54 protein-coding genes and 4 pseudogenes (2 of these 58 running past the window's edge) are annotated in these 55,320 nt (G+C 72.0%); 34 read left to right on the top strand and 24 right to left on the bottom strand.

Translation table 11 applies throughout. The annotated features are described in order from the left end of the window. A protein-coding gene (locus QP939_RS00580) for a cytochrome P450 (protein ID WP_285454468.1) crosses the window boundary here: on the bottom strand, positions 1-996 show its 5' portion. Its footprint begins 255 nt before the window's first position; only the first 996 of its 1,251 coding nucleotides appear in the window; the start codon lies at positions 994-996; the stop codon falls past the left edge of the window. 46 nt (positions 997-1,042) lie between these two features. Between QP939_RS00580 and QP939_RS00575 the strand changes: the two genes are divergently transcribed. After that, positions 1,043-1,771, top strand: a complete 729-nt coding sequence (locus QP939_RS00575) for an alpha/beta fold hydrolase (RefSeq protein WP_285454466.1) — start codon at positions 1,043-1,045, stop codon at positions 1,769-1,771. Positions 1,772-2,005: 234 nt separating this feature from the next. Next, entirely contained in the window at positions 2,006-5,245 is a 3,240-nt protein-coding gene (locus tag QP939_RS00570) for a tetratricopeptide repeat protein (RefSeq protein WP_285454465.1), read from the top strand. Here QP939_RS00570 and QP939_RS00565 read toward each other — a convergent pair. Both QP939_RS00565 and QP939_RS00560 read right to left on the bottom strand, forming a co-directional pair. After that, positions 5,170-5,406, bottom strand: a complete 237-nt coding sequence (locus QP939_RS00565) for a hypothetical protein (protein WP_285454464.1) — start codon at positions 5,404-5,406, stop codon at positions 5,170-5,172. The genes QP939_RS00570 and QP939_RS00565 overlap by 76 nt on opposite strands. Continuing rightward, positions 5,403-6,200 (bottom strand): L-histidine N(alpha)-methyltransferase, encoded by a 798-nt coding sequence (locus QP939_RS00560; protein WP_285454463.1) that lies wholly within the window; start codon positions 6,198-6,200, stop codon positions 5,403-5,405. The genes QP939_RS00565 and QP939_RS00560 overlap by 4 nt, the downstream gene beginning before the upstream one ends. Positions 6,201-6,228: 28 nt before the next feature. Here QP939_RS00560 and pdxR point away from each other — a divergent pair, with 28 nt between their 5' ends. From pdxR to QP939_RS00540, 4 genes are all read left to right on the top strand, one after another. Next, positions 6,229-7,674, top strand: a complete 1,446-nt coding sequence (gene pdxR, locus QP939_RS00555; RefSeq protein ID WP_285454462.1) for a MocR-like pyridoxine biosynthesis transcription factor PdxR — start codon at positions 6,229-6,231, stop codon at positions 7,672-7,674. A 532-nt stretch (positions 7,675-8,206) separates the two neighbouring features. After that, entirely contained in the window at positions 8,207-9,976 is a 1,770-nt protein-coding gene (locus tag QP939_RS00550) for an MFS transporter (protein WP_285454461.1), read from the top strand. An 87-nt stretch (positions 9,977-10,063) separates the two neighbouring features. Beyond that, positions 10,064-10,261: a DUF6959 family protein gene (locus QP939_RS00545; RefSeq protein WP_285454460.1), complete on the top strand. Its 198-nt coding sequence runs from the start codon at positions 10,064-10,066 to the stop codon at positions 10,259-10,261. 46 nt (positions 10,262-10,307) lie between these two features. Next, the gene (locus QP939_RS00540) at positions 10,308-10,643 is read left to right on the top strand and encodes an SUKH-3 domain-containing protein (protein ID WP_285454459.1); all 336 of its coding nucleotides are present in this window, start codon (positions 10,308-10,310) and stop codon (positions 10,641-10,643) included. 9 nt (positions 10,644-10,652) lie between these two features. Here the strand turns inward: QP939_RS00540 and QP939_RS00535 are convergent, their stop codons facing one another. After that, positions 10,653-11,315 (bottom strand): peptidylprolyl isomerase, encoded by a 663-nt coding sequence (locus tag QP939_RS00535; protein WP_285454458.1) that lies wholly within the window; start codon positions 11,313-11,315, stop codon positions 10,653-10,655. A 25-nt stretch (positions 11,316-11,340) separates the two neighbouring features. Then, positions 11,341-11,598 (bottom strand): DUF2631 domain-containing protein, encoded by a 258-nt coding sequence (locus QP939_RS00530; RefSeq protein ID WP_285454457.1) that lies wholly within the window; start codon positions 11,596-11,598, stop codon positions 11,341-11,343. Between the two features lie 160 nt (positions 11,599-11,758). On the opposite strand from QP939_RS00530, the gene dxr reads away from it, so the two are divergent. The 3 genes from dxr (at position 11,759) to ispG (ending at position 15,450) form a co-directional block, all read left to right on the top strand. Beyond that, entirely contained in the window at positions 11,759-12,961 is a 1,203-nt protein-coding gene (dxr, locus tag QP939_RS00525; RefSeq protein WP_285454456.1) for a 1-deoxy-D-xylulose-5-phosphate reductoisomerase, read from the top strand. Positions 12,962-12,965: 4 nt separating this feature from the next. Next, positions 12,966-14,180, top strand: a complete 1,215-nt coding sequence (locus QP939_RS00520) for a M50 family metallopeptidase (RefSeq protein ID WP_285454455.1) — start codon at positions 12,966-12,968, stop codon at positions 14,178-14,180. A 136-nt stretch (positions 14,181-14,316) separates the two neighbouring features. Continuing rightward, complete coding sequence (gene ispG / locus QP939_RS00515; RefSeq protein WP_285459597.1) at positions 14,317-15,450, top strand: flavodoxin-dependent (E)-4-hydroxy-3-methylbut-2-enyl-diphosphate synthase; 1,134 nt, start codon at positions 14,317-14,319, stop codon at positions 15,448-15,450. 91 nt (positions 15,451-15,541) lie between these two features. Here ispG and QP939_RS00510 read toward each other — a convergent pair whose 3' ends face one another. After that, positions 15,542-15,796, bottom strand: coding sequence for a hypothetical protein (locus QP939_RS00510; RefSeq protein ID WP_003057586.1), 255 nt, complete (start codon positions 15,794-15,796; stop codon positions 15,542-15,544). A 53-nt stretch (positions 15,797-15,849) separates the two neighbouring features. Between QP939_RS00510 and QP939_RS00505 the strand changes: the two are divergent. Together QP939_RS00505 and QP939_RS00500 are read left to right on the top strand one after the other, a co-directional pair. Continuing rightward, positions 15,850-16,687, top strand: a pseudogene (locus tag QP939_RS00505) (helix-turn-helix domain-containing protein). Then, complete coding sequence (locus QP939_RS00500; protein ID WP_285454453.1) at positions 16,684-17,076, top strand: VOC family protein; 393 nt, start codon at positions 16,684-16,686, stop codon at positions 17,074-17,076. The pseudogene QP939_RS00505 and the gene QP939_RS00500 overlap by 4 nt, the downstream one beginning before the upstream one ends. 135 nt (positions 17,077-17,211) lie before the next feature. Here QP939_RS00500 and QP939_RS00495 read toward each other — a convergent pair whose 3' ends face one another. After that, the gene (locus QP939_RS00495; RefSeq protein ID WP_285454452.1) at positions 17,212-17,418 is read right to left on the bottom strand and encodes a DUF4177 domain-containing protein; all 207 of its coding nucleotides are present in this window, start codon (positions 17,416-17,418) and stop codon (positions 17,212-17,214) included. Positions 17,419-17,500: 82 nt separating this feature from the next. On the opposite strand from QP939_RS00495, the gene QP939_RS00490 reads away from it, so the two are divergent. From QP939_RS00490 to map, 3 genes are all read left to right on the top strand, one after another. After that, positions 17,501-18,355, top strand: coding sequence for a GNAT family N-acetyltransferase (locus QP939_RS00490; RefSeq protein WP_285454451.1), 855 nt, complete (start codon positions 17,501-17,503; stop codon positions 18,353-18,355). Between the two features lie 61 nt (positions 18,356-18,416). Next, positions 18,417-20,210 carry a penicillin-binding transpeptidase domain-containing protein gene (locus QP939_RS00485; RefSeq protein ID WP_285454449.1) on the top strand — a complete coding sequence of 598 codons (1,794 nt, stop codon included), beginning with the start codon at positions 18,417-18,419 and terminating at the stop codon, positions 20,208-20,210. 23 nt (positions 20,211-20,233) lie between these two features. After that, the gene (gene map / locus QP939_RS00480; RefSeq protein WP_285454447.1) at positions 20,234-21,091 is read left to right on the top strand and encodes a type I methionyl aminopeptidase; all 858 of its coding nucleotides are present in this window, start codon (positions 20,234-20,236) and stop codon (positions 21,089-21,091) included. 56 nt (positions 21,092-21,147) lie between these two features. Here the strand turns inward: map and QP939_RS00475 are convergent, their stop codons facing one another. The 5 genes and pseudogenes from QP939_RS00475 to QP939_RS00455 all read right to left on the bottom strand — a co-directional run bounded on the left by QP939_RS00475 (position 21,148) and on the right by QP939_RS00455 (position 25,258). After that, positions 21,148-21,951, bottom strand: a complete 804-nt coding sequence (locus QP939_RS00475; RefSeq protein WP_285454446.1) for an ABC transporter permease — start codon at positions 21,949-21,951, stop codon at positions 21,148-21,150. Next, complete coding sequence (locus tag QP939_RS00470; protein ID WP_285454445.1) at positions 21,951-22,907, bottom strand: ATP-binding cassette domain-containing protein; 957 nt, start codon at positions 22,905-22,907, stop codon at positions 21,951-21,953. The genes QP939_RS00475 and QP939_RS00470 overlap by 1 nt, the downstream gene beginning before the upstream one ends. Positions 22,908-22,934: 27 nt before the next feature. After that, positions 22,935-23,778, bottom strand: a pseudogene (locus tag QP939_RS00465) (DUF4097 family beta strand repeat-containing protein). Between the two features lie 69 nt (positions 23,779-23,847). Next, positions 23,848-24,336 carry a hypothetical protein gene (locus tag QP939_RS00460; RefSeq protein WP_285454444.1) on the bottom strand — a complete coding sequence of 163 codons (489 nt, stop codon included), beginning with the start codon at positions 24,334-24,336 and terminating at the stop codon, positions 23,848-23,850. A 238-nt stretch (positions 24,337-24,574) separates the two neighbouring features. After that, positions 24,575-25,258: a FadR/GntR family transcriptional regulator gene (locus QP939_RS00455; RefSeq protein ID WP_285459595.1), complete on the bottom strand. Its 684-nt coding sequence runs from the start codon at positions 25,256-25,258 to the stop codon at positions 24,575-24,577. Between the two features lie 49 nt (positions 25,259-25,307). Between QP939_RS00455 and QP939_RS00450 the strand changes: the two genes are divergently transcribed. The 3 genes from QP939_RS00450 to QP939_RS00440 all read left to right on the top strand — a co-directional run bounded on the left by QP939_RS00450 (position 25,308) and on the right by QP939_RS00440 (position 29,076). Then, on the top strand, positions 25,308-26,516 hold the full coding sequence (locus tag QP939_RS00450; protein ID WP_285454443.1) for an MFS transporter: 1,209 nt from the start codon (positions 25,308-25,310) through the stop codon (positions 26,514-26,516). 51 nt (positions 26,517-26,567) lie between these two features. Next, positions 26,568-27,473 carry an XRE family transcriptional regulator gene (locus QP939_RS00445; protein WP_285454442.1) on the top strand — a complete coding sequence of 302 codons (906 nt, stop codon included), beginning with the start codon at positions 26,568-26,570 and terminating at the stop codon, positions 27,471-27,473. Positions 27,474-27,552: 79 nt separating this feature from the next. Continuing rightward, a complete protein-coding gene (locus QP939_RS00440; RefSeq protein ID WP_285454441.1) occupies positions 27,553-29,076 on the top strand; it encodes a proprotein convertase P-domain-containing protein in 1,524 nt (507 codons plus the stop codon). A 6-nt stretch (positions 29,077-29,082) separates the two neighbouring features. Here the strand turns inward: QP939_RS00440 and QP939_RS00435 are convergent, their stop codons facing one another. Beyond that, positions 29,083-30,477 (bottom strand): mycothione reductase, encoded by a 1,395-nt coding sequence (locus QP939_RS00435; RefSeq protein WP_285454440.1) that lies wholly within the window; start codon positions 30,475-30,477, stop codon positions 29,083-29,085. A gap of 204 nt (positions 30,478-30,681) precedes the next feature. Further along, a complete protein-coding gene (locus QP939_RS00430) occupies positions 30,682-31,533 on the bottom strand; it encodes a M15 family metallopeptidase (protein WP_285454439.1) in 852 nt (283 codons plus the stop codon). Between the two features lie 166 nt (positions 31,534-31,699). Here QP939_RS00430 and QP939_RS00425 point away from each other — a divergent pair, with 166 nt between their 5' ends. Next, the gene (locus tag QP939_RS00425; RefSeq protein WP_285454438.1) at positions 31,700-32,518 is read left to right on the top strand and encodes a S1 family peptidase; all 819 of its coding nucleotides are present in this window, start codon (positions 31,700-31,702) and stop codon (positions 32,516-32,518) included. Positions 32,519-32,535: 17 nt separating this feature from the next. After that, positions 32,536-32,970, top strand: coding sequence for a GNAT family N-acetyltransferase (locus QP939_RS00420; protein ID WP_285454437.1), 435 nt, complete (start codon positions 32,536-32,538; stop codon positions 32,968-32,970). Here the strand turns inward: QP939_RS00420 and QP939_RS00415 are convergent. The 3 genes and pseudogenes from QP939_RS00415 to QP939_RS00405 all read right to left on the bottom strand — a co-directional run bounded on the left by QP939_RS00415 (position 32,967) and on the right by QP939_RS00405 (position 37,115). Continuing rightward, positions 32,967-34,143 (bottom strand): annotated as a pseudogene (locus tag QP939_RS00415) (8-amino-7-oxononanoate synthase). The gene QP939_RS00420 and the pseudogene QP939_RS00415 overlap by 4 nt on opposite strands. 99 nt (positions 34,144-34,242) lie before the next feature. Next, positions 34,243-35,826 (bottom strand): DEAD/DEAH box helicase, encoded by a 1,584-nt coding sequence (locus QP939_RS00410; protein ID WP_285454436.1) that lies wholly within the window; start codon positions 35,824-35,826, stop codon positions 34,243-34,245. Between the two features lie 329 nt (positions 35,827-36,155). After that, on the bottom strand, positions 36,156-37,115 hold the full coding sequence (locus tag QP939_RS00405) for a serine protein kinase RIO (protein WP_285454435.1): 960 nt from the start codon (positions 37,113-37,115) through the stop codon (positions 36,156-36,158). Positions 37,116-37,386: 271 nt separating this feature from the next. Here QP939_RS00405 and QP939_RS00400 point away from each other — a divergent pair, with 271 nt between their 5' ends. The 6 genes from QP939_RS00400 (at position 37,387) to QP939_RS00375 (ending at position 41,064) form a co-directional block, all read left to right on the top strand. Further along, positions 37,387-38,919 carry a phytoene desaturase family protein gene (locus QP939_RS00400; RefSeq protein ID WP_285454434.1) on the top strand — a complete coding sequence of 511 codons (1,533 nt, stop codon included), beginning with the start codon at positions 37,387-37,389 and terminating at the stop codon, positions 38,917-38,919. Between the two features lie 139 nt (positions 38,920-39,058). Then, positions 39,059-39,298: a hypothetical protein gene (locus tag QP939_RS00395; protein WP_285454433.1), complete on the top strand. Its 240-nt coding sequence runs from the start codon at positions 39,059-39,061 to the stop codon at positions 39,296-39,298. Beyond that, a complete protein-coding gene (locus tag QP939_RS00390) occupies positions 39,279-39,416 on the top strand; it encodes a hypothetical protein (protein WP_285454432.1) in 138 nt (45 codons plus the stop codon). Before QP939_RS00395 ends, QP939_RS00390 begins: the two co-directional genes overlap by 20 nt. After that, positions 39,413-39,679, top strand: coding sequence for a hypothetical protein (locus QP939_RS00385; RefSeq protein WP_285454431.1), 267 nt, complete (start codon positions 39,413-39,415; stop codon positions 39,677-39,679). The genes QP939_RS00390 and QP939_RS00385 overlap by 4 nt, the downstream gene beginning before the upstream one ends. A 27-nt stretch (positions 39,680-39,706) precedes the next feature. Continuing rightward, the gene (locus QP939_RS00380; protein ID WP_285454430.1) at positions 39,707-40,165 is read left to right on the top strand and encodes a hypothetical protein; all 459 of its coding nucleotides are present in this window, start codon (positions 39,707-39,709) and stop codon (positions 40,163-40,165) included. After that, positions 40,162-41,064 carry an ATP-grasp domain-containing protein gene (locus QP939_RS00375; RefSeq protein ID WP_285454429.1) on the top strand — a complete coding sequence of 301 codons (903 nt, stop codon included), beginning with the start codon at positions 40,162-40,164 and terminating at the stop codon, positions 41,062-41,064. Before QP939_RS00380 ends, QP939_RS00375 begins: the two co-directional genes overlap by 4 nt. 7 nt (positions 41,065-41,071) lie before the next feature. Here QP939_RS00375 and QP939_RS00370 read toward each other — a convergent pair whose 3' ends face one another. Next, complete coding sequence (locus tag QP939_RS00370) at positions 41,072-41,956, bottom strand: MBL fold metallo-hydrolase (RefSeq protein ID WP_285454428.1); 885 nt, start codon at positions 41,954-41,956, stop codon at positions 41,072-41,074. A gap of 82 nt (positions 41,957-42,038) precedes the next feature. Between QP939_RS00370 and QP939_RS00365 the strand changes: the two genes are divergently transcribed. Further along, complete coding sequence (locus QP939_RS00365; RefSeq protein ID WP_285454427.1) at positions 42,039-42,896, top strand: LysR family transcriptional regulator; 858 nt, start codon at positions 42,039-42,041, stop codon at positions 42,894-42,896. Here the strand turns inward: QP939_RS00365 and QP939_RS00360 are convergent. Further along, positions 42,866-43,420, bottom strand: a complete 555-nt coding sequence (locus QP939_RS00360; RefSeq protein ID WP_285454426.1) for a suppressor of fused domain protein — start codon at positions 43,418-43,420, stop codon at positions 42,866-42,868. The genes QP939_RS00365 and QP939_RS00360 overlap by 31 nt on opposite strands. Positions 43,421-43,504: 84 nt before the next feature. On the opposite strand from QP939_RS00360, the gene QP939_RS00355 reads away from it, so the two are divergent. Beyond that, positions 43,505-44,575, top strand: a complete 1,071-nt coding sequence (locus tag QP939_RS00355) for an NAD(P)/FAD-dependent oxidoreductase (RefSeq protein WP_285454425.1) — start codon at positions 43,505-43,507, stop codon at positions 44,573-44,575. Between the two features lie 10 nt (positions 44,576-44,585). On the opposite strand, the gene yaaA is transcribed toward QP939_RS00355, so the two are convergent. Next, a complete protein-coding gene (yaaA, locus tag QP939_RS00350; protein ID WP_285454424.1) occupies positions 44,586-45,332 on the bottom strand; it encodes a peroxide stress protein YaaA in 747 nt (248 codons plus the stop codon). A gap of 55 nt (positions 45,333-45,387) precedes the next feature. Between yaaA and QP939_RS00345 the strand changes: the two genes are divergently transcribed. The 3 genes from QP939_RS00345 to QP939_RS00335 are packed head-to-tail and all read left to right on the top strand — an operon-like array spanning position 45,388 to position 47,417. Continuing rightward, on the top strand, positions 45,388-46,341 hold the full coding sequence (locus tag QP939_RS00345; RefSeq protein WP_285454423.1) for a GNAT family N-acetyltransferase: 954 nt from the start codon (positions 45,388-45,390) through the stop codon (positions 46,339-46,341). A gap of 55 nt (positions 46,342-46,396) precedes the next feature. Beyond that, a complete protein-coding gene (locus QP939_RS00340; protein ID WP_285454422.1) occupies positions 46,397-47,230 on the top strand; it encodes a helix-turn-helix domain-containing protein in 834 nt (277 codons plus the stop codon). Between the two features lie 16 nt (positions 47,231-47,246). Beyond that, positions 47,247-47,417, top strand: coding sequence for a DUF397 domain-containing protein (locus QP939_RS00335; RefSeq protein ID WP_285454421.1), 171 nt, complete (start codon positions 47,247-47,249; stop codon positions 47,415-47,417). On the opposite strand, the gene QP939_RS00330 is transcribed toward QP939_RS00335, so the two are convergent. Beyond that, on the bottom strand, positions 47,398-48,300 hold the full coding sequence (locus QP939_RS00330) for a 2-hydroxyacid dehydrogenase (RefSeq protein WP_285454420.1): 903 nt from the start codon (positions 48,298-48,300) through the stop codon (positions 47,398-47,400). The two genes, QP939_RS00335 and QP939_RS00330, sit on opposite strands and share 20 nt — an antisense overlap. Positions 48,301-48,335: 35 nt before the next feature. Further along, positions 48,336-48,692 carry a VOC family protein gene (locus tag QP939_RS00325; protein WP_285454419.1) on the bottom strand — a complete coding sequence of 119 codons (357 nt, stop codon included), beginning with the start codon at positions 48,690-48,692 and terminating at the stop codon, positions 48,336-48,338. A gap of 124 nt (positions 48,693-48,816) precedes the next feature. Between QP939_RS00325 and QP939_RS00320 the strand changes: the two are divergent. Together QP939_RS00320 and QP939_RS00315 are read left to right on the top strand one after the other, a co-directional pair. Then, positions 48,817-50,564 (top strand): annotated as a pseudogene (locus QP939_RS00320) (proline--tRNA ligase). Then, positions 50,564-51,436: a DUF8017 domain-containing protein gene (locus QP939_RS00315; RefSeq protein ID WP_285454418.1), complete on the top strand. Its 873-nt coding sequence runs from the start codon at positions 50,564-50,566 to the stop codon at positions 51,434-51,436. Before QP939_RS00320 ends, QP939_RS00315 begins: the two are co-directional and overlap by 1 nt. Here QP939_RS00315 and QP939_RS00310 read toward each other — a convergent pair. Continuing rightward, the gene (locus QP939_RS00310; protein ID WP_434219666.1) at positions 51,433-53,034 is read right to left on the bottom strand and encodes a P-loop ATPase, Sll1717 family; all 1,602 of its coding nucleotides are present in this window, start codon (positions 53,032-53,034) and stop codon (positions 51,433-51,435) included. The two genes, QP939_RS00315 and QP939_RS00310, sit on opposite strands and share 4 nt — an antisense overlap. 22 nt (positions 53,035-53,056) lie before the next feature. Here QP939_RS00310 and QP939_RS00305 point away from each other — a divergent pair, with 22 nt between their 5' ends. Next, complete coding sequence (locus QP939_RS00305; protein ID WP_285454416.1) at positions 53,057-53,365, top strand: hypothetical protein; 309 nt, start codon at positions 53,057-53,059, stop codon at positions 53,363-53,365. A gap of 26 nt (positions 53,366-53,391) precedes the next feature. Beyond that, complete coding sequence (locus QP939_RS00300) at positions 53,392-54,093, top strand: hypothetical protein (RefSeq protein WP_285454415.1); 702 nt, start codon at positions 53,392-53,394, stop codon at positions 54,091-54,093. Here the strand turns inward: QP939_RS00300 and QP939_RS00295 are convergent. Beyond that, a protein-coding gene (locus tag QP939_RS00295) for a bifunctional lysylphosphatidylglycerol flippase/synthetase MprF (protein WP_434219665.1) crosses the window boundary here: on the bottom strand, positions 54,071-55,320 show its 3' portion. The gene runs 820 nt beyond the window's last position; 1,250 of the gene's 2,070 nt are visible here — the last part of the coding sequence; the start codon falls outside the window, past its right edge — the gene reads right to left on this strand; the stop codon is at positions 54,071-54,073. The two genes, QP939_RS00300 and QP939_RS00295, sit on opposite strands and share 23 nt — an antisense overlap.

Here is a 55,320-nt window from a genome sequence, read left to right as displayed (position 1 = left end):
GGAGAACCAGACCACCACCTTGTCCCCGGCGCGGATGTCCACATCGGACAGCCGGACGTCGGAAACCGCGGTACGCCTGAAGTGCATGACCGGAGTCCACCACCGGAGCATTTCTTCGACCGCCGACGGCAGCAGCGACCGGTCGGCCAGCAGCCGCCGGTACTGCGCGGGGTGCGAGAGCAGCGCGAGCATCCCGCCGGGCAGGCCGTTGCGCAGGGTTTCGTTGCCCGCCACGGAAAACAGCCAGAAGAGGTTCTCGAACTCGGCCAGCGAGACGCGGTCGCCGTGGCGCATCAGGTTGCTCATCACGTCGTCGCCCGGGTGCTCGCGCTTGTACTCGCCGAGGGCGTTCGCGTACGCGTAGAGATCCGGCATCCCGGCGCGGGTGCGCGGATCCGGCATCGAGCCGTCCGGGCGCGGGGCGGGGCGGACGGCGAGCGCGGCCCGCGCCAGCTCCGTCACCGACGCCGGGTCGACGGTCGAGCTGACCGCGTACTCGGCGTCCTGGTAGCCGATCACGCGGTTGCTCCAGTCGTACATCAGCCGCCGGTCCTCCTCCGGCACGCCGAACACCCCGGCCAGCGTCAGCAGCGGCAGGTCGGCCGCGACCTTCGCGAAGTCGCACTCGCCGTCGTCCGCCACCGCGGCGACGAGTTCCCGGGCCCAGCTCTCGATCCGCGAACTCAGCTTCGCCACCGCGCGCGGGGTGAACGCCTTCGTGAGCAACCCGCGCAGCCTGCCGTGCTCGGGCGGGTCCATGTTGAGCATCATCCGGCGCACGTAGGCGAGGTCGGCCGGGGTCGCCGGGTCGCGGATCTGCGTCCCGCCGAGCTGCGAGGAGAACCCCGCCGGGTCGCGCAGCACCCGCCGCACGTCGGCGTGGCGCAGCACGGCCCAGAAGTCGTCGACGCGCACCACCGGCGACGCGGCCCGCAGCCGCGCCAGCTCGTCGTACGGGACACCGCGCACGTAGGTGTCCGGATCGGTGATCGCCACGAGCCGACCCTAGCCGCGCCCACCGACAATTTGGGAGGCTGCCGGGATGGACACCCTGAACCTGCGCACGGGCGGCGACGGCGAACCGGCCGTCCTCCTCCTGCACGGCCTGGGCGCGACCGGCGCCGTGTGGGCCCACTTCGCGCCCCTGCTCCCGCGGCGCGTGCTGGTGCCCGACCTGCCCGGCCACGGCCTGTCCGCGCCGCTGCCGCACTACAGCTTCGAGACGCTCACCGCGGCGGTCGCCCGTGCGCTTCCGGGCGGCGGGCCGGTGGTCGTCGCCGGGCATTCGCTGGGCGGGGTGCTGGCGCTGGAACTGGCGTCCGGGAAGTACGACGTCGAGGTCGCGGGCGTGCTGGCGGTCGGGGTGAAGGTCGAGTGGAGCCAGGACGACCTCGGCCGCGCGGCGACGTTCGCGGCCCGCCCGGCGCGCGTCTTCGAGACGCGGGTGGACGCCGAACAGGCGTACCTGAAGGTGTCCGGGCTGCTCGGGATCGCGCCCGCCGACCCGGCCGGGCTCCGCGAGACCGAGGGAGGTTGGCGTCTCGCGATGGACCCGGCCGCGTTCGGCGTCGGCGCGCCGGACATGCCCGCGCTGCTCGCCACGGCGCGCTGCCCGGTCGTGCTGGCCGCGGGCGAGGACGACCCGATGAGCCGTCCGGACCAACTGCGCGCCCTCGACCCGGACGCGGTCACCCTCGACGGCCTCGGGCACAACGCCCACGTCGAGAACCCCGCCGTCGTCCGCGCGCTGCTGGAGCGCTTCGGCGTCTGAAGGTCCGGGCGCAGCCGTCGTACCCCATGCGACGGCTGCTCCTCGAACCCCTCGTCACCACCGGACCCGCAACAGCCTAAGAAGCCGGGGTGGACGAGCGCCTGTACTCGCGGACTCCGCCGTCGTCACCCTCGGTACCTGCGAAAACGGTCATCTTCGCCGATCGGTGGTACAGCTGGAGCGGCACGATCGTGATGCTGGAGGGGTACGTTCGGCACGCGGGAGAGGACGCCTGTGGACGAAGGCCGGTCGTTCGCCGGATGGCTGCGGGAACGGCGTGTGCTCGCCGGCCTCACGCAGGCCCAGCTCGCCGAGCGCGCCGGGCTGAGCCTGCGCGCGGTGCGCAACGCCGAGCTCGGCAGCGTCCGGCGGCCGCGGCCGGAGACCGAACGCCGCCTGCGGGAAGCGCTTGCCGAAGCCCCGCCGGAGCCGGTCCGGATCGGCGTGCTGGGGCCGCTGACGGTGCGGCGCGGCGACGTGGCGGTCGAGATCGGCGCGGAGAAGCAGCGGCTGCTGCTGGCGATGCTGGCCCTGCAGCCGAACCGGACCGTGCGCCGCGAGGACCTCGTCGACGTCATCTGGGACGAGCCGCCGCCGTCGTGCCTGGAGCTGCTGCACACCTACGTCGCGCGGCTGCGGCGGGCCCTGCGGCCGGCCGACCTGATCGCCACGGACAAGGGCGGCTACCGGCTGACCGCGGGCGAGGACGAGCTGGACCTGCTGCGCTTCGAGGCGCTCCTCGCGCGGGACGCCCACCGGGAGGCCCTGGAGCTGTGGCGCGGCCCGGCGCTCGCCGACGTCGGACGCCTGCGCCAGCACCCCGCGCGGCTCGCGCTCGCGATGCGGCGCGCCAAGGCCGTGATGGCTTACGCCGGGCTCGCCGATCCCGAGGACGCGGCCGTCCAGCTGCGGGTGCTGACCGCCGAGGAGCCGCTAAACGAGTCCGCGCACGCCCGGCTCATGCTGGTTCTGGCCGCGTCCGGACGGCAGGCCGCCGCGCTCGACGTCTACGACGAAGTCCGGCGGCGGCTGGCCGACGAGCTGGGCATCGAACCCGGCCCCGAGCTGCGCGCGGCCCAGCGCCAGGTGCTGAGGCAGGACTTCGCCGCGCCGGAGCCGCCCGCCCGCGTCCCCGCGCAGCTGCCCGCCGACGTCACCGGGTTCCGCGGCCGCACCGCCCAGCTGGCCGAGCTGGACGCACTCCTGCGCCGGGACGACCCCGGCGCGCGCATCGCCGTGTTGTCCGGCACCGGCGGCGTCGGCAAGACCGCGCTCGCCGTCCACTGGGCCCAGCGGTCGCTGGACGAGTTCCCGGACGGCCAGCTGTACCTCGACCTGCACGGCTACGGCACCGTCCGGCCGGTCGAGCCGGGCGACGCGCTGTCGGGGTTCCTGCGCGCCCTCGGCGTCGACGGCGCCGACATCCCCGCCGAGCCGGACGAACGCGCCGCGAAGTTCCGCACCGCACTCACCGGCAGGCGGATGCTGCTGCTCTTGGACAACGCCGGTTCGGCCGGGCAGGTGCGGCCGCTGCTGCCCGGCTCGTCGTCGTGCCTGGTGCTGGTGACCAGCCGCGACGCGCTCCCCGGGCTGGTCGCCCGGCACGGCGCCCGCCGGGTGCTCGTCGACCTGCTCACCGACGGCGAAGCCCGCGACCTGCTGCGGACGTTGCTCGGCCGCCGCGTCGACGACGAACCCGAGGCGACCGCGGCGCTGATCGGCTACTCGGCCCGGCTGCCGCTGGCCCTGCGGCTCGTCGCGGAGCTGGCGCTGAGCCGCGAAGGGGAGCGGCTCGCCGCGCTCGCGGCCGAGCTCGCCGACGAACGGCGGCGCCTGGACCTCCTCGACGGCGGCGGCGACCCTCTGACCGCCGTCCGCGCGGTGTTCTCCTGGTCCTACCGGCACCTGGCGGCCGACGCGGCCCGCGTGTTCCGGCTCTGCGGCCTGCACCCGGGCCGCGACCTGACGCCCGCCGCCATCGCCGCGCTCGCCGCCGTCCCGCTGCCGGAGGCCGAACGGCTGACCGGCACGCTGGTCCGCGCCCACCTCGCCCAGGAGACCGGCGAAAGCCGCGTCCAGCTGCACGACCTGCTGCGCGTCTACGCCGCCGAGCTCGCCGCGGCTGACCCTGCCGAGAGCCACGCGGCGCGGGAGCGGCTGTTCGACTACTACGTCACCTCGGCCGCCCAGGCCATGGACGTCGTCCTGCCGCAGGAACGCCACCTGCGCCCGCAGGTGCCCGACCCCGAGGTCAAGGTGATCGACGCGCAGGCGTGGCTGGAGGCCGAGCGCCGCAACCTCCTGGCCGTCGCCGCGCACGCGACGCGGCACGGCTGGCCGGACCACCTGCGGCTGCTGTCCGGGATCCTCTGGCACTACCTCGACGTCGGCGGCTACCACGAGGAAGCGCTGGTGCTGCACACGCACGCGTCGGCGCTGGCCCACGACGCGGGCGACCGCGCGGCCGAAGCCGAGCCGCTCACGCTGATCGGGCTGGGGCACTGGCGCGTCGGCCGGTCGCGGGAAGCGTTGCGGTACCTGGAGGAAGCGCTCGTCCTCGTCCGCGAGACGGGCGACCGGCGGACCGAGATCCACGTGCTCAACACGCTCGGCCTGGTCTGCCGGGCCCTCGGCCGGTTCACCGAGGCGATCGAGTATTCGGCGGAAGCCCTTTCGCTGGCCCGCAAGAACGGCGACCGCACCAGCGAAGGCCTGGTCCTGGTGGTGCTCGGCTGCTCGTGCCGCGGCATCGGGCGGTACCGGGAAGCCGTCGGCTACCACGAAGAGGCGCTCGCCCTGGCCCGCGAGACCGCCGACCGGACCAGCGAGGGCTACGCGCTGGTGAACCTCGGCGACGCGCAATCGGCGCTGGGGCACCACGACGAAGCCGCGCGGTCACTGGCCGCCGGGCTGGAGCACTTCCGCGCCATGGGCGTGCGCGTCAGCGAAGGGTACGCGCTGGGCATCCTCGGCGACGTCGAGCACGCGCGCGGCCGCGACGCCGAGGCGGCGGCGCACCTGGAGCGGGCCCTCGAAATCGCGCAGGAGACCGGAAGTCCCACGAACCGGGCAGTCGCGTTGAAGCACTTGGGCGACGTCCGGGTGGCGCAGGGGCGGCACGCGGAAGCGGCCCAGCACCTCGAAGAGGCACTGGGCCTGGCCCGCGAATGCGGCGACCGCGGCGTCGAATCCCGCGTGCTCAACAGCCTCGGTGCGCTGTCGGCCGCCCGCGGAGCGTCGTCCGAAGCCCTCGACTACCACCGCGAAGCCCTCGCGGTGGCGAAGGAAACGGGCTGCGGTCCCGAGCAGGGCCGCGCCCACTGCGGGCTCGGCGAAGTCCACTGTGGACTCGGCGACCCGGTGGCCGCGCGCGAGCACTGGGAACGCGCGCTGGCTTGTTACGCCGGGGAATGTGTGCCCGGCATGATCCGCGTCAAGGACCACCTGGCGGCCCTGGACCGCGTCGCGGGGTAGTGGCGCTCGTCGGCGACGAGGTCACTTTCGAGTCGCTGGGCGTCGCGGTCGAAGACGTCGGAGCTGCCGGCGAGCCGGTTGCGCGGGTACGGGCGGCGGCGGTAGGCGTGGTCGAGCGCCCAGGCGAGGAGAACGACGGCGGCGAGAACGGCGATGATCATGACGCTCCTCCCGGAATGCGCTGTGCTGTCCCTTTGAAGAACGTGTAGTGGAATGTCCCGTATTCCCTGGTCGTGCGGTGGAGATCGCGGATCCCGCGCGCCCAATCGCCGGCGTCGGCGAGTCCCCGTGCGACGGCGGTTTCGCCGACGCCTTCGACCATCGCGGTGAAGGTGTCGCGGGTGAACCCGGTGACCAGATCGGGCCGGGACGCGTCGGCGTAGACGGTCCGCGGCGCCACGACGACGTCGCCGAACCCTGCTTGGTCGAGCAATGGGTAGAGGCGGCGCCCGATGAGCCCGTCGCCGCCCGCCTCGGCCTGGAGGCGGACGAGGCAATCGATCGCGGCCTGGGCGTGCTCGCTGCGCGGGTGGAAGAACGCCGAGCCGTGGTCGCCCTCGATGACGGTGATCGTGCCGCCCGGGCGCAGCAGGGTTTTCAGGTGGGCCAAGGCTTTCTCCGGGGCCGGCAGGTGTTCGAGCACGAAGCAGACGAAGAGGTGGTCGTACTCGCCGTCGAGGTCGAACAGGTCGGCTTGCCGGAAGTCGACGCCCGGGACTCTCCGTCTCGCTTCGGCCAGTGACTCTTCGGAGACGTCGACCGCGGTGAGGTGCGCGTCCGGGCTGCGGGCGGCGAGGTGGACGGTCTGGGCGCCGACGCCGCAGCCGACCTCGAGCACCCGGCTGCCGGCGGGGTAGGCCGTCCCGGCGTGCAGCAGCTCGGCGAGCGTGTCGGCCTGGTCGCCCAGGCGGCGGGCTTCGGGGGCGGTGTAGCCGTGTACGTAAGTGGTGTCCATGCGTCCAGCGTGCTGCCACAATGGCTCGATGGACAGAGCCAAAACGTCGTCCGCCGAGGGGTCCATAGGCTCGGACTTCCTCCAGCTCGACGTCCGCGAGGCACCACCGGGCGGGCTCGCGGACTGGCTCGCGGGCCAGCTGCGCGCGGCGATCGCGGACGGCAGGCTCCCGGTGGGCGGCAGGTTGCCCGCGTCCCGGGTGCTGGCGGCCGAGCTGCGGGTGTCGCGGGGCGTGGTGACGGAGGCCTACCAGCGGCTGATCGACGACGGCCACGCGGCGGGCCGCGGCCGCGCGGGCACGGTGGTGGTCGCGGCGCCGGTGCTGCCGCCGTCCCCGGCGCCGGTCCGCGCGCCCGGGAAGGTGATCACGCCGTCGCCCGGTCTCGCGGTGTTCGACGAGATCCGCGCGACCCCGGCCCGGATCGACCTCACGCCGGGGGTGCCGGACCTGACGGCGTTCCCGCGCGCGGCGTGGCTGCGGGCCGAGCGGGCGGTGCTGGAGGAGCTGGAGCCGTCGCACTTCGGCTACGGCGACCCCCGAGGAGCCCCGGCGATGCGGCTCGCGGTGTCGCGCTGGCTGGCGCGCAACCGCGGCATCCGCGTCGATCCCGGCGAGATCATCGTGGTGGCGGGGGTCGCGCAGGCGTTGACGCTGGTGGGCGAGGTGCTGCGGCACCACGGAGTGACCGAGATCGCGGTGGAGGACCCGAGTTCCCTGGGCGCCCGCCAGCACCTGCACCACTGCGGGCTGGCGACGCCGCCGGTCCCGGTGGACGAGGAGGGGCTGCGGGTGGCGTCGCTGCGGTCCCCGGCGGTGTTGCTGACCCCGGCCCACCAGTTCCCGATGGGAGTGGTCCTGGGCGGCGAGCGCCGTCGCGAGCTGATGAGCTGGGCGGCCGACGGCGGGGTGATCGTCGAGGACGACTACGACGCGGAGCACCGCTACGACCGGGCGCCGGTGCCGGCGGTGCGGTCGATGCTGCCGGAAGTCTGTTACACGGGAAGCGTTTCGAAGCTGCTGGCCCCGGCGTTGCGGGTGGGCTGGCTGCTGGCGCCGCCGCGGTTCTTCGCCGATCTCGTGGCGGCTAAGCGGTTCGCGGACCTGGGAAATGCGGTGCTGGCCCAGCTGGTGCTGGCCCGGTTGATGGAGACGGGGGAGCTGGAGAAGCAGCTGCGGGTGGTCCGGGCACGGCACCGTCGCCGTCGTGACGCGATGGTCCGGGCGTTGTCTCTTTCGGTGCCATCAGCGCGCGTCCACGGGGCGGCGGCGGGGTTGCACCTGACGATCACGTTCGAGGCGGAGGTGGACGACGTCGCCCTGGCGGCGGCCGCGCTGGCCGAGGGGGTGAAGGTGCAGCCGTTGTCGTGGCACCGGCAGCTGCCGGGGCGGCCAGGGCTGGTGCTCGGGTATGCGGCGCGGACGGCGTCGGAGATCGCGGAGGGGGTCGAGCTGCTCGGGCGGCTGCTGAGGTGACCCGCGGGCCGGGCTTCTTGCGCCCCGCGCTCTGCGCCCGGCGTTCCCGCGGCCCGGCTGGCGGCACTGGTTCGTCCCCGCTTCCAGCGCTCTCACGTGCGCCATCCTCGCGCCCGGGCGCCTGTGGCAGCCCCCGCGGCCGTGAGGGGGACCCCCGGTTTCAACGTTACCGGCGAGCACCGACAATTTCGGGCCCGCGGCGCCGAGTTGTCCACAGCCCGCCGCCCACCTCCGCCACCGCCCTCGCCGCCGCCCACCGCCGCCGACCACCGCAGCCGCTCACCGCCGCCCTCGCCGCCGCGGGTCGCGAATGACTCATTCGGGACCGCCGAAGTCCCCAATGAGTCATTCGCGACCTTCCCGGCCCCGTCCGCGCCGCGACGGGCCCACCCCGACCGCCCCAGTAAAGGGTCCTCAAAGGACGGTCAAGCGAGTGTGATCATGCTCTCCCATGCGTTTCGCCGGGATGGTTGCCATACGCAAGCAAGTTGCTTAGCCTAGCTAAGGGACTTGCGAGCAGAAGGGTTGCACAGTGGCGGAACGCCGGACGTATTCGATCGCGGAGCTGGGGCCGCGGTACAAGTGGATCGCGCTGTCCAACACGACGCTGGGCATGCTGATCGCCACGATCAACTCCTCGATCGTGCTGATCGCGCTGCCCGACATCTTCAAGGGCATCGGCATCAACCCGCTCGAGCCCGCCAACACGAGCTACCTGCTGTGGATGATCATGGGCTTTCTCGTGGTCACCGCGGTGCTGGTGGTGAGTTTCGGCAGGCTCGGCGACATGTACGGCCGCGCGAGGATGTACAACCTCGGCTTCGCCGTCTTCACGGTTTCTTCGATCATGCTGGCCATCACGTGGTTCGACGGCGACGCGGCCGCGTTGTGGCTGATCGGCTGGCGGATCGTGCAGGGCGTCGGCGGCGCGTTCCTGATGGCGAACAGCTCGGCGATCCTGACCGACGCCTTCCCGGCCAACCAGCGCGGGCTCGCGCTCGGCATGAACGGCGTCGCGGCGATCGCGGGCTCGTTCCTCGGCCTGGTCGTCGGCGGCGTGCTCGCCCCGGTCGACTGGAACCTGATCTTCCTGGTGTCGGTGCCGTTCGGCGTGATCGGCACGATCTGGGCGTACCTCAAGCTGCACGACACCGGCGTCCGCAAGCACGCGCGGATGGACTGGTGGGGCAACATCACCTTCGCCGTCGGCCTCATCGCCGTGCTGATCGGTATCACCTACGGCATCCAGCCCTACGGCTCGTCGCCGACCGGCTGGGGCAGCCCGATGGTGCTGTCCTGCCTGATCGGCGGGATCGCGGTGCTGGTGGCGTTCGTGGTCATCGAAACCAAGGTCGACAACCCGCTGTTCCGGCTTTCCCTGTTCAAGATCCGCTCGTTCACGTGGGGCAACATCGCGAACCTGACGGCGTCCCTCGGCCGCGGCGGTCTGCAGTTCATCCTGATCATCTGGCTGCAGGGCATCTGGCTGCCGCAGCACGGCTACACGTTCGAGCAGACGCCGCTGTGGGCGGGCATCTACATGCTCCCGATGACGGTCGGGTTCCTGGTCGCCGCGCCGACGTCGGGCATCCTCGCCGATCGCATCGGCAGCCGCCTGCTGGCCTCGAGCGGCCTGCTGATCACGGCGATCACGTTCCTGCTGCTGATCATCCTGCCGGTGAACTTCAACTACTGGGCCTTCGCGGCGATCCTGCTGATCAACGGCATCGGCATGGGCATGTTCTCCTCGCCCAACCGCGCCGAGGTGATGAACAGCCTCCCGGCGGACGCCCGGGGTTCGGGCGCGGGCATGATGACGACGTTCCAGAACGCGGCGATGGTCCTGTCGATCGGCTTCTTCTTCAGCTTGATCATCGCGGGCCTGTCGAGCAGCCTCCCGGCGACGATGAGCCAGGGCCTGACCGAGCACGGCGTCCCCGCGGCGTCGGCGTCGCAGATCGCGAACCTCCCGGCGGTGGCGGTGCTGTTCGCGGCGTTCCTCGGCTACAACCCGATCCAGCAGCTGCTGGGCGACCAGCTGTCGTCGCTGCCGCCGGACCAGGCGTCGTTCCTGACGGGCCGCAGCTTCTTCCCGAACCTGATTTCGGGGCCGTTCCAGTCGGGTCTGGCGGTGGCGTTCGGCTTCGCGATCGCGGTGTGCCTGATCGGCGCGGTGGCGTCGTTGCTGACGAAGGACGCGCGCCCGAAGGACCGCGAGACGGTGGGCGAGGAGCTGGCCGCGGTGGCCGGCGAGTCCGGCGGCGGGCCGAGCGAATTGGTGTCGCCTTCCAGCGAACGCTGACGGTAGGTTCCGGAAGCCGGGTGCCCGAGCGGCACCCGGCTTCCGCCGTCAGAACGGCCCGATGCCCCGCACTGTTGGTGTGTCGAGATGAGGCTCGACGGCCGGAAGTCCCCAGGCCTCCTGATGCCGGGTGATTCTCTGAAGCAGGTGCAGGACGCCGTGGACGAACTGATGGAACTTCGCGGCCACGACGATGCGCTTCAGGAGGTCGCCGAGGCGATCAAGGCACTTTCTGATTCTTACGAGTCGATGATGCGTGAAGCAAACCTCCGCCTGCCCTACTGAGCCGGGGGAAGTTCGCAGCGTCGCCACCGATGGTTTTGGAGGGCCGATGAGCAGGTTTTCGGAGCGGGCTGAGCACGATCTCCGCGCCGCCGGCTGGGAGCCGGGCCGCAAGGTCGACACGGCGGAGTGGCGGGGCCTGCTCGAGGCGAGCGGCGAGGTGCGGATGCACGCCGCCGCCGAGGAATTTCTCGGTGAGTTCGGTGGTCTGAAGGTGCCGATCTCCGGGCCCGGGATTTCGGTCGCGCGGGGCGGCCGGTTCTTCCTCGGTATTTCCGAGGCCGGTGAGATCGTCCTGGTGGAGACCTGGGTCGCCAGTTTCGGATTTGGCGACGCGGCGTTGGAGAACCTCATCTTGGGCGTCAAGCCCGAGAAGCTCGCCTGAAGCCCGTTCTCAACGGCCCACCGTGGCCCGCTGGATCTTCACCGGCTTGGCGGGCGCCCCGTCCAACGGCCCATCGGGGTCGGTCGGAATGATCCCGTCCTCGACCATCCGATCAATCGCCGACATCCCGCGCACGACGGTCCCCAACACCGAATAGTTCGCCGGAATGTTCGCGAACGAGTGCACGATGAAGAACTCGGACCCGTTCGTCCCGGGCCCCTGGTTCCCCATGGCGACAGTTCCCCGCGGATACGTCTCGGACCCGGTGACCTCGTCGGGGAACTTGTACCCCGGCCCGCCCTTCTCGACCTCGTAGATATCCCCGCACTGGAGAACCCCAAGCCGAGAAGAGTTGGTCAACCGCCAGCACTGAGAGCGGTCGTAAAACCGCTGAGCGATCAACGAAACCATGTTGTGCACGGCACAAGGAGCCGCCCCGGCGCGGTTCAACCGCACCGTCACGGGCCCGTAGTTGAACCGGAACGTCACGTCCACGGTCCCCACCGTCGGAGCGAACGGCAACGGACGCACCACCGGACGCGCCGCCGGGTTGTCAGGCGTCGGCGTGAACGTGCACCGGACCACCGGCAGCGAGGCCGCCGAGGCCGGGGCAGCGGGCACCACCAAGGCACCCAGGACGGAGACGACAGCCAGACCCCAGCGCAGCTTCATGCCGGGGACGTTAGCGAAAAACGAACTACTTGCGCCAGGCCGTGCGCTGCTTGCGGATGTCCAGCACGAGCAGCAGCACGATGAACAGCGACAGGCCGACGAGCCACACGTTCTCCGTGTTGTTCTCGTGGTTGCCCTTGATCATCACCAGCAGGATGATCGCGCTGACCCAGCCGGCGATGCGGGTGGCCTTCGGGAACGAACCGTGCCAGCCCCAGGCCGCGGACGGCTCGTCGCGGGGGTCGACCTCGGGCCGCCTCTTCTCGACCGCCTTGCCTGCCACGATGAACTCCTCAAGACCCGTGAACCTCGTACGCGCCGATGATCCCACACCTCCGGGCGCGCCGCGGAGATGCCCCGCGTGGCGCCGGCCACCCGCCGCGGCACCGCCGTCGGAACCTCCGGGTGCGCCTCGCGCACGGCCCGCGCGACAATGACCCCCGATGACTACCTCGCGAAGCGTTCTCGTGCTCGGCTCGACCGGGTCCATCGGAGTGCAGGCCCTCGACGTCGCGGCCCGCAACCCGCACCTGTTCCGGGTCGCCGGGATCGCCGCGGGCGGGGCCGATCCGGCCGCGCTCGCCGCGCAGGCGCTCGCCCACGGCGTCGAGGCCGTCGCCGTGACCAAGGCCACCGCCGCCGAAGACGTGCAGCTCGCGCTGTACGCCGAGGCCCAAAAACGCGGCTACGCCCAGGGCGACTTCAAGCTGCCGCGGCTCTTCGCGGGCTCCGACGCCGTCACCGAACTCATCGACGCCGTGGAAGTCGACACCGTCCTGAACGCGCTCCCGGGCTCCCGCGGCCTCGAGCCGACGCTCAAGGCGCTCGCCACCGGCGCCACCCTCGCCCTCGCCAACAAGGAGTCGCTCATCGCCGGCGGGCCGCTCGTGCTCGCCGCCGCCAAGCCCGGGCAGCTCGTGCCCGTCGACTCCGAGCACTCCGCCATCGCCCAGGCCCTGCGCGCCGGGCGCAAGAGCGAGGTCGCGCGGCTCGTGCTCACCGCCTCCGGCGGCCCCTTCCGCGGCCGCAAGCGCGCCGAGCTGGCCGAGGTCACCGTCGAGCAGGCCATGGCGCACCCCACCTGGTCCATGGGCCCGCTGATCACCATCAACTCGGCCACCCTGGTCAACAAGGGCCTGGAGCTGATCGAGGCCGCGCTGCTGTTCGACATCGAGCCGGCGAAGATCGACGTCACCGTGCACCCGCAGTCCATCGTGCACTCGATGGTGACCTTCACCGACGGCTCCACGATCGCCCAGGCCAGCCCGCCCGACATGCGGCTGCCCATCGCGCTCGCGCTGCACTGGCCCGACCGCGTGCCCGCCGCCGCCCCCGCCTGCACCTGGGACAAGGCCGCGACCTGGACGTTCGAGCCGCTGGACGACGAGGCCTTCCCGGCCGTCGAGCTGGCGCGCCACTGCGGCACCGCCGGCGGCTGCCTGCCCGCCGTCTACAACGCCGCGAACGAGGAGCTCGTGTCCGCCTTCCTCGCGCAGAACGCCCGCTTCACGTCGATAGTGGACACTGTTTCCGAGGTGGTGGGAGCCGCCGACGAATGGCGTCGCGAGCCGCGCGACGTCGAAGACGTACTCGCCGCCGAGCACTGGGCTCGCGCGCGGGCCCGGTCGATCATCGAGGGGAAGTAGCGGGGTGCTCGCCTACATCATCGGCGTCGTGCTGTTCGCGCTGGGGATCTGCGTTTCGGTCGCGCTGCACGAGGCCGGGCACATGGTCACCGCGAAGGCGTTCGGCATGAAGGTCCGCCGGTACTTCGTGGGCTTCGGGCCCACGGTGTTCTCGTTCCGCCGGGGCGAGACCGAATACGGCCTGAAGTGGATCCCGCTCGGCGGGTTCTGCGACATCGCCGGCATGACCGCCCTCGACGAGGTGACGCCGGACGAGGCGCCGCGCGCGATGTGGCGCTTCAAGACGTGGAAGCGCACCGTCGTCATGAGCGCCGGCTCGATCACCCACTTCATCCTCGGCTTCGTGGTGCTCTACCTGATGGCCGTGACGATGGGCCTGCCGAACCTGACCCCGGTCGACACCTCGCCGGTCCTGTCGGCGACGTCCTGCGCGCGCTCGGCGACGACCGAGGCGCAGGCCCAGGACACCAGCTGCCCGCCGGGTGCGCCGCGACCGGCGGAGGCGGCCGGGCTGCGGGCCGGCGACAAGGTCCTCGCGGTCGGCGGCAAGCCGGTCGCGAGCTGGACGGAGATGCTCGCCGCCGTGCAGGCCACCAAGGGCCGCACCGTGTTCGACATCCAGCGCGGCGACCAGCGGCTCGCGCTCGTCGTCGACGTGCCGCAGGTGCAGCGCTGGACCAGCGCCGGCGTCAAGGAGGTCGGCATGATCGGCGCCTCCCCGCAGCAGCCCGCCGTGACCACCCAGTACGGCCCGGTCGCCGCGATCGGCGCGACGTTCAGCTTCACCGGCACGATGTTCGCCGAGACGGCGCAGCGGCTGGTCGAGTTCCCCGAGCGCATCCCGGCCGTGGTCACCGCGATCTTCGGCGGCGAGCGCGACCCGAACACCCCGGTCAGCGTCGTCGGCGCGAGCCGGATCGGCGGCGAGGCCGTCGAGCGCGGCATCTGGGTGCTGTTCTTCTTCCTGCTGGCCAGCCTGAACTTCTTCATCGGCGTGTTCAACCTGCTGCCGCTGCTCCCGCTCGACGGCGGGCACATCGCGGTCGTCTGGTACGAGCGCGTCCGCGACTGGATCCGCGGGCTGCGGGGCAAGGCGGCCGGCGGTCCGGTCGACTACACGAGGCTGTCCGGGATCACGATGGTGCTGGTCCTCATCGGTGGCGCGGTCACGCTACTGACGGTGACCGCGGACATCGTCAACCCGATCCGGCTGCAGTAGCGTCCCGCCACGGAGGGGTTCCGGCCCCTCCGCGGCGGTTCACACCCGCCGTAACGCTGCTCACCGTGACGGTTGACATGGTGAAGGTGGCCCGGTCGGGGTAGGTACGCTGGAGGCCGTGACCGTCGCACTCGGTATGCCAGCCCTGCCCCCGCCCGTCCTGTCCGAGCGCCGCAAGACCCGCCAGCTCCAGGTGGGCCCGGTCGGCGTCGGCAGCGACTTCCCGATCTCCGTCCAGTCGATGACGACGACGCTCACCTCCGACGTCAACGCGACCCTGCAGCAGATCGCCGAGCTGACCGCCGCGGGCTGCGACATCGTGCGCGTGGCGTGCCCGTCGGCCGACGACGCCGAAGCGCTGCCCGCGATCGCGAAGAAGTCGCAGATCCCGGTGATCGCCGACATCCACTTCCAGCCGAAGTACGTCTTCGCCGCGATCGAGGCCGGCTGCGCGGCGGTGCGCGTGAACCCGGGCAACATCCGGAAGTTCGACGACCAGGTCAAGGAGATCGCGCAGGCCGCGAAGGACCACGGCACGCCGATCCGGATCGGCGTCAACGCCGGTTCGCTGGACAAGCGGATCATGGACAAGTACGGCAAGGCGACGCCGGAAGCGCTGGCCGAGTCGGCGCTGTGGGAGGCGTCGCTGTTCGCCGAGCACGACTTCCACGACATCAAGATCTCGGTGAAGCACAACGACCCGGTGGTCATGGTGCGCGCGTACGAGATCCTCGCCGAGCAGTGCGACTACCCGCTGCACCTAGGTGTCACCGAGGCCGGGCCGGCGTTCCAGGGCACGATCAAGTCGGCCGTGGCGTTCGGCGCGCTGCTGCGCCAGGGCATCGGCGACACGATCCGCGTCTCGCTGTCCGCGCCGCCGGTCGAAGAGGTCAAGGTCGGCACGCAGATCCTGCAGTCGCTGAACCTGCGGCCGCGCAAGCTGGAGATCGTGTCGTGCCCGTCGTGCGGGCGCGCGCAGGTCGACGTCTACACCCTCGCCGAGCAGGTCACGGCCGGGCTCGAGGGCATGGAGATCCCGCTGCGCGTGGCCGTGATGGGCTGCGTCGTGAACGGCCCGGGCGAGGCCCGCGAGGCCGACCTCGGCGTGGCGTCGGGCAACGGCAAGGGCCAGATCTTCGTCAAGGGCGAGGTCATCAAGACCGTGCCCGAGCACGCGATCGTCGAGACGCTCATCGAAGAGGCCATGCGCATCGCCGAGGAGGCGGGCGAGTCCCTGGGTGAAGGCGCCCCGGTGGTCACCGCCGGCTGAGTCTCAAGCGCCCCAAGGCGGCCTTGGGTGCGTCAGACGCACCGAAGGCCGCCTTGGGTGCGTCTGACGCACCGAAGGCCACATTGGGGCGCTAGCCCTGCAGGTGGTGCTGGGCGGCGTCGCGGATTTGCAGGCGGACGTTCTCCAGCGCGGCCGCGACCTCGTCGATCTGCTGCGACGCCAGCTGGATGGCGCCCTGGATCGCGGTCGCGGTCGACGTCTCCCCGAGCAGGCCGAGCACTTGGGCCTGCAGGTCTTCGAGGTCGCTCTTGGTGGCGAGCGCGATGCCGGTGGGCACCTGGTCGGCGAGCAGCTCCAGCTGCTGCGCCTGCTCCTGGATCGTCATCGGGAGTTCCTTCCGCGGTGGGGGACGCACCTTCCGTGTTAGCAGACCCGGAACTGTCGGTGGTGCCGTTTACGCTGGGATCCGTGAGCGTGACCTGGGCCGTCCGGCGGCCGCACCCGGTGGTGCGGCCCCTGGTCACGCGCTATGTCGGGTACGCGCAGGAAGACGTCACGCTGGCCGTCCACCGCGGGCTGCCGTCCCGGCACGTGACGCTCGTCATCAGCCTCGCCGGCCCGGTCCGGATGGCCGGGCGGAGCCTGCGGGCCCTGGTCGGCGGGCTGCACACGAGCGCGGTGCTGATCCGGCAGGACCGCGTGCAGGAGGGGCTGCAGCTGGAGCTTCGACCCGCTGGGCGTGCGCACGCTGTTCGGCGTCACGGCGGCGGAGCTGAGCGGCGAGGTGGCGGACCTGGCCGAGTTCGGCCTCGGCTCGCTGCCGGACCGGCTGCGGGAGCTGCCGACCTGGGCCGAACGGTTCGCGCTGCTCGACGACGTCCTGGCCGCCCGGGCCGTCGAACCAGTGGCACCGCCGCCGGAGCTGGGGGAGGCGTGGCGCCGGATGCGGGGCGCGGACGGGCGGGTGCGCGTCACGGACCTCGCGGACGAGGTCGGCTGGAGCCGCCGCCACCTGGGCGAGCGGTTCCGCGTGGAGCTGGGTCTGGCGCCGAAGCAGGCGGCGCGGGTGCTGCGGTTCGAGCGTGCGGCGCGGCTGCTGCGCGGCGGCCGCACGGACCTGGCCGCGCTGGCCGTCGAGTGCGGGTTCTACGACCAGGCGCACCTGAGCAACGAGTGGCGCGCGCTGGCGGGGTGCACGCCGGGCACGTGGATCGCCGAGGAGCTCCCGTTCCTCCAAGACCAGGAGGTGGCGGCCGGGCAAGACTCGCTCGCATGACTCCTGAACCGAACGTCTGGCCCACCCTCCGCTACGACGACGCCCCGGCGGCGATCCGCTTCCTCGTCGACGTCCTGGGCTTCACGGAAGCGCTGGTGGTGCCGGAAGGCGACCTGATCGCGCACGCCGAGCTGCGCTGGCCCGAGGGCGGCGCGGTGATGCTGGGCAGCGTGCGCGGGCCCGACGGCGTCCACGACGCGATGAAGCCCGGCACGGGCGCGGTGTACGTGGTGTCGGACAAGGTCGACGAGATCCACGAGCGCGTGAAGGCCGCGGGAGCGGAGATCACGGCCGAGCTGACGGACACCGACTACGGCTCCCACACGTTCAGCCTCCGCGACCCGGAGGGCAACTCCTGGACGATCGGCACCTACCGCGGCGCGGCTTGAGGCCGGTCGCGCGCGTGCGAGCAAGCCGGGGCGGGCAGCCGACCCCGCACCCCCGCCGCCGCGAGTGTCGCGAATGACTCATTCGCGACCGCGGAGGTCTCCAATGACTCATTCGGGACGTCGCGGCGCGGGTCGCTACTGCACCGGCCGCTCGAAGGTCACCAGCAGCCCCTCCACCCCGCCGGGCCCGACCCGCCCCTTGACCTCGGTCGCCGTGATGGCCTTCAGCTGCCAGCCGTCGGCCGCGTGGTCGTTGAGCAGCTTCTCGAGCTTCCCTCCCGACATCTTCCCGCCGATGAGCTTCTCCCGGACCTCGACCACCTTGTACGTGAACCGCCGCATACTCCCCATCCTGGGGTGTTCATCAGGGCGTGTCGACCGGCTCGCGTTCCGTTCACGAGCCGGATCTGGCACCCTGGAGTCCGTGTTGCGGCTTGCAGGTGCACGGCTGCTCGATGATCGGGACTATCCGGCGGTCCGTGCCGCGCTCGCCGCCGACCCGGTGGGCAGCTGCATGGTCAGCGCCCGGGTCGAGGCCGCCGGTCTCGACCCGTGGCGGCTCGGTGGTGAGCTCTGGGCCGCCGACAGCCGTCCGGTCCGGGCCGGGCGGCTCCAAGGGCTGTGCTTTTCCGGGCCCAACCTGATTCCGCTGAAAGGCAACGCGCCCGCCCTGCGCTCCTTCGCCGACCGCGCGCTCCGGAGACAGCGGACCTGCTCGTCGCTCGTCGGCCCGGCCGAACAGGTCCTCGGCCTCTGGTCCGAACTCGAAGACGAGTGGGGTCCCGCCCGCGAAGTGCGCGACGACCAGCCGCTGATGGCCCTCGACAGCACCCCGCTCGTCGCGGCCGATCCGCTGGTGCGCCCGGTCCGGCCGGACGAGCTCGAGCGGTACCTGCCCGCCGCCGTCGCCATGTTCATCGAAGAGGTCGGCGTCGACCCGCGCAGCGGGGACGGCGGGGCCAGCTACCGCGCCCGCGTCACCGAACTCATCGCCGCCGGGCGCGCCTTCGCCCGCTTCGAGAACGGCGAAGTCGTCTTCAAGGCCGAGATCGGCGCCATGTCGGCCACCGTCGGGCAGATCCAGGGCGTCTGGGTGCACCCCGACCGCCGGGGCGACGGCCTCGGCACCGCGGGCACCGCCGCGGTCGTGAACCGCCTGGTCCGCGGCCTCGGCCGCACCGCGAGCCTCTACGTCAACGCCTTCAACACCCCGGCGCTGGCCGCCTACCGCAAGATCGGGTTCAAGCAGGTCGGCCAGTACGCGACGGTGCTGTTCTAACCACTCGTCCGTGGCGGTGTTTCACCCCGGTCGCACGCCGCTGACCAGGGATCATCCCGCCATGAGTGCACGTCGATGCCGCGGTGCGCTCGCGGTGCTGCTGCTCGCCGCCGCGACCACGGCCGGGTGCTCGGGCGACGGTCCCGAGGACGCCCTCTCCGCCTTTCTGGACGCCGTCGCGGCCGGGGACGTCGCCGCCGCGGCCGCGGCCACCGACTCGCCCGAAGCCGCGAAGACCGTCCTGACCCAGGTCCGCGGCGCGCTCGACCCGGAGTCCCTCGACGTCGAGGAGGAAGACGTCAAGCAGCCCGACGGCGACGTCGTCACGGCCGGCTACCAGCTCACCTGGCACCTGCCGCGCGGCCGCACCTGGAGCTACCGCGCCGACGCCCAGCTGCGCGCGGCCGAGAACGGCTGGCAGGTGCACTGGCAGCCGACGGTCGTGCACCCGCAGCTGGCCGTCGGGCAAACCCTCGGCGTGCTGCCCCAGCTGCCCGAGACCGCGCCGGTGCTCGACCGCGACGGCGTGCCGCTGATGCGCCCGCAGAACGTCGTCGGCGTGGTCGTCGACCCCTCGAAGGCCGGGGACGCCAGCGCCGTCGCCGGGTCGCTCGCCAAGGCGCTGCACCGGTTCGAGCCGTCGGTCACCGGCCGGTCGGTGCTGGACGGGATGAGCAAGACCAAGGCGGGCACCGCCTACTCCGTGATCACCCTGCGCGAGGGCGACTACCAGCGCGTCAAGCCGGTGATCTACGACCTGCCCGGCGTGCGGTTCGCGCGGCAGCAGCGGCTGCTGCCGGTCACCCGCGGGTCGGGACAGCAGGTGCTGCCCGCCATCCGCGCGCTCGTCGAGCAGGAGCTGGCCGGCGCGGCGGGCTGGCGGATCGTCACCCAGGACGTCACCGGCGGCGAGGTCTCCGAGCTCAAGGCCGAGCCGCCGCGCCCGGCGCCCGCGGTGACCAGCACGCTCAGCGCGCGGATCCAGGACGCCGCCGAGAAGGCCCTCGCGACCGAGGACTACCCGGCCGCGCTGGTGGCGATCCAGCCCTCCAGCGGCGACATCCTGGCGGTGGCGCAGAACGAGGCCGCCGACGACGAAGGCGCGCTCGCCCTCTCCGGCCGGTTCCCGCCGGGGTCGACGTTCAAGATCGTCACCGCGGCGGCGGCGCTGTCGGCGGGCGACGTCGAGGCGGACAGCCCGGTCGACTGCCCCGGCACGACGACGATCGAAAACCGCGTCGTCCCCAACGAAGGCCGCTTCGACCTCGGCCGCGTCCCGCTGAAGACGGCGTTCGCGCGGTCCTGCAACACGACTTTCGCGCGGCTCGCCGCGGGTCTCCCGTCGGCGGCCCTCACCGACGCCGCCCGCTCCTTCGGCCTCGGCGCCGACTTCGTGGTGCCCGGCTTGACCACGGTCACCGGGACCGTTCCGGCCAGCGACTCGGCGGTCCAGCGCGCGGAGAACGGCTTCGGCCAGGGCACGGTGGTGACCAGCCCGTTCGGCATGGCGCTGGTCGCGGCGACGGTGCAGGCCGGGAAGGTGCCCACGCCGTCGATCGTCAAGGGCATGCCCGCGACGACGAAGAACGTCGGCGACGCGCCGTCGGACGACGTGCTCGGCGCCCTGCGCGGCATGATGCGCGACGTCGTCACCTCGGGCACCGCGACCGGGCTGCGGGACATCCCCGACGTCGCGGGCAAGACCGGCACGGCCCAGTTCGGCGACGGCTCCCGCTCGCACGGCTGGTTCGTCGGCTACCGCGGTGACCTGGCGTTCGCCGTGCTGCTGACCGAGGCCGGGTCGTCCAAACCGGCGGTGCAGGCCGCGCACCGGTTCCTGGCGGGGATCGGCTGAGCGGGCCGTCGTAAGGTGGGGGCATGTCCGTTCGTGCCCCGCTCGTTCCCGGCGTCCAGACGCCCCGCCGTGCCGTCCCGACCTCCATCGCCCGTCCCGAGTACGTGGACAAGCCGGCGCCGAAGCGGGACACCGGCAACGGCGTGCGCACGCCCGAGGTGATCGAGAAGATGCGCGTGGCCGGGAAGATCGCGGCGCAGGCGCTGGAAGAGGGCGGCAAGGCCGTCAAGCCGGGCGCCACCACGGACGACATCGACAAGGTGGTGCACGAGTTCCTGCTCGACCACCACGCCTACCCCTCGACGCTGGGCTACCGCCACTTCCCGAAGTCGTGCTGCACCTCGCTCAACGAGGTGATCTGCCACGGCATCCCGGACTCGACGGTGATCGAGGACGGCGACATCTGCAACATCGACGTCACCGCCTACATCGGCGGGGTGCACGGCGACACGAACGCGACGTTCCTGGCCGGCGACGTCTCGGAGGAGGCCCGCCTGCTGGTGGAGCGCACCCGCGAGGCGACGATGCGGGCGATCAAGGCGGTCCGGCCGGGCCGCCAGCTCAACGTGATCGGCCGGGTCATCGAGTCGTACGCGAAGCGCTTCGGCTACGGCGTGGTCCGCGACTTCACCGGCCACGGCGTGGGCCCGGCGTTCCACACGCCGCCGACGGTCCTGCACTACGAAGAGCCCTCCGTCGACACGATCATCGAGGAGGGCATGACCTTCACGATCGAGCCGATGATCACGCTGGGCACCATCGACTACGACATCTGGGCCGACGACTGGACCGTCACCACGAAGGACAAGAAGTGGACGGCCCAGTTCGAGCACACCCTCGTGGTGACGGCCGACGGCAGCGAGATCCTCACGCTGCCGTAACGCTCGTGAGTGTTTAGGGCGGTTAGAACCGCCCTAAACACTCACGAGGCGTTTGCTCAGTGGCTCGTGGCCTTCTTGTAGCAGCGCACCGAAAGCGGCACGAAGACCACCAGCAGCAGCGCGATCCACAGCACCGACGCGAGCACGGCGTGCTGCATCGGCCAGACGTCGTGCACCGGCATCGACGCGCTCGTGTTGCCGAACAGCTCCCGCGCCGCCTGGGTGATCGCCGAGACCGGGTTCCAGTCCGCGATCACCCGCAGCGGCCCGGGCAGCCGCGCGCTGTCGACGAACGTGTTGGCCAGGAACGTCAGCGGGAAGATCGCCACGCTCGAGACGTTGTTGAACACCTCGGGCTTGCGCACCGCCAGGCCGAGCGTCCCCATCACCCACGACAGCGCGTAGGCGAAGGCCAGCAGCAGGAGCACGCCGCCCAGTGCCTCGAAGACGCCGGTGTGGATGCGCCAGCCCACCAGCAGCCCCACCAGGCCCATGATGAGCAGGCTCGTCACGTTGAGGATCAGATCCGCCGTGGTCCGCCCGATCAGCACCGCGGCCGGGGACATCGGCAGCGAGCGGAAGCGGTCGATGATGCCCTTCTGCAGGTCATCGGTCAGCCCGTAGCCGGTGACGATGCTGCCCATCGCCACCGCGAGCGTGAAGATCCCCGGCAGCATGAACTCGCGGTAGGACATCCCGGGGATGTCGATCACGCTGCCGAACACGTAGCCGAAGAGCAGCACGAACATCACCGGCATGAACACGATGGACCCGAGCAGGTCCAGCGACCGGACGATCTTGATCGAGTTGCGCTTTGCGACGGTCACGCCGTCGGTGACGGCCATCTGCACCGCGTTCATCACACGGCCTCCTTCGCGGGTTCGGCCGTCTCGTGGCCGGTGAGAGTGAGGAAAACGTCGTCGAGGGTGGGGCGGCGGACGCCGACGTCGCGGACGTCGACGCCGTCGGCGGCGAGCAGGGCGAGGGCTTCGGTAAGCGCTTTCGCGCCGTGGGTCACGGGCACGGTGAGCCGGAACGCTTCGGCCTGCGGCTCGCCGCTCGCCAGCCGCGCCAGGGCGCGCCGCGCCACCTCGACGTCGGCGTGCGTGCCGACGGTCAGCTCGATCCGCTCGCCCCCGACGAGATCCTTCAGCTCGTCGGCAGTGCCGCGGGCGATGACGCGCCCGTGGTCGATCACGGCGATGCTGTCGGCCAGCCGGTCGGCCTCTTCGAGGTACTGCGTGGTCAGCAGCAGCGTGGTGCCACCCTTGACCAGCTCGGTGATGACGTCCCACAGCTCGGTGCGGGCCCGCGGGTCGAGCCCGGTGGTCGGCTCGTCGAGGAACAGCACGGGCGGGTTGGCGACGAGCGCGCCCGCGAGGTCGAGCCGTCGCCGCATGCCGCCGGAGTAGCCCTTCACCGGCCGGTCGGCGGCGTCTTCGAGGCTGAAGCGGGCCAGCAGTTCGCGGCCGCGGGCCTTGGCGCGCTTGGTGCCCAGGTGGTAGAGCCGCCCGACCATCTCGAGGTTTTCGGCGCCGGTCAGCTCCTGGTCGACGGCCGCGTACTGCCCCGACGCGCCGATGTGCGAACGCAGCTCCGGCGCGTCCCGCACGACGTCGAACCCGGCGACCGTCGCGCGTCCGGCGTCCGGCTTCTGCAGCGTCGTGAGGATCTGGACGGTGGTGGTCTTCCCGGCGCCGTTCGGCCCGAGCACGCCGAGCACGGTGCCCTCCGGGACGCGCAGGTCCATCCCGTCGAGCGCGGTGACGCTCCCGTACTTCTTGACCAGCCCTTCGGCCACGATGGCGTCTGCCATTGGATTTCCCCTTTGTCTCGTGGAGTTTCAGGCCCGGCGGATGACGATGTCGCCGGTGTAGGTGCGGGCTTTGACCTCGACCGTTTCGGTCGTGCCGCCGGGTCCCTCCGACGGCGTGAGCGTGTTGCGCACCGACCCGGTCAGGGAGTTGCAGCTCGAGCCAGGCGGCGCTGCCCTCGCGGATGCCGACCTCGATCTCGCCGACGGCGGTCTCGAGGACGACCTCGTCGCGGATGACCTCGTTGAGCCGGATGTCCCCGGCCGCGGTCTTGGCGTGCACCCCGGCGTGCGCGCGGTCGACGAGAATGTCGCCGCTGGCGGTGTTGACGCGCAGGTCGCCGGTCACGTCGCCGACGCGGGTCTCGCCGTTGGAGTTCTTGAGCACGGCGGTGCCGTCGATCTCGCGCAGCCGCAGCTCGCCGGAGCCGGTGTGGACCTCGGCGTGCCCGGTGGCGCGGTCGACGAAGACGTCGCCGGTCGCGGTGTTCGCCTCGAGCCGGGCGGCCTCGTCGAGGTGGATGTCGCCGACGGAGGTCTTGATGCGGCTGTCGCCGATCCGGCCGCTGACGCGGTAGTCGCCCATCGCGGAGGTGCCGCGGATCCGCGAACCGGCCGGCAGCTCGATCGTGACGTGCAGCGAGCCGCCCTTGCCGAAGATCTTGGTGACGTACTTCGGGCCTTTGACCAGCAGCTCGCCGCCGGCGAACTCGACGCGGGTCTTGGCGACGGCCTTGACGTCCTCGGGCTCGCCCGGGTCGGCCGGAGCGATGTCGACGGTGGTTTCGGCGGTCTCCCCGGCGACGATCCGGACGTCGGCGACGCTGACGTCGATCGTGGCCGTGATCGGCTCGGGGGTCGGGAAAACGGGCATGGCTGCGCCCTCCTGGGGTGCTCGGGTGGCGTCTCCGCAGGTCGGAGACGTGAGGGGGAAAGAGAGGGGTTACTTGACCCAGCCGGTGTACTTCTCGCCGTACACGGATCGCCGCTCGGTCCGGCCGGGAGTGGCGCCGAGCGCGGTGGTCGCGGCCCGGACGAGCCAGGCGTTGATGGAGAGCCGGTCCCGGTTCGCGGCTTCTTCGACGCGCTGCTTGAGCTGTTCGGGAAGCCGCAGGTTGATCCGGGAGACGGCGCCGTCGTCGACCTCGGGCGGCGGCGGTGGGGCTTCCGCGGGCGCGGGTTCGGGTGTGGCGGGCAGGGCGACGGCGAACTCGGCTTCGCGGCGGCGCAGGCGCACCTCGACGGAGCCGGGCGCGAGGTCGCGGGTGATTTCGTCGGCCGCGGCCGAGAGGGCGTCGAGCAGGGTGAGCCGGATCGCCGACTCGAGCGGCGCGGTGAGCCGCTCGGCGAGGGCGACGGCTTCTTCGCCCGCCGCTTCGGCGGCGACCGCGAGCTCCCGCCGGAGTTCGTCCACGAAGGGCGTCAGGTCCATGGCACAACTATGGCGCCATCGTGGCACCACGACAACCCTGAATTGGCACCCTTAGGGGTCGCACGTGGTGCCAGCTTTGTTGAAACCGCAGTTCAGGCGCGGCGCGGGCCAAGCGCCCCAATGTGGCCTTCGGTGCGTGAGACGCAACCAAGGCGGCCTTCGGTGCGTCAGACGCAACCAAGGCCGCCTTGGGGCGCTGGGGGTCAGGCGCAACCAAGGCCGCTTTGGGGCGCTGGGGTCAGGGGCGGTCGATGCGCTCCAGTAGCTCGTCGAGGAAGCCGCACGCCTCCGCCGCCGCGCGGTCCGCGTCGCCGTCCGCGATCGCCCGCGCCAGACCCTCGTGGCCGATCTCCGGCACGTGACTCGCCCCCGGCGTGATGCTCGACGTCGCCGCGACGCTGGCCGTGATGACCTCCGTCAGCCCGCGGTACAGCTCCGTCAGCAGCCCGTTGTGCCCGCTGCGGACCACCGCGCAGTGGAACTCCGCATCGGTGCGGGCGAAGTCCTGCCAACGACCTTCGCGGAGGTCGGAATCGCGACGGGCCAGCAGCGCCCACAGCTCGGCGACCTCCTCCTCGGTCCGCTCGGTGGCGGCGAGGCGGGCGCCTTCGACCTCGAGCGTGCGGCGGACCTGCAGCACCTCGCGCAGCTCCGAACCGCACAGACGCCGGATCGCGCCGGACACCTCGCTGGTCGCGCGGACGTACGTGCCGTCGCCCTGCCGGACTTCCAGGATCCCCGTGTGCGCGAGCGCACGGACGGCTTCGCGGACTGTGTTGCGGCCGACGCCGAGCTGCTCGACGAGCTCCGTCTCGGGTGGGATGCGCTCGCCGATCGGCCATTCGCCCCGCGTGACCGCGTCACGCAGCTGCTCGATGACCTGGTCGACGAGGCCTGCCCGCCGCGTGGTGGCCAGAGGCACAGGAGTCATCCCTTCATCCAATCATCCTACGTATGCGATAGTAGCGGTCATGCGCGTGGAATCCGAGCTTGACGCGGCCGCCGAACCCCGGACGCCGGGTGTCGTCGCCGCGGGGGCGCTGCTCGCCGTCGCGGTCGTGCTCACCGCCCTCAACCTGCGCCCGGCCATCACCGGCGTCGGCCCGATGCTCGCCGAAATGCGGGCGGACCTGGGCGCGTCCGTGGTCTGGGCGGGCGTGCTCACGACGTTGCCGACGCTCTGCTTCGCCGGTGCCGGGCTGGCCGCGCCGCTGCTCGCGCGCCGCGCCGGGATCGGGGCCGCCATCGCGATCGCGCTCACCGCACTCGGCGCCGGGCTCGTGCTGCGCGTGCTCGACGGGCCCGTCGTCGTCCTCGGCGGCACGCTCGTCGCCACCGCCGGGATCGCCCTGATCAACGTGCTCATCCCGGTCGTCATCAAGGACTCCTTCCCGGCGCGCATCGGCGTGCTGACCGGCGTCTACACCGCGGCCCTGCAGGGTGGCGGCGCCCTCGGCTCGGCCGTGACCCCGCAGCTCGGCGACGGCCTCGGCGGCTGGCGCCCGGCGCTGGGCAGCTGGGCCGTGCTCGCCGTCGTCGCGCTGCTGGCCTGGCTTCTCGCCGCCCGTGGCACCGGCCGCGCGCCGCGGCACTCCGATGCCGCGCAGGCGGGCCGTTCGCTGCTGGGCAACCGGCTGGCTTGGATCGTCACCGTGTTCTTCGGCCTGCAGGCCTTCTACGCCTACGCCGCGATGGGCTGGTTCCCGCAGGTCCTGATGGACGCGGGCGTGTCGCGTGACCAGGCCGGGCTGCTGTTCGGCCTGGTCTCCCTGATCGCCGTGCCGATCAGCCTGTTCGTCGCGCCGATGGCGGCGCGGCAGCGCGGGCAGGGGCCGTGGATCGTGGCCCTCGGCGTGTTCGGCTTCGCCGGCACCGCCGGGCTGATGCTGGCGCCGTCCTGGTCGCCGCTGCTCTGGAGCATCCTCGTCGGGCTCGGGATGAGCGTGTTCTCGCTGGCGTTGACCGTGATCGCGCTGCGGGCGCGGACCGGCGCGGACACTGCTCGCCTCTCCGGGATGGCGCAAGGCTTCGGCTACCTCTTCGCCGCGCTGGGGCCGTTCCTGTTCGGCCTGCTGCACGACGCCGCGGGCGGCTGGACGGTGCCGCTGGCGATGCTGCTCGGCCTGCTCCTGGTCCAGGTCGTCTTCGGCGCGCTCGCCGGGCGCCACCGGTTCGTCTGAGACTTAACAGTTAACGCTCTTCGCGAGGTGGCGGCGGCTTAAGATCGTCCGGTGGCCGTGCCGTCGCCGGACCTCGGGACGTTGCTGCGCGAGGGCCCGTTCGACGCCGCCCTGCGCGCGGCCATCCGCGCCCGCGGCCTGAGTCTCGACCGGCTCCGCGAACACCTCCAGGCGCGCGGGGTCTCGGTCACGACGGCGACGTTGAGCTACTGGCAGTCCGGCCGCAGCCGCCCCGAGCGGCGGGATTCCGTGCGCGGGCTGCGTCAGCTCGAGGCCGTCCTCGAGGTGCCCGCCGGGTCGCTCGTCGCACTGCTCGGCCCGCCGCGCGCCCGGCCGCGCCGGGTCGGCGTGGCGGAGATGGGCCGGTTCTGGCCGGACGGCGGGCGCATCGACGCCGCGGTGTCCGATGTGGACACCCGGTGGGACGAGCGGCTGACCCGGATCGGTCAGCACGACGTCGTCACTGTGGGGCCCGGCCGCGAAGAACTCGCGATCCACTCGCGGCAGGTGCTGCGCGCCGAGGCCGACGGCCCGGACCGGTGGGTGGTGATCCTGCACCTCGACGAGCACGACCGGCCGCTGCCGGAGCTGCGCTCGCTGCGCGGGTGCCGCCTCGGTCGCAGTGTCCACCAGCCCGAAGACGGACTGCTCGTCGTCGAGCTGCTCTTCGCCCGGCCGCTCGCCCGCGGCGAAACCGTGCTCACCGAACACACGCTCGTCAACCGCGCGCCGTGCCCGCTCGCGACGAACTACGAGCGCAAGTTCCGGCTCCCCGTCCGCGAATACGTGCTCGAAATCCGGTTCTCGCCGGACGCCGTTCCGGAAGTGTGCCGCCGATTCGCCGAGCCCGGCGAATCCGCCGACGTCGTCCCGGAAGCCGGTGCGGTGCACGGGGTCGCGCTCAACTTCGGCCCCGGACGCTACGGTTTCTCGTGGGACTGGCCAGTCAACTGTTAACGACGTCCGGCTCTTCAAATCGGTCTTTCCGCCGTTTTACCGTCTGCGCACCCCATTCGCTCAGGCGAGGAGAAAACCGATGCGCAGATTCGTTTCCGTCGCGGGTGTGGCCGCGTTGGCCGCACTGGGACTGGGTTTCGCGCCCGCCGAAGCCGCGCCGTCACCGACCCATCCACCGGCCGAAGTCGACGGCGTCGCCGCGGCGTTCGGGCTCACCGCGGACCAGGCCCGAGCACAGCTCGCCGCCCAGGACGAAGCCCACCGGATCGCGGCGACGCTGCGCGTGCCGTCGGCCGGGCAGTGGTTCGACGCGGCCGCCGGAACGCTCACGGTCGCCGTCACCAGCGCCGACGCTGCCGAAAAGGTCCGCGCGGCGGGCGCGGTGGCGAAGGTCGTGACGCGAAGCCAGGCCGAATTGGACCGCGCCGACGCGGCCGTGCGTCAGCTGGTCGGCACCGGCGTTCCCGGGGTCTACGGCTGGGGCGTCGACGTCCGCGCCAACGACGTCACCGTCGACGTCGACCGGACCAAGAAGACCGCGGCGACCGAGAGTTTCCTTTCCCGGGCCGGTGAACTCGGCGTCCGGATCACCGAGACCGGCTCGTCGCCGCGCCAGCAGTCGGGCACGATCCAGACCGGCAGCCCGTGGTGGCCGGGCGGCGAGAGCAACTGCTCGGTCGGCTTCCCGGTGACGGATTCCAGTGGCGCCAAGCACTTCCTGACCGCCGGGCACTGCACGAACGACCGCGACCAGGCCGCGTACGGCGCGTCCGGGCAGCAGAACCGGATCGGCACGTCGAACGTCGGCGGCACGCACAGCGTCAACGCGCGCGAAGGCGACATGGGCGTCGTCGCCGTGACGGAGGCGGGCTGGACGCTCTCGGCGTCGGTCAACACGTGGGGCCAGCCCGCGGTCACCGTGTCCGGTGCCGCGGAGGCCATGGTCGGCGACCGCGTCTGCCACTCCGGCACCACCTCGCACTGGCAGTGCGGCGAGGTGAAGTACACGCACAAGTCCGTCGACTACGGGGGCGGCCTGGTCATCGACGACCTGACCTGGACGACGGCGTGCTCCCTCGGCGGCGACTCCGGAGGTGGCTGGCTGCTGGGCGACAAGGCCACCGGCCTGCACGACGGCGGGCCGTCGCAGTGCGTGGACAACCCGTCCGACGGCGACCTGTCATTGTTCCAGCCAGTGGCCGAGGCGCTGGCGAAGTGGCAGCTCACCCTGGTGACCGGCGGCGGGGGCGACCCGGGCGAGAACCGGACGCTGACCAACGGCACGGACTACCCGATCCGCGACTACCAGCAGGTGTTCAGCCCGGTCACGTCCGCGTTGACCGGCCAAGCCGGCGCGCTCGCGGTGGCCGTGACGATCCGGCACACGTGCGCCGAAGACCTCGGCGTCACGCTGCTCGACCCGGACGGCCGTGGCTACGCGCTCAAGTACAGCGGCGGCAGCACGTGCACGGCGTGGAACGGCACGCGGACGTTCACCGTCCCCGGCGCCGCGTCGCCCGCGGGCGGGCGCTGGCAGCTGCGCGTCACCGACTACGGCCCCGGCGACACCGGCGTCCTCGACAGCTGGTCCCTCACCCTCTGACCGGGCTCAGTCCAGGGGCAGGTTGAGCAGGGCGTTCTCGATGAGCTCCGGCATCGCCGGGTGGATCCAGTACTGGCCGCGGGCCATGCTCCGCGCGTCGAGGCCGAAGCTCATCGCCTGGATGAGCGGCTGGATCACCGACGACGCCTGCGGCCCGATGATGTGCGCGCCGAGCAGCTGCCCGGTCGCGGGGTCGGCCAGCAGCTTCGCGAAGCCCGTCGTGTCCTCCATCGCCCAGCCGTAGGCGATCCCGGCGTAGTCCTGCTTCGAGACCACATAGGACACTCCGGTCTCGCGTGCCTTCCGCTCGGTCAGCCCGACCGACGCGACCTGCGGGTGGGTGAACACGGCGTGCGGCACGAACCGGTGGTCGGCGGTGATCCGCTCGTCCGGGTGCAGCAGGTTGTGCTGCACGACGCGGGCTTCGTGGTTCGCGACGTGCTTCAGCTCGTGCGGCGAGGAGAGGTCGCCGAGCGCGTAGATGCCCTCGACGACGGTCTCCTGGAAGTCGTCGACGACGACGTGCCCGCGCTCGGTGGTGGTGACGCCGGTGGCGGCGACGTCGAGCAGGTCGGAGTTCGGGCGGCGGCCGGTGGCGACGAGCAGCAGGTCGGCCTCGACGGTTTCCGCGCCCTGCGGTCCTTCGAGGTCGAGCGCGACGCCGCCGTCGGTCTTGCGCGCCCGCACGGTCTTGCGCTCGAGACGGACGTCGAAGCGCTCGGCGGCCAGCTCGGTGAAGCGCTCGCTGACGTCGTCGTCCTCCGAGCGGAGCAGGCGCCCCGAGCGGTTGACGAGCGTGACGTGCACGCCGAAGGACGCGAAGACGTGCGCGAACTCGGCCGCGATGTACCCGCCGCCGAGCACGACGATCCGCTCGGGCAGTTCGTCGAGCCGCATCACGGTGTCGGACGTGTAGTAGTCGACGGAGTCGAGGCCGGGAATCTCCGGGATGACCGGGCGCCCACCGGCGGCGAGCACGAACTTGTCGGCGGTCAGCACCTCGTCGGGGCGGCCGTCGGCGAAGCTGACGCGCAGCTCCTTGTGGCCGGTGAAGCGGGCGGTGCCGTCGTAGACGTCGACGTTCGCGTTGTCCTCGTGGCTGCGGCGGTACTCCGCGCCACCGGCGGCGATGGGGTCGATCCGGCCGAAGATCCGGTCGCGGATGTCGCGCCAGCGCACGCCCTTCAGCTCTTCGTCGACGCCGTACTTCGCACTGTGCGAAGGCGTGTACGCGACGTCGGCGGCGTACACGAACATCTTCGTCGGGATGCAGCCCACGTTCAGGCAGGTGCCGCCGAAGGTGCCCTTCTCCACGATCGCGGTCTTCTTGTCGGCGAAGTCCGGCCCGAGGATGGAGTTCCCCGATCCCGTTCCGACGATCACCAGGTCGTAGTGGGGCACTGCATCCTCCGCGCGTTGGTCTCCGGTCGGTCCACCCTAGCCAACCGGCCCGCTCGGGCGGGTGTTCCCCGATGTGCTTAACGTCGTATTACGTGGTCATCGCCCGGTGCGGTGCGGCGGGGCCGGATCGAGTGGGCCGCGGGAGCGGTGCAGCCTCCGCCCGCCTCATCGCCGCGCACGTGCCTGGTCCGGGGCGCGAGCCGGTCATCGTCCGGTGGCGGTGAAGTGCATCCGGTCCTTCGGGCTGGTCCACGCCCCGCCCCAGCTCCACCCGATCGCCGCGAACGCGCGCACCGTCGCGTCGCCCGCCAGGACCATCCCCGGTCGCACCCGTGCGCGGTCGACGTACGCCGAGGCCAGCTCGGGCAGCACCAGGTCGCGCTGGGTGTACGGGTTGCAGAACGGGTTTACGTCGACCGCGAGCCCGAACGCGTGCGCCGACCACGTCGTCTGCCCGCGCGCCGGGCGGCAGACGAACGCGCTGGTCGTGTTGCCGTCGCCGGTCGGCGGCGCGGTCAGCTCGGCCGGGCTCGTCACGCGCATCTCCTCCAGCGGGAAGTGCGCACCGAAGAGCTGGCCGAACACCTTCGTGATCCCGGTGGCGCCGGACGCGTTCACCAGCATCTCGCCCGTGTGCGCGCGGCCGTCGAAGCCCCGGAACGTCATCGTGAGGTACCGCAGGTCCGACGCCTTGACCGGGCACGCGGGCTGCCAGGTGCTGCGCGCGAGGACGTCGGCGGGCACCGGGCTGATCGTCGCGTGGTACTCGCCGTCGGGCGGCGGCGGGAGCAGGTCTTTTGTCGGAAGTGCCCGGTTCACCAGTTCGGGTGGTGTCGGCTCGACCTCGCCGAAGCCGTCCGCGCGGCGGGGGAGCGGCCGGGCACCCACCTGCCAGGTGACGGCCGGTGCCGGAGACGGGACCGAAGGCGTGGTCGGCACCGAAGCCGTGGTCACCACCGAAGGCGCAGGCAGCGGCGTGGACGGCGCCTCCGCCGAGCACGCGCTCACGGCGAGGGCGAGCACCGTCCCGGTCACCGCCGTCGCTCTCCGTCGCATTCGGCCAGCTTGGCAGAAGCGCTCGGTGAGCGCGGAGTCCACCCGTTCCAGTGACACCGTTTCGGGCCCACTCGGATTAGGGTATTCACCGCCACTCGTTCACGCACCGGAGTCGTCCGGGTGCCGAGTGCTCTGTCTTGTGCTGTGCCGAAGAGGGGAAGACCCGATGTCCGTGAAGTTCCGCCGACCCCTGCTGCTCGCGAGCGGCGCGCTCCTCGCGGTCGCCGCGGTGGCCGTCCCGGTGGTGGTCGGCACGGCCTCGGCGGACCCGGCGTCGGCCAACCAGCCGCGGATCGTCGGCGGGAACAAGGCGTCCTTGTCCGACCACCCGTACGCGGTCTTCCTGACCGACGGCGGCGGGAACCAGTTCTGCGGCGCGGTGATCGTCAGCTCGACGGCGGTCGCGACGGCGGCCCACTGCGCGAAGGCGGTGTCCAAGCAGGACATCCGCGTGGTGGCCGGCCGCGAGGACAAGCGCACCGACGACGGCCAGGTGCTGGGCGTGTCGAAGGTCTGGATCGACAAGAGCTACAGCGACCCGACGCGGGGCGGCGACGTCGCGGTGCTGACCGTCCGCGGCCAGTTCGACTACCGGCCCGCGAAGCTGCCCGGCAACGCGGACGCGCGGCTGTACAGCGAAGGCACCGAAGCGACGGTGCTCGGCTGGGGCCGCGTCGCCGACGGCGGCGCCCGCTCCGACTACCTGCGCAGTGCCCAGGTCCCGGTGGTCTCGGACAGCGAATGCCGGTCGGACTACGACGTCTACGACCAGAAGACCATGGTGTGCGCGGGCTACCGCGAGGGCGGCATCGACGCGTGCCAGGGCGACTCCGGCGGCCCCCTGGTCGTGGGTGACACGCTGATCGGCATCGTGTCCTTCGGCGACGGCTGCGGCAAGGCGGGCAAGCCGGGCGTCTACACGCGGGTCTCGGAATACGTCGACGACATCGAGGCCCAGGCGAAGCCGCGCACCCTGTTCCCCTGAGCGTGGTAAGCAGGGGTATGCCGACCCTGCACGACGCGACCGGTCCCGAGCTGACCGCCGCGCAGCTCCACGACATCCTCCGCCTGCGCGTGGACGTGTTCGTGGTGGAACAGAAAGCCGCGTACCCCGAGCTGGACGGCCGGGACCTGCTGCCGGACACGCGGCACCTGTGGTTCGAGGGCGACAGCGGTGTCACGTCGTACTTGCGCGTGCTGCTCGACCCCGGTGGCATTCGCCGCATCGGCCGGGTCGTGACGGCGGCGTCCGCGCGCGGCCAGGGTCTGGCGGCCCGGCTGATGGAGGCGGCGTTGACGGTGCCGGGGGAGTACGTGCTCGACGCGCAGACGTACGTCCAGGACTTCTACGCCCGCTACGGCTTCGTCGCGGAAGGCGCGGAGTACACCGACGACGACGGCATCCCGCACATCCGGATGCGCCGCCTGCCCGGCTAGTTCGCGGCGCCGCGCGGGGCGGTCGCCGTGATCACCTTCACCGCACGGTCCACATCGGACTCCGTGAGGTCGGCCCGCGCGGTCAGGCGCAGGCGCGAAATGCCGTCCGGCACCGACGGTGGCCGGAAGCACCCGACGCGGATGCCCTGCTCCGCGCACGCCGCCGCCCAGGCCGCGGCCGTCTGCGCCGACGGCGCCTGCACCGAAATCACGGCGGCGTCCGGCATGCTCGCCTTCAGCCCCGCCGCCTTCAACGACATCGCCAGGTTGCCCGCGTTCTCCAGCACCTTCTCCGCCAGGCCCGGCTCTTCCTTCAGCGCGTGCAACGCGGCCAGCGCCGCGGCGGCGCTCGCGGGCGCCAACGCCGTGTCGAAGATGAAGCTGCGCGCGGTGTCCACGAGGTGCTTGATCACGCGACGCGGCCCCAGCACCGCCCCGCCCTGAGCGCCGAGCGACTTCGAGAGCGTCACCGTCGTGACGACGTCGGGCGCGCCGGACAGCCCGGCCGCGTGCGCCGCGCCGCGGCCGCCTTCACCCAGCACGCCGAACCCGTGCGCGTCGTCCACGAGCAGCGCCGCGCCGTGCGCACGGCAGATCCCGGCCAGTTCGCCGAGCGGGGCCAGGTCGCCGTCGACCGAGAACACCGAGTCAGTCACCACGAGCGCGCGCGGCTTGCGCCGGGTCGCCAGCGCGTGCTTGATCGCCGACGGCGTCGCGTGCGCGACCGCCGCGACGTCCGACCGCGACAGGCGGCAGCCCTCGATCAGGGACGCGTGGATGTACTTGTCGGTGACGATCGCGGCTTCGGCACCCGACAACGCGGTCACCGCGCCGAGGTTCGCCGCGAAGCCCGAAGAAAACACCAGTGCCGCCTGCGTGCCGCAGAACCGGGCGAAGCTCCAGCTCCAGCTCGGTGTGCAGCTCCGTCGACCCGGTGACCAGCCTGGACCCGGTCGAGCCCGCGCCCCAGCGCAGTGCGGCGGCCGCGGCGGCCCCGGCGACGCGCTTGTCGCGGGCCAGCCCCAGGTAGTCGTTGCCCGCCAGGTCCAGCTCGTCCGCCTGCGCGGGCCGCGGCCGCAGCTGCCGCACGAGCCCCGCGTTCGCACGCTTCTCCGCCTCGGTGTCGAGCCAGTCGAAAACCTCATCGGGCGGGGGCGTCGGCGGCGTAGTCACGTCCCGCAGTCTCGCATCCGCGGTCGGCGTCACCGTGACCCAGGGCCCGGAAACGCCGGAAGCCCCGGACCGCCGGTCCGGGGCTCCCGAAGGGAAAACTCAGCTGTCGTAGCCGCGACGCGGGCCACGGCTCGGGCGGCCGTAGCCACCGCCGTTGCCCGTGCGGGGCTGACGGCCGCGGCCGCCGAAGCCGCCGGGACGGCCTTCGCGGTCGCCACCGCGGTAGCCGCCACGGTCACCCCCGCGCTCGCCGCCGCGGTCACGGTCGCCGTAGGTGCGCTCGCCGCGGCCGTAGCCGCCGCGGTCGCCACCGCGGCTCGAGCCGCCGAAGCCGCGGTCGCCGCGGAAGCCACCGCTGCGACGCGGGTTCTCGCGCCGACGCTCGACGACCGGCTCGCCGCTGGGCTCCTTGGCGCCGGTGATGCGGGACAGCTCGGCGTCGCCCGGGCGGACCGTCGTCGACTCCGCGCGCACGCCGGCGCGGTCGGTCAGGCGGCGGACCATCCGGCGCTGGTCGTGCGTGGCCAGCGTGACGACCACGCCGGACGCCCCGGCGCGCGCCGTGCGGCCCGCGCGGTGCAGGTAGTCCTTGTGGTCGGCCGCCGGGTCGACGTGCAGCACCAGCGAGATGTCGTCGACGTGGATACCGCGCGCGGCGACGTCCGTGGCGACCAGCACCGGGGTGTGGCCTTCCTTGAAGTCGGCGAGGACGCGGTTGCGCTGCCCCTGCGTCTTGCCGCCGTGCAGCGCCGCCGCGTGGACGCCCTGCTCGCGCAGCCGCTCGGTGAGGCGGTCGACGTGGTGCTTGGTGCGGACGAACATGATCGTGCGGCCGTCACGGGCGCCGATCTGGGTGATGACGTCCTGCTTGTCCTGGTGCGAGACCTGGAGCACGTGGTGGTCCATGGTCGTGACGCTCGCGGTCGACGGCGCGACCGAGTGCGTGACCGGGTCGGTCAGGTACTGCTTGACCAGGCGGTTGACGTCACCGTCGAGGGTCGCGGAGAACAGCAGCCGCTGGCCACCCGGCGGGGTCAGGTCCATGATCTCGCGGACCTGCGGCATGAAGCCCATGTCCGCCATCTGGTCGGCCTCGTCGAGGGCGATGAAGTTGCAGTCGCCCAGGTGCGCGGTGCCCTGGCGGACGTGGTCCGACAGCCGGCCGGGGGTGGCGATCAGCAGGTCGACGCCGCGGGACAGGGCGTCCGCCTGGCGGGCGAAGGCCATGCCGCCGACGGCGGTGCGGCACCACAGGCCGAGCGACTTGGCCAGCGGGGTCAGCGAGTCGGCGACCTGCATGGCCAGCTCGCGGGTCGGGACGAGGATCAGCGCGCGGGGGCGCTTCGGGCGGGCCTTGCCACCGTCGAGCCGGGCCAGCATGGCCAGGCCGAAGGCGAGGGTCTTGCCGGAGCCGGTCTGGGCGCGGCCCAGCACGTCGCGGCCGGCCAGCGCGTCCGGGATGGTCGCGGACTGGATCGGGAAGGGGCTGTTGATGCCCGCGTCGGCCAGGGCGCGGAGCAGCGGCTCCGGCAGGCCCAGCTCGGCGAAGGTCTTGGTGGCCACGAGTTCGACGGCGTCGTCGCGCAGCATGTCCCCACCGGCCGGGCGGGTGCGCGGCTTGCGGTCGGGACGGCCCGCGCGAGCGGACGTCGAGGAGTGGCCGGAGTTGAACGTGACTGTCACAAATGCCTCTCGGACGTGGTTCGTCACAAGGGAGGCCCGGGCTGCCCGCGCGCAGGCAGGGCAAGATGGTGTGCGATGGGCGTTCACAGGGACGGACCCGGCACACCGTGTCTTGCGCTTTCCGACACTGCGCGCCGCTTGGGGGTTGCGGATCACCGCGAGCCATTCGGTGGCTTTGGAGGCGACGGACACCAACTACATCCACGCCGCCGGTTGCGGTCTGTATCGATAGTACCTGAGGGAGTCCTGGTCCTTCGCATCGAGGTAACCCGTTGTGGGCGGCGTCGCAGACGTGTTCCGTGCCACATCCGCGACGCCGCTCCGGATTCCTACGTGAGCCCGGCGGCGGAGACGAGTTCCGCCAGCAGCTCCCCGGTGTTCGTGACGTGCTCGCCGAGCCCGCGGCCGTGGAACCAGCCCGCCAGGTTGCGCACGTCGCGGGCCAGGAACTCGACGCCGCCGGGGTTGGCGACGACGTCGACCACCTGCGGCAGGTCGATGACCATCAGCCTGCCGCGGTGCACGAGCAGGTTGTACGCGGAGAGGTCACCGTGCGCGAGCCCTTCCGAGGCGAGCAGCTCGAGGGCCGCGGTGGCCTGGAACCACAGGTCCTTCAGCTCGTCCGGGTCCGGGCGGACCTGGGCCAGCCGCGGCGCAGCCGTCCCGTCGTCCTCGCCGAGGAACTCGAGCAGCAGCTCGGTCCCGCTGCGCTGCACCGGGTACGGCACCGGCGCGCCGAGTGTCCACAAGCGACTCAAGGCGGCGAACTCGGCGACCGCCCACTGTTCGGCGATGAGGTTGCGGCCGAACGACGTGCGGTGCTCGATCGCACGCATCTCGCGGGAGCGGCGCATCCGCCGCCCTTCGAGGTAGCCCGCGTCGCGGTGGAACAGCTTGTGCTCGTCGCTGCGGTAGCGCTTGGCGGCGAGCAGCACACCGTCGGTGCCGGGCAGGCCGCGCCGCAGCAGGTGGACGTCGGCCTCCTTGCCGGTCTTGAGGACGCCGAGGTCGGTGTCGACCGCGGCGAGCTCGGTGACGACCCAGTCCGGCCGGGGCAGCGGGCCGTGCTCGGCGTCGTCCCAGGTGGACCAGCGGTCGGCGCCGTCCGGGAGCTGGGTTTCCGTATAAGCGTCGTCGCGCAGTTTCGCGAGGCGGACGCGTTCGCCTTCGGTGAGCCGTCCGCCGCGGGTGGGCTCGGGTTCGTCGTCGAACCGCGCGCGACGGCTCGTGCGGCGTCGCGAAGGCTGCTGGTCGAACAGGTCGAAGTCGTCGAAGTCGTGCTGGCGCACTGGTGGGTTTCTCCTTGGTCAGGGATGCCCCACCGGGCGCGTGGTCAGCCTCGGGGGGCGGGTGGGTGAGGGCGCGAAAGGGCCCGGACAGTCATCACGACAGGCACCTCCCGTTCACTCCGCACCGGCTCCCTGCCGGGTCCGCTCAGCTTGCCGGAGTCGTCACGCTCCGCGCAACCGAATAGCGCGAACGGACCGTTCGCGCCCTTTCCTTGAATTCCCCGCACCGCCCTGGCCACGATGAACGAGCAGGCGGAACCGAGGAGGGTGGATGGACGCGTACGACGTCGTGGTCGTCGGCGGCGGGCACAACGGGCTCGTGGCGGCCGCGTACCTGGCGCGGGCGGGCCGGTCGGTGCTCGTGCTGGAGCGGCGCGGGGAGACCGGCGGCGCGGCCGTGTCGTTCCGGGCGTTCGAGGGTGTCGACGTCCGGCTCTCGCGCTACTCGTACCTGGTCAGCCTGCTGCCGAAGAAGATCGTCGCCGACCTCGGCCTCGACGTCCGGCTGCGGCGGCGCCGGATGTCGTCCTACACCCCGGCGGGCGGCTCGGGTCTCCTTGTCGACACGGGCGACGACGCGCGGACGGCGGCGTCGTTCCGCGCGATCACCGGGTCCGGCGGGGACTTCGCGGCCTGGCGGCGGTTCTCCGAGCTGACCGGCCGCGTCGCCGAGCGCGTCTTCGGCACGCTCACCGAACCGTTGCTGTCCGAAGTGGACTTCTGCAGCAGGGTCGGCGACGCCGAGGCGTGGACGCGGCTGTTCGAGCGGCCGATCGGCGAGACGCTCGAGGACTGGTTCGGCGACGACACCGTGCGCGGCGTGCTGCTCACCGACGCGCTGATCGGTACGTTCGCCGCGGCGGGCGGTGCGGACCTGCGGCAGAACCGCTGCCTGCTCTACCACGTGATCGGCAACGGCACGGGCGACTGGGACGTGCCGGTCGGCGGCATGGGCGCGGTCACCGGTTCGCTGGCCGCGGTGGCCTCGGCGGCCGGCGCGCGCCTGGTGACCGGCGCGGAGGTGCTGTCGATCGACCCGGACGGCGAGGTGCGCTACCGCCGCGACGACGCCGAACACGTCGTGCGCGGCGGGCACGTCCTGGCGAACGTCGCGCCGGAGACCCTGGCGCGGCTGCTCGGTGAAGAGCCGCCGGAGCGGCCGGAAGGCGCGCAGCTGAAGGTCAACATGGTGCTCTCGCGGCTGCCGAGGCTGCGCGACCCGGACGTCGACCCGGTCGACGCGTTCGGCGGCACGTTCCACGTCAACGAGACGTACGCACAGCTGGAGACGGCTTACCGCGAGGCGGCGGGGAAGATCCCCACGCTGCCGCCGTGCGAGATCTACTGCCATTCGCTGACGGACCCGTCGATCCTCGGCCCGGCCGAGCGCGCGGCCGGCGTGCAGACGTTGACGTTGTTCGGCCTGCACATGCCCGCGCGGCTCTTCGAGGGGCGAAACGAAGAGGCGCGCGAAGCGGCGTTGCGCGCGACGCTGGCTTCGCTGAACAGCGTGCTGGCCGAGCCGATCGAGGACTGCCTGCTGACGGCGCCGGACGGGAAACCCTGCGTGGAGGCCAAGACACCCCTGGACCTGGAAGCCGAGCTCGGCCTGCCCGCCGGGCACATCTTCCACCGGGACCTGTCCTGGCCGTTCGCCTCGGTACCGGAGGAGGCGGGCCGGTGGGGCGTCGAAACGGCGCACGCACGCGTTCTGCTGTGCGGCGCGGGAGCGGTGCGAGGAGGTGGTGTCAGCGGCATCCCCGGCCACAACGCGGCGATGGCGGTACTTCGCGGCACCGAGTGAGTGAATTGTTTTCCGATCATTTCCGGAATTGATCACGCTGCCCCAAGCAGGTATTCCGCGGGCGACGGCGTTGACAGCCGGATCGGCGGGGTGCTCCCATGAAACCGCAGTGGCGAGGGCGCGGCCGCGGAGGGGTCAGATGAGCGAAGACGGTTCATTCACGGATTTCCCGCTCGAAATCAGGCGGCGCGTGGCGAGCTACGTCGCCATGACCCGGCCGACCGGAATCCCCGAAGTGTCGCAGCACGGATCCGAGGGATCCGAATACAGCGAAGGCACGGAAGGGAGCGAGACCTCGGAGCGTTCCGAAACGACGGAAACGAGCGAGAACTCCGAGACGTCGGAAATGATGGAACGGTATGCCGCCCGATTCCGCTGACCGCGATCCCGAGCCGTTCATCCCGCCCGAGGCCCGGCCCGCGGTGGTCGCGGACCTGGCGAAGACGGCCTGGCAGGTCGCGGCCGCGCTCGAAGCGTGGGAAACCTCGCGGCGGTGACGCTCCTGGTCATCGCGCCGGACTCGGACGAGACGGCGGCCCGGTTCGCCGGGTTCGCCGCGGCGCACGGCGTTCCGGCCGTGGTCGCGCACGAGTTCGGCCGGGTCGGGGTGTCGGTGCACGTGAGCCGCGACCGGGTCTGCCGCGTGCGGCTGACGGTCGACGGTGCCGAGGTGAGCGGCGTCCTCAACCGCGGCATCGGCGGCTGGGGCGACGACCCGGACCGCGCCTTCGCCGCCGCGGAAACCTACGCGGCCTTCTGATCGGCCGTCGCGCTGTGGCCGGGACCGGTGGTCAACCGGCCGTCGGAGCACGGGTTCGTCGCGCGCCTCGACCCTCTCGAACCGGTCGCGGCCGGGGTGGTCGAACCTCCGCACACGGTGATCCTCAACGACGGGTCGGCGCCCGGCCGGGAGGTCTACCGGATTCCCGAGTGGACGGTCGTCGACGCCGGTGAGCCCCGCGAGCGGTGCGAAGTCGTGCGGATCACCGACCGCGACCCGGCTCGCTCCCGCCGGGTCGTGCTGGCCGGAGCCGAAGTCTTCGCGGCGGACGGGGTGCGGCTCGACGGGGTGGCGCCGATCGTCGCGTGGCTGCGGCGGCGAGGGGTGGAGTTCGCCGACTTCACCGTCGAGCCGGGGGAGCGGGCGCTCCGGCTCGTCGACGTCTCGTGCTGGCCGGGCCACCGCCTGTTCGCGGACCGGGAGGACGAGGTCTACGCGGCTCTCCTGCGCCGGCTCGCGTCGTGATCCTCGCGCTCGGGCTCGCCGCCGACCCGACGTTCACGGCCGGGCTGCGGGCGGTGCACGCGGCCGGGATCGCGGTCCGGCCGGTCGACCTGCCGTCACTGGCGCTTCGCGGCCGCGTCCGGATTCCGTTGGGCAGCCTCGAAGACACGGTCCTGTCCGTCGGCGACGAGACGGTCCGCGTCGGCGACTTCCCGGCCATCTGGTGCCGTTTGGTGGATGTCGCTTCCGGCGCGCCGTCGGCCGGACTCGCGGCGGCGTCGGCGGGCCAGACCGAGGCGCTGGCGCGGATCCTGGAGTTCGTGCCCGGCAAGGTGATGAACCCGCCGCTGCGCGAGGCGTCCGGGTTCACGAAGGTGCTGCACGCCGTCGCCCTCGGCGAGGTCGGCGGCTGGCGGGTGCCCGAAACCTGCCTCACCTCCGACCCCGCAGAGGCGCTCGGGTTCGTCCGCGGCTGCCGTGGCGGCGCGATCTTCAAGGGTGCCAGCGCCACGAAGACGTGGGCGACGGTCTTCGAGCCGCACCACGAGTCCCGCCTGCCGCGGCTGGTCCACCTGCCGGTGTTGTTCCAGGAACGAATCAGCGGCCCGGACGTGCGAGTCCACGTGGTCGGTGACCGCTGCTTCGGCGAGCTGATCGACTCCCCGGCGCTCGACTACCGGACCGTCCGCGGGGGCAACGACTACCGGCCGCTGGTCCCGCCGCGGGAGATCACCGAAGGCTGCGCGCGGCTCACCGGGCACTGCGGCGTCCCGCTGCTGGGTGTCGACTTCAAGATCGACCGCGCCACCGGCGAGTGGTTCTTCCTGGAGGCGAACTCGATGCCGTGCTTCGAGGGCTACGACGAACGCGCGGACGGTGCCATCTCCCGCGCGATCGTCGAGTGGCTCGCCGCGCCGTGACCGCGCCTCAGCCGTGCTCGGCGCACAGGCAGCCGACGGCCGGCTCGATCCACTCCTGGCCCGGCCACTCCGGGTGGCGTTCCAGCAGCACCGCCCGGACCTCGGCGACGATCTCGTCGCGGGCCATCGCGGAGTCCCGCCGCCGCCACGTCTCGTCGCGCAGCTCGCGCAGGTAGTCGCGGACGTCGGTGAGCACCCGGACGCCGCCGATCTCGCCGTGGCCGGGCACCACGGTCCGGGGCTGCGCGGCGGCCAGGCCGTCGAGGACCGCGAGCCAGCCCGTGCCCGAGACGTCCGTGTCGTGCGGCGGGAACCACGGGAAGATCGCGAACTGCCCCGTTTCGGCCAGGTCGCCGGTGAAGAGCACACCCGCGTCCGGCACCTCGATCACCTGGTCGCCACGGGTGTGGCCGCGGCCCGTCGGGCGCAGCCGGACCGTCCGGCCGCCGAGGTCTAGGTCGTACGCGCCGTCGTAGACGACGTCGGGCTCCGGGATCCGCACGCCCTCGAGCCGCCGGACGATCACCTCGCCGAGGCCGCGGAACATCTCCAGGTAGCCCGGGCCTTTCGTGGCCAGGTCGGTCGCTTGGGCGCGGTTGACGAGGTAGGTGGCTTCCCCGGCGAACACCTGCGCGCCGAACGCGTGCTCGGGGTGGAAGTGCGTCGTCGTCAGGTACAGGCGCCGGCCTTTCGCCACTTCGGCCGCGAAGGCGAGCACCTCCGACGCGTTCGCGGTGCCGATGCCCGTGTCGACGACGAGGACGGCCTCCGTGCCCCCGACGACACCGATGTTGGGCACCAGGTCGACGCGGCGGTTCGGGATCACCAGCAGGTCCGGGGCGATCTCCTCGGCGGCGGTGACGCGCACGGCGGGATCGGTCAGTTCGGTCATGCCCCGATTCCACCGCCGGGACGCGCGGGCCGTCCAAGACCGATCGCGTGGCACCGATACCGGGCGCCTATCGTCGCCGGTCATGGAGCTACGCACGTTGCGGTACTTCGTGGCCGTCGCCGAAGAACTCCACTTCGGCCGGGCCGCCGCGCGGCTGCACATGAGCCAGCCGCCGCTGAGCCGCGCGATCAAGCAGCTCGAAGCCGACGTCGGCGCCGTCCTGCTCGTGCGGTCGGCCACCGGCGTCACGCTCACCGCGGCCGGGGCGGCCCTGCTGGACGAGGCGCGGGCGCTGCTCGACCAGGCCGAGCGGGCGCGGGTGCGTGTCGCGGGTGCCGCGACGCTGACCGTCGGCATCCTCGGCGACAGTGCCGACCCGGGTGCGACGCGGCTCGCCGACGCCTACCGCGAAAAGCACCCGGACGTCGAAGTCCGCGTCCGCGACACGGACCTGACCGACCCGACCTGCGGGCTGCGCGCCGGAGCCGTCGACGTCGCCCTGACGCGCGGGCCGTTCGACGCGACCGGCCTGACGGTCCACGAGCTGCGCGCCGACCCGGTGGGCGCGGTGCTGCGCGCCGACGACCCGTTGGCCGGACGGGCAAACCTGGCACTGGCCGACCTCGCCGGGCGGCGCTGGTTCCGGTTCCCGGACGGCACCGACCCGGCCTGGCAGGCGTACTGGCACGGCGGCGAGCCGCGCGAAGGGCCCGTCGTGCGGGCCGTGCAGGAGTGCCTGCAGGCCGTCCTCTGGAACGGCACCGTCGGGCTGATGCCGCTCGGGCACCGGCCGCCGGACGGGCTGGCCGTCGTCCCGGTCACCGACCTGGCGCCGAGCCCGGTGGTCGTCGCGTGGAAGCGGGAGACGCCGCTGGTCCGGTCGTTCGCGGCACTCGCGACGGCCGCGTATCAGACCACCGGCGGGCGGCGGACGTCGTAGAGGTCCCAGTCCAGCTGCCAGAACGCGTCGATGCCGTGCTCGCGGATGTACTTCCGCTCGGTGTCGTGCACGGGGTAGCAGCCGGCGATGCTGATCGGCGCGCCGCCGACGTCGATCAGCGTGTACTGGTGCGCGTCGAGCCCCGCGGGCGCCGAGACGGCGAACGCGGTCATGGCGGACTCCGGCGCGATCGGCTCGCCGAAGTCGATCGTGTCGCCCCAGACGAACGGGCACGTGCCGCGCAGCTGCTCGGCGAGGTAGCCGATGGCGAGCGCCCAGATCGGGTCGTCGGAGCGGACACTGATCCACAGCTCCGGTTTCATGCCGTGCCAGTCGGGGTGCTCGGCGAGCGAGAGGCCGTAGGTCGCGCCGGTCAGGTAGCGCGGCTCGGGCTCGTCGGCGTAGACGAAGGCGATGACGTCGTCGAGCCCGGGATGGGTCGACGCGATCGGCTGCAGCCGGGGCTCGGTGGTCCCGGTCAGGGTGTCGAGATGGGCGACATACCGCTCGGCACGGCTCGGCATGGCGCGCAGCATACGACCGACCGGCCGGGCCCGCGGCGCAATGTCGTTGGCCCGGGCGCGGCACTTTCGGGCAGGGTGGGGGACATGCGAGTGCTCGTGATCGGAAGCGGAATCGGCGGCGCGGCGACGGCCTGGCACCTGGCGGGCCGGGGCGCGGAGGTGGTGGTGGCGGACGCGGCCCGCCCGGGGACGGCCACCGAGGCGGGCGCGGGGATCGTCAGCCCGTGGACGTCCCGCTGGGAGGACGCCGTGTACCCGCTCGCGGCGGCCGCCGGCCGCTACTACCGCGAGTTCACCGAAGAGCTGCCGGGGTCGTCGTTCGAGGTCGTCGGCGGGATGATCGTCTCCGCCGACGAAGCCGAGCTGGCCGAGGCGGAGGAGCGGCTGACCCGGCGAGCCGCGGACGCGCCGGAGATCGGCGAGATCCGGCGGCTCGACCCGGCCCAGGCCCGCGAGCTGTTCCCGGCGCTGGCGCCAGGGCTGGGCGCGGTGCACCTGGCGGGCGCGGGCCGCGTCGACGGGCACCTCCTGCGCGCCGCCTTCCTGACGGGCGCCGAGCGCCGGGGCGCGAAGTTCGTCGAGGGCGAGGTCGCGTTCCGCGCCGACGGCACGGTCGTGGCCCCCTCCGGCCCGCTGGAGGCCGACAGCGTCGTGGTGGCGGCGGGCGCGTGGAGCCGCGAGCTGCTGGCGCCGCTGGGGATCGACCTGCCGGTGACGCCCCACCGCGGCCAGATCAGCCACTTCGACCTGCCGGACACGGAAACGGCGGCGTGGCCGGTGGTCCTGCCGCGCACGAGCCACTACCTGCTGGCCTTCGGCGGCGGCCGGGTGGTGGCGGGCGCGACCCGCGAGGCGGAGGCGGGCTTCGACTACCGCGTGACGGCGGCGGGTCAGCGCGAGGTGCTGGACAACGCGCTGACGGTGGCGCCGGGGCTGGCCGACGCGACGCTGGCGGAGACACGTGTGGGCTTCCGCCCGGGCACGCCGGACGGCTTGCCGATCCTGGGGCGGCTACGCCCGGGGCTGGCGGTCTCGACGGGCTTCGGCGCCGGTGGGCTGACGAACGCGCCCTTCGCGGGGAAGCTCATCGCCGAGGTCGCGCTGGGGGAGGACCCGGGCTTCGACCTGAGCCCGTTCGCCCCGGACCGCTTCTGAGCGGGCGCGGTCAGCCTTCGGTCACGAGGTCGAGCGCGTGCTCGCCGGTGCGCTCGACCGTCAGGCCCGCACGGCGGATCACCTTGGCCAGCTGGTCCACTGTGGACGGTTCGGCGCGGGTCGTCGCCAGCACCCGCGCCAGCCGGCCCTTGTACGCCTTGTTGAAGTGGCTGACGGTCACGCGCTCGCCCTTGTCGTTCTCCGTCACCACCCGGACCACCACGGCGTCCGGGCGCAGCTTCGCGAACGCCGAGTACGTGCCCGAGCGCAGGTCGACGACCAGGCCCTCCACCTGCCGCAGCACCGGCTCGAGCACCGGCTTCCAGAGGCCGCGCACGGTCCCGATCGACGGCAGCGCGTTCCCTCCCGAAAGCCGGTACGCCGGGATCGGGTCCGTCGCCGACACGACGCCGAACAGCGACGACGTCACCGCCAGCCGCCGGTGCGCCTTCTCCAGCCCGGCCCGCGTGAAGCTCTTGACGTCCAGCGCGTCGTAGAGGACGCCCGTGTAGCGGCGCAGCGCGGGCATCGTCGGCGACGTCCACAGCGCCGCGTTGCGCGCGACCTCGCCGGTCTGACGCTCGGTGATGCCCAGCGCCTCGATGCTCGCCGGGACGTCGGTGGCCAGGTCGGCGAGCGCGTCGGCGAGCTTCGCGCGCGTCGGGTTCAGCTCGGGGAACGACAGGGCGTCGAGGTCGAGCGGACCGCCGCGGCCGCCGTCGGCCTTGGTCTCGGAAGGGGGCAGGAGCACCAGCACCCCCTGAGCGTAAATCGGGGTGCGCGGTCCGTGCCGCCCGGCCTAGCCTCCCGGCATGGACCTGACCTGGCGCCCGTTGACCCTCGACGACGTCCCGGAGCTCACCCGGCTGTACGCGGCCGCCGAGGAGGTCGACCGCACGGGCGACCACTTCACCGACGAGGACCTTCGGGAAGAGCTGGAAGCGCCGAACGTCGACCTTCCCCGCGCCACGGTCGGTGCCTGGGCGGGCGACCGGCTGGTCGGCTACGCCCTCATCCGCCGCCGGGACGCCGCCAATCCGGTGCACATGGTCCGGATCCAGTCCGTGGTCCACCCGGACCACCGGACCGACGCAGTCGGCGCTCACCTGATCGAGTGGTTCGCGCGCACGGCCCGCGAAGTCCACGAGCGCGCCTTCCCGGACGCCCCGCTCGAGCTGCACCACAGCCAGCACCAGAACGAGCGCTGGATCGCGGGCGTCCTCGCCGACGCGGGGTACCGCCACGCGCGGACAATGGTGACCATGCGCGTCGGCCTCGACCCGCTGCCGGCGCAGCCGCCCCTGCCCGAGGGGTTCGAGGTGGTGCCGTTCGACTTCAAGTACGACCTCGCGGTGCTCGACGCCCGCAACGACACCTTCGCCGACCACTGGGGCAGTACGGTCTACGAGCCGGCCGCCTGGCGTCACCTCGTGACGGGCTCGAAGGACTTCCGCCCGGACCTGTCGTACCTCATCCTCGACGGCGACAAGGTGCTGGCATTCGTGCTGAGCCACTTCTACGCGTCGGAGGCCGCGGTGACGGGCATCCGCGAGCACTACGCCAGCTGGGTGGGAACGCGGACGGCGTTGCGCGGCCGCGGCGTGGCGTCGGGCCTGCTCGGTCACACGCTGAAAGCGGCGAAGGCGGCGGGATTCGACCGATCGGCCCTGAACGTCGACGTCGACAACGCCACCCGCGCACTGGGCGTGTACGAGCGGTGCGGATATCGCGTCGACGACGAATGGCACGTTTACGTCCTGTCCTGAAAATGGGACGGCCCACCGCCGATCGGGGAATGGACGGTGTTCGTACCATCGCCTCATGAAGCCGAATTCCGCGTCCCCGGGTGCGAGAGCATTGGCCGCTTCGCTGCGCGAAGTACGCGAAGCACGCGGTAAAGGACTTCGCGAACTCGCGCGGATGGTGGGAATCCTGCCGCAGTTGTTGTCGGCGTGGGAGAAGGGACAACGGGTTCCCCGCCCGGAAGACATCGCGCGCCTGCTCGGGGCGATGCGGGTCGACGACGCGACCTACGACCGCCTGATGCGCCTGGCGAAGCGAGCCAAGGACGACAACTGGCTCGACGCGAACCCGGCCGACCTCCCGCCCGCATTATCCGGTATTCTCGAATACGAGCGCACAGCCACGGCGATCACCAACTGGGAACTCGCGATCGTGCCGGGACTCCTGCAGACCCCGGACTACGCGCGGGCGATCCTGAGCAATTCGGAAATCGATCTGGCGCAGGCCGACGCCAGGTTGGTCGCGCGGTTGAACCGGCAGCGGGTGCTCACCCGCACGGATCCGGTCCGGCTCATCGCGCTGGTGGGCGAAATCGCGATCCGCGAGGAGATCGGCGGGCCCGACGTGATGTCGGACCAGGTCGATCACCTGCTCGCGATGATGGAGCGGCCGAACATCTCACTGCGGATCGTGCCCGCGAACATCGGTTACCACCGCGGGCTGATGGGGTCTTTCATCCTGTACGAATTCGCCTCGCTGCCGCCGATCGTGCACCTGGAAAACTCGCATGCCACCGCGTTCCTCCACGAGGATGGTGTCGTTCGCAGCTACCGGAAACAGGCTAAGATCCTGGCTGGCAAGGCACTGAGTGAAGACGACACCCGAACCCGGCTTCGGGAGGTCGCGCGATAGCCCGGGAGGCCTCGGCGTGAGCACCAAGATCTGGCGCAAGGCGAGTTACAGCGGTGCCGAATCCAACTGCGTCGAGGTCAGGCTTGACCGCTCCGTCGGCATCCGGGACACGAAGGCCCGGGAGCACGGCCACCTGACCGTCTCCCGCGCCGCGTGGGCCGCCGCGCTCACCGTTCTACGAGGTTGAGCAGTTCCTCTCCCTTCACATACCTCCGCAGCTGCTCGGCCGCGAGCTTCTTGGCGCGCGGATAGAACGAGGCCGACCCGCCCGCGATGTGCGGGGTGATGACCACGCCCGGCGTCGTCCACAGTGGATGGTCGCTCGGCAGCGGCTCCGGGTCCGTCACGTCGAGGGCAGCGCGGAGCCGCCCACTGGCCGTCTCCGCCAGGAGGGCTTCCGTCCGCACCGCCGTGCCGCGGCCGACGTTGACGACCAGGGCGTCGTCCGGAAGCGCGGCCAGCTCGGGGGCGCCGAGCAGGCCGCGCGTCGCCGGGGTGTCGGGCAGGACCAGCACCACGATGTCGGCCGCGGGCAGCAGGCCGGGCAGCTCGGCGACGCTGTGCACCGCGTCGCCGGGCCGGGCCCGGCTCGCCACCCGCGTCACGACCGCCTCGGCCGCCAGCAGCTGCCGCTCGATCGCCTGCCCGATCGAGCCGTAGCCGACCAGCAGCACCCGGCTGTCCGCGAGCGACCGCGTGTGCTCGCGGACCCACTCGCCGCGCGTCTGCTGGGTGAACCAGCGGGGCAGGTCACGCTGGGCCGCGTGGATCAGCGCGAGGGCGTGCTCGGCGACGCTCAGGTCGTGCAGGCCGCGTCCGTTGGCCAGGCGGACGCCGCCGGGCAGCAGCGGGACCAGTGTCTCCACCCCGGCCGACAGGGACTGCACCACGCGCAACGAGGGCAGTTCCTTGATCAGCTTCGGTGGCTCCGGCCCGCGGTCGTACGGCAGCACGTAGAACTCGACGGCGTCGAGGTCCGGCGGAGGCGCGCCAAGACCGTCGTAAAACGCGGCCTCGATCCCCTCCGGCACCTCGATGTCGGTCCACGGCAGCAGTACGCGAGCGCTCATGCCGCCTTTCTACCCGAGCGCCACCCGCGCGGCGGCTACTCGTGCCGCGACCCGGAGACGCAGAACTCGTTGCCCTCCGGATCGGCCAGGACCGTCCACGCGAAGCCGGGCACCTCGTGCTCGCCCAGCTCGGTCGCGCCCAGCCCGACCAGTCTCTTCACCTCCTGTTCCCGGTCTTCGGACCCGAGGTCGATGTGGACCCTGTTCTTGCCCGCGCGTGGCTCGGGCACCCGCTGCAGCCCCAGCGAGAGCCCGCCCTCCGGTGGGGCGAGGAACAGGAACTCGCCCCCGAAGTCCTGGGCGACGGTCGTACCGAGCGCCGCCGTCCAGAACTCCGCCAGCCTGCGCGGATCCGCGCAGTCGATCGTGACCATGGCCATGCGAACTGTCATGCCGCGAACGCTAGCGGTCACCACCGACAAAAACGGGCCGCCGAGTAACCCGTTGGAGCCACGGCGGGGGGATTGACTACCCTGAGCGGGACTTTCACACCCGCCCGGAGCAGGGAGCCCCGCAGTGATCACCAGGACTTCGTCGTTGTTCCTTCGCACGTTGCGCGAGGATCCGGCGGACGCCGAAGTACCGAGCCACCGGCTCCTGGTACGCGCCGGCTACGTCCGCCGGGTCGCCCCGGGCGGGTACTCCTGGCTGCCGCTGGGCCTGCGGGTCCTGCGCCGGATCGAGAACGTCGTGCGCGACGAGATGAACAAGATCGGCGCGCAGGAGATCCAGTTCCCCGCGTTGCTGCCGAAGGAGCCCTACGAGGCCACCGGCCGCTGGACCGAGTACGGCGACAGCCTGTTCCGCCTGAAGGACCGCAAGGGCGCCGACTACCTGCTCGGCCCGACGCACGAAGAGCTCTTCACGCTCACCGTGAAGGGCGAGTACAGCTCGTACCGCGACTACCCGGTCACGCTGTACCAGATCCAGACGAAGTACCGCGACGAGGCGCGCCCCGCGCCGGCATCCTGCGCGGCCGCGAGTTCGTCATGAAGGACTCGTACTCCTTCGACCTGGACGACGAGGGCCTCGAGCGCTCCTACCAGGCCCACCGCGAGGCGTACACGAAGCTGTTCGACCGGCTCGGCCTCGAGTACGTCGTGGTCAAGGCGACGTCGGGCGCGATGGGCGGCTCGGCGTCCGAAGAGTTCCTCGCCGTCGCCGAGACGGGCGAGGACACCTACGTCCGCAGCACCGAGTCGGGCTACGCGGCGAACGTCGAAGCCGTCGTGACGCCCGCGCCGCCCGCGCAGCCGATCGAAGGCCGCCCCGAGGCGCAGGTGCACCACACGCCGAACACGCCGACCATCGAGACGCTGGTCAACTTCCTGAACAACGCGAACCTGGGCCGCACCTTCACCGCTGCCGACACGCTGAAGAACGTCATGCTCAAGACGCGTCAGCCGGGTGCGAAGGAGTGGGAGCTGGTCTGCGTCGCGGTCCCGGGTGACCGCGAAGTGGACATGAAGCGCCTCGAGGCGTCGCTGGAGCCCGCCGAGGTCGCGCTGCTCGAAGAGGCCGACTTCGCGAAGAACCCGTTCCTGGTCAAGGGCTACATCGGCCCGAAGGCGCTGCAGGACAACGGCGTGCGCTACCTCGCCGACCCCCGGATCGTCCCCGGCACCGCCTGGGTCACCGGGGCCGACAAGGTCGACCACCACGTCGTCGACCTGCTCGCGGGCCGCGACTTCACCCCGGACGGCACCATCGAGGCCGCCGAGGTCCGCGAGGGCGACGCGTCGCCCGACGGCCAGGGCACCCTGGTCGCCGCGCGCGGCATCGAGATCGGGCACATCTTCCAGCTCGGCCGCAAGTACGCGGACGCGTTCGAGCTGGACGCGCTCGGCCCGGACTCGAAGCCGATCCGGATCACGATGGGTTCGTACGGCGTCGGCGTCTCGCGGCTGGTCGGCGTGCTCGCCGAGCAGAACCACGACGACCTCGGCCTGATCTGGCCGCGCGAGGTGTCGCCGTTCGACGTGCACATCGTCATCGCGGGCAAGGACGAGGCGGTCGCGGCCGGCGCCGAGAAGATCGCCGCCGAGCTCGACGCGGCGGGCATCGAGGTCATCCTCGACGACCGCAAGGCGACGCCTGGTGTCAAGTTCGCCGACGCCGAGCTGGTCGGCGTGCCGACCATCCTGGTGGTCGGGCGCGGGCTGGCCAACGGCGTCGTCGAGGTCAAGGACCGGCGGTCGGGCGAGCGCGAGGAGATCGCGGTCGACGCCGTCGTCGAGCACCTGGTCAAGCTCGTCCGGTCCTGATGAGCCCCTTCCGCCGTCGTGACGACACGACGCCGGGGTACGAGGACAACGCGGCGCTCCGCGGGTTCGGCGGTTACGAGCCCGCGGACGCGCCGCGCGCCCAGCCCAAGCGCATCCGCCCGAAGCCGAGGCTGAAGCCGCTGAAGTGGCGGCGGGCGCCGTGGTTCGGGCTGGTGTTCATCGCGCTGGTCGCCGGGGTGCTGAACGCGCTGGGCGTGGGCAGGTCGCACCACGCGTCCTCGACGCCGACCCCACGCGAGCCGGTGGTGTCGACGCCATCGCCGCGGATGGCGGTACCCCCGGCGGTGACCGGTTGGCAGTCGGTCGCGGGCAAGGACGGTTCGTACGCCTACGACGTCCCGCCGAACTGGGAACCGGCCCCGACCACCCTGCACGGCTGGGACAACCCCGAGGTCAGGCTGATCACGAGCGCGTTCCTGGGCAAGGACGTCTGCGGCCGCGACAGCCTGGGCGGCGCGGGCGTCACGACGGAGCCCGTGGCCGACCCGGAGGCGGCGGCCCGCAAGGCGGCGACGGACGTCGCGACGGCCGCGTACGGCGGGACAACGCAGCTCGGCGCGGCCACGGACGCGCAGGTCACGCGGGCCGACGGCACGCAGATCCTGGCGCGGTTCGTCGTCGCCGAGGTCGTCCCCGGGGAATCGGGGCAGTGCGCGGCGAAGCACGCCTTGGTGGCTGCGATGGCGTTCGGGGATGGCTCGGGTGCGTCGGGTGTCGTCGTGGCGTACGCGGACAGCGACCGCTCCGGCCCTTCGGTCCGCGAAGACCTCGAGAAGATCGTGCGCAGCTACCGGTTCGTGCCCGCGGCCGACCGGAGCACGACGACTCCGCCGCCCACGACCTACCGCTAGTAGTCGTCGTACCCGGTGAAATGCCCGCCGATCTCGTTGTGCAGCAGCTCGGACGAGCTGACGAGCGCGCGGACGATCCCTTCGTCGCGCGCGGTGCCGAGCCCGGACTCGGCGAGCCGGTGGGCCAGTTCGTCGAGGTACGTCGCGGCCCTCGAGACGTACTCGATCAGGTCTCCCGGCCAGGGGTCGGCGCGGAGCTCGACCGTCCGCGCGACCAAGGCGGACAGCTGTTCGGAAAGCTGGTTGTGCGCTCCGCCCGGCAGCTGGGCGCGGGCGAGGGTGCGCAGGAGCCGTTGACAGGTCGTGATGAGCAGATCCAGCAGCTCGAAGTCCCGCGACTGGCCGAACCGCACTTCACCACCGGCGATCTGGGCGACCACCCCGGTGTTGTCCGAGGAGTAGGAGTAGCGACGCAGCTGGGGTGCCGCGTCGAACGGCGTGAGACCGGTCGGGTTCTCGGCGTTGAGAGCGGGCCGGAAGCAGGGGTGGATGTGGAACTCGTTCTCCTGCGGTTGCAGGGGCAGCTGCCCGGAACCGGCGTACGAAACGCCGGTCTCCCGGAGCACGCCGAGAAACCCGACGCGGTAGAGCACCTCCACGACTCCGTCGGCGGTCAGCGCGTTCTTGTAGCTCGGGAACTGGCTGTGCAGGGCTCGGGTGAACGGCGCGAGCCGCGTCGCCACGGCACCGCGGATGACCACGTACCCGGTGTTCTGGAAGAGCACGAACAGCCGGTCGAGGAACGGGACCGTGACCAGGTACTCCTTCGCGAGGTCGAGCAGCTTCCACTGGGAGAACTGCAGCGTCGCGCCGACCACGTCGGTCTCGGCGATCCGCTTCGCGCCGCGGCTGTGGGCCGCGTCGCGGCAGAGGTTGAGGAACTGGATGGCGTCGCGCGGGCGGGGGAGCGTGCGCGAGAACAGGTACTCGTCGGCCGGCTGGCCGTGCACCCGGGCGGGGAAGATCCCGCCCCAGAGTTCCCCGGACGACACCGGCTCGCCCAGGGAAGCGCGGGCCCGCAGCAGCGCGACTTCGCCGAGCTTCTCCGGCGTCCATTCGAGGCGGAGTTCGTCGCTGTGGAACTTGTCCGCGTCGTCGAACTGCAGCGCGTCGTAGATGTCCGAACGCACGAACAGCACACACCGCACGGCGCCGCCATACGTCTGGACCGCGCGTTTGGCGGCCAGCAGCAGCCCGATCACGGTGTTGTCGCTTTCGCGGTCACTCGACCAGACCTGTTCCAGCTGGTCGACGAGCACCAGCAGCGGGTCGTGCCCCGTGCAGCCGAGCGCCTGGAAGCCGCGGGCGACCCAGGCCTCGAGCACGTCGAGCTGCTTGGCGGCACGGGCCCCTTCCGAACCGCCGCCCTTGCGGTCCAGGCCGGCCTTGACGCCGAACGCCTCGAGCGACAGCGTCGTCTGCAGTCCTCGGCCGCCGTGCCGGACCCGGTCGTAGAAACTGGTTTCGGCGAGTTCGCCGTTCTCGGCCAGGAACCGGCGCAACGCCCGGATCGGCTTCGAGAACCGGCGGTGGTGCACCGCTTTCGCGTGGCCGACGAGGTGGCGGGCCGCCTGCACGGCGAAAACGTACCGCCAGATCAGCGACTTCGCCGTCGCGCCGGTGAGCCCTTGGAAGCTCGAAGCGGCGAAGCTCTTCGCCCGCGGCGTCGTCCGGGGTGATCAGGCAGGTGCCACCGTCGGCCGTCAACCGCATGCAGATGGCGCTCTTGCCCGTGCCCTTGCGGCCGATGACGAGGTTCTTGTGCCCGGCCGACACCTCTTCGAACGCCTTGGTGACCAGGAATCCCTCGCGCAGCAAACCGTCGGCGAAGTCGTGTTCCGCGTCGTCGCGGCCGAAATACAGCTTGCCGACCGTTCCCTCGGGCACGCGCGCCTCCTCCGGTCCGGTGGCTCAGGGTACTCGCGCTGAGCCCCGGAATTCGGCAGGCTGCCCGCATGAGTGGTGATGACGCGGACAGAACACTCGGGCGGATCCGCGCCGGGGCGTTCGGGGTGCTGGCCGTCGCGGGGGTGCTGCTTCTCTTCGGTCCCTTGCTCGGGAAAGCGTGGCTGTGGCTCGTCCAGCCGCGGGAGCCGGACTGGTGGGGTGCCACCGGGCAGTGGGCCGGGGGCGTCGGGACGATCGGGGCCGTCGTCGTCGCGTTGTGGATCGCCATCCGGGACGGCCGGGTCGCGCAGGCCGACCGGCGGAAGCGGGACCTGCGGGAACGGCAGGAGCAGGCCGCGAAGGTCACCGCCTGGATCGAACGCGCCGAGCCCGGCGCCACCGACGGACGGCCGATCGCGGGCTACATGATCGTCTCCAACGCGAACGCCGAGGCCGTCAACCACGTCGTCGTCTCGTTCGACCTCGTGCGGCACCTGCCGATGACCGGGTCCACCCTGCACCGCGGGCCCACCATCGAAGACGACGAGTACCTCTTCGCCATCCTGCCGCCCGGGAAGTGGCGGATGCCGATCCGCGAAGGCTGGCAACGCCCGGACATGACCCCGGGCGTCATGCTCGCCTTCAGCGACTCGCGCGACGGCCACTGGCTCCGGCTGACCGACGGCAGGCTGATCGAGAAGGACCAGAACGTCGTCACCCGCCGGAAGATCCGGTTCCCGCAGCGGATCAGCGTCCCCGAGAGCTACTGACCAGCTTCGCCAGCTCGCGCAGCCGCACGTCCGGCAGGTACGCCCGGCCCAGCGCCAGCCCGATCCGCGGCAGGTCCGCTTCGTCGCGGAAAGCCAGGTACAGCGGGACGTGCCGGGGCTGGAACTTCGCCTTGAACGCGTGCAGCGAACGGAATCCGTAGTACGGCTCCATCACGCGGCCCAGTGATTCCAGCGCCCGGTCGACGACGCGGCCGGGCGCGTCGCCACCGCTGCGGGCCAGCGGAGCACCCGACAGGGACACGAACCGCGCGCCCTCGTCTCGGAACGCCAGGCACGCCGACGCGATCAGGAACTCCATCACCGGGCGGAAACCGTGCGCGCTGCGGCGCATGACGTCCAGCGTCCAGCCGCCGACCTTGCCCGCGCCCGTGTACACCGGCAGCCACGACGTCACGCCGTGGACCGTGCCCTCGGCGTCCACCGCCAGCCCGACGCGGGTGGCCGGGTCCATCGCCTCGTCGAGGCCGCCGAGGGTGAAGCCCATCTCCGGCATGGCCTTGTCGGCCATCCACTCCTCCGACAGCGCCCGGACCTGGGCGAGGATGGGTTCCGGCTGGTCGGCCAAGCGGACCAGCCGGAAGTCGATGTCCTGCTTGGCGGCCTTGTTCAGCGCCGACCGGACGTCCTGCCACGCCTTGCCGCGGAACTCGAGGCCGTCGAGGTCGAGCACGTTGTCCTCGGCCACCTGGACGTGCTGCCAGCCCAGCTCGCGCGTCGCCGCGACAGTCGCTTCCGTCGCCGAGAACACGCACGGCACCAGGCCGGAGTTCTCGCACATCGCGGTGAACTCGGTGACCGTGGCGGCCGCGGTGCCGTCCGGGGCGATCGGGTCGCCGAGCGCGACCGCGACACCCGCGTGCCGCCGGTAGGCGAGGTAGGAGCGGCCGTCCGCGCGGACGAAGTAGGTGTTGCGGGGCCAGGTCGTCATCCACGACAGCGTGCTGCCGCCGTGGCGCCCGAGCAGGGTGCGGGCCAGTGCCGGGCCCGGACCCTGTGCGTGGCGGCGCAACCGGCGTCGCGAGGGCACGCGGAACGCGTGCTGCGCGGCGATGAGCACGACCAGCTCGACCGTCCACAAGAGATTGTCCACGAAGAACAGCGCCAGTCCGTCGGTGTCGTAGTCCGCCCCGAAGAGGTCGGCCAGCCCGGCGAACGTGACGACGACGAGCCCTTGCAGCGTCACGAAAGCCGACAGCGCGACCGCCC

Source organism: Amycolatopsis nalaikhensis (assembly GCF_030264295.1).
Lineage (GTDB): Bacteria > Actinomycetota > Actinomycetes > Mycobacteriales > Pseudonocardiaceae > Amycolatopsis > Amycolatopsis nalaikhensis.
Note: the sequence above shows the minus strand (reverse complement) of the source record. Positions and strands in the feature narration are given on the sequence as shown.

Excerpts from the sequence above, each read along its gene's own strand:
- QP939_RS00575 (WP_285454466.1), top strand. The coding sequence starts at position 1,043 with ATGGACACCCTGAACCTGCGCACGGGCGGCGACGGCGAACCGGCCGTC.
- QP939_RS00565 (WP_285454464.1), bottom strand. The coding sequence starts at position 5,406 with ATGATCATCGCCGTTCTCGCCGCCGTCGTTCTCCTCGCCTGGGCGCTC.
- QP939_RS00560 (WP_285454463.1), bottom strand. The coding sequence starts at position 6,200 with ATGGACACCACTTACGTACACGGCTACACCGCCCCCGAAGCCCGCCGC.
- pdxR (WP_285454462.1), top strand. The coding sequence starts at position 6,229 with ATGGACAGAGCCAAAACGTCGTCCGCCGAGGGGTCCATAGGCTCGGAC.
- QP939_RS00545 (WP_285454460.1), top strand. The coding sequence starts at position 10,064 with ATGAGGCTCGACGGCCGGAAGTCCCCAGGCCTCCTGATGCCGGGTGAT.
- QP939_RS00540 (WP_285454459.1), top strand. The coding sequence starts at position 10,308 with ATGAGCAGGTTTTCGGAGCGGGCTGAGCACGATCTCCGCGCCGCCGGC.
- QP939_RS00535 (WP_285454458.1), bottom strand. The coding sequence starts at position 11,315 with ATGAAGCTGCGCTGGGGTCTGGCTGTCGTCTCCGTCCTGGGTGCCTTG.
- dxr (WP_285454456.1), top strand. The coding sequence starts at position 11,759 with ATGACTACCTCGCGAAGCGTTCTCGTGCTCGGCTCGACCGGGTCCATC.
- ispG (WP_285459597.1), top strand. The coding sequence starts at position 14,317 with ATGCCAGCCCTGCCCCCGCCCGTCCTGTCCGAGCGCCGCAAGACCCGC.
- QP939_RS00510 (WP_003057586.1), bottom strand. The coding sequence starts at position 15,796 with ATGACGATCCAGGAGCAGGCGCAGCAGCTGGAGCTGCTCGCCGACCAG.
- QP939_RS00500 (WP_285454453.1), top strand. The coding sequence starts at position 16,684 with ATGACTCCTGAACCGAACGTCTGGCCCACCCTCCGCTACGACGACGCC.
- QP939_RS00495 (WP_285454452.1), bottom strand. The coding sequence starts at position 17,418 with ATGCGGCGGTTCACGTACAAGGTGGTCGAGGTCCGGGAGAAGCTCATC.
- QP939_RS00485 (WP_285454449.1), top strand. The coding sequence starts at position 18,417 with ATGAGTGCACGTCGATGCCGCGGTGCGCTCGCGGTGCTGCTGCTCGCC.
- map (WP_285454447.1), top strand. The coding sequence starts at position 20,234 with ATGTCCGTTCGTGCCCCGCTCGTTCCCGGCGTCCAGACGCCCCGCCGT.
- QP939_RS00475 (WP_285454446.1), bottom strand. The coding sequence starts at position 21,951 with ATGAACGCGGTGCAGATGGCCGTCACCGACGGCGTGACCGTCGCAAAG.
- QP939_RS00470 (WP_285454445.1), bottom strand. The coding sequence starts at position 22,907 with ATGGCAGACGCCATCGTGGCCGAAGGGCTGGTCAAGAAGTACGGGAGC.
- QP939_RS00460 (WP_285454444.1), bottom strand. The coding sequence starts at position 24,336 with ATGGACCTGACGCCCTTCGTGGACGAACTCCGGCGGGAGCTCGCGGTC.
- QP939_RS00450 (WP_285454443.1), top strand. The coding sequence starts at position 25,308 with ATGCGCGTGGAATCCGAGCTTGACGCGGCCGCCGAACCCCGGACGCCG.
- QP939_RS00440 (WP_285454441.1), top strand. The coding sequence starts at position 27,553 with ATGCGCAGATTCGTTTCCGTCGCGGGTGTGGCCGCGTTGGCCGCACTG.
- QP939_RS00430 (WP_285454439.1), bottom strand. The coding sequence starts at position 31,533 with ATGCGACGGAGAGCGACGGCGGTGACCGGGACGGTGCTCGCCCTCGCC.
- QP939_RS00425 (WP_285454438.1), top strand. The coding sequence starts at position 31,700 with ATGTCCGTGAAGTTCCGCCGACCCCTGCTGCTCGCGAGCGGCGCGCTC.
- QP939_RS00420 (WP_285454437.1), top strand. The coding sequence starts at position 32,536 with ATGCCGACCCTGCACGACGCGACCGGTCCCGAGCTGACCGCCGCGCAG.
- QP939_RS00400 (WP_285454434.1), top strand. The coding sequence starts at position 37,387 with ATGGACGCGTACGACGTCGTGGTCGTCGGCGGCGGGCACAACGGGCTC.
- QP939_RS00395 (WP_285454433.1), top strand. The coding sequence starts at position 39,059 with ATGAGCGAAGACGGTTCATTCACGGATTTCCCGCTCGAAATCAGGCGG.
- QP939_RS00390 (WP_285454432.1), top strand. The coding sequence starts at position 39,279 with ATGCCGCCCGATTCCGCTGACCGCGATCCCGAGCCGTTCATCCCGCCC.
- QP939_RS00370 (WP_285454428.1), bottom strand. The coding sequence starts at position 41,956 with ATGACCGAACTGACCGATCCCGCCGTGCGCGTCACCGCCGCCGAGGAG.
- QP939_RS00365 (WP_285454427.1), top strand. The coding sequence starts at position 42,039 with ATGGAGCTACGCACGTTGCGGTACTTCGTGGCCGTCGCCGAAGAACTC.
- QP939_RS00360 (WP_285454426.1), bottom strand. The coding sequence starts at position 43,420 with ATGCCGAGCCGTGCCGAGCGGTATGTCGCCCATCTCGACACCCTGACC.
- QP939_RS00355 (WP_285454425.1), top strand. The coding sequence starts at position 43,505 with ATGCGAGTGCTCGTGATCGGAAGCGGAATCGGCGGCGCGGCGACGGCC.
- QP939_RS00345 (WP_285454423.1), top strand. The coding sequence starts at position 45,388 with ATGGACCTGACCTGGCGCCCGTTGACCCTCGACGACGTCCCGGAGCTC.
- QP939_RS00340 (WP_285454422.1), top strand. The coding sequence starts at position 46,397 with ATGAAGCCGAATTCCGCGTCCCCGGGTGCGAGAGCATTGGCCGCTTCG.
- QP939_RS00330 (WP_285454420.1), bottom strand. The coding sequence starts at position 48,300 with ATGAGCGCTCGCGTACTGCTGCCGTGGACCGACATCGAGGTGCCGGAG.
- QP939_RS00325 (WP_285454419.1), bottom strand. The coding sequence starts at position 48,692 with ATGACAGTTCGCATGGCCATGGTCACGATCGACTGCGCGGATCCGCGC.
- QP939_RS00315 (WP_285454418.1), top strand. The coding sequence starts at position 50,564 with ATGAGCCCCTTCCGCCGTCGTGACGACACGACGCCGGGGTACGAGGAC.
- QP939_RS00300 (WP_285454415.1), top strand. The coding sequence starts at position 53,392 with ATGAGTGGTGATGACGCGGACAGAACACTCGGGCGGATCCGCGCCGGG.